The organism is Epibacterium ulvae, assembly GCF_018678075.1.
Taxonomy (GTDB): Bacteria; Pseudomonadota; Alphaproteobacteria; order Rhodobacterales; family Rhodobacteraceae; genus Epibacterium; species Epibacterium ulvae_A.
Genome location: NZ_JAHHIR010000074.1, coordinates 1 through 56216 on the forward strand (window position 1 = coordinate 1; position 56216 = coordinate 56216).

The 56216-nt window shown below is 58.1% G+C and carries 58 protein-coding genes and 1 pseudogene (1 of these 59 running past the window's edge); 16 read left to right on the forward strand and 43 right to left on the reverse strand.

The features are described from left to right. Positions 1-399: 399 nt before the first annotated feature. The 5 genes from KMP13_RS15695 to KMP13_RS15715 all read right to left on the reverse strand — a co-directional run bounded on the left by KMP13_RS15695 (position 400) and on the right by KMP13_RS15715 (position 4533). On the reverse strand, positions 400-1011 hold the full coding sequence (locus KMP13_RS15695) for a hypothetical protein (RefSeq protein ID WP_215266928.1): 612 nt from the start codon (positions 1009-1011) through the stop codon (positions 400-402). A gap of 17 nt (positions 1012-1028) precedes the next feature. Then, entirely contained in the window at positions 1029-1163 is a 135-nt protein-coding gene (locus KMP13_RS15700; protein WP_215266929.1) for an aa3-type cytochrome c oxidase subunit IV, read from the reverse strand. A 131-nt stretch (positions 1164-1294) separates the two neighbouring features. After that, on the reverse strand, positions 1295-1753 hold the full coding sequence (locus KMP13_RS15705; RefSeq protein WP_215266930.1) for a DUF6173 family protein: 459 nt from the start codon (positions 1751-1753) through the stop codon (positions 1295-1297). 28 nt (positions 1754-1781) lie between these two features. Continuing rightward, the gene (locus KMP13_RS15710; RefSeq protein WP_215266931.1) at positions 1782-2828 is read right to left on the reverse strand and encodes an MBL fold metallo-hydrolase; all 1047 of its coding nucleotides are present in this window, start codon (positions 2826-2828) and stop codon (positions 1782-1784) included. Between the two features lie 4 nt (positions 2829-2832). Next, positions 2833-4533: an acyl-CoA dehydrogenase gene (locus KMP13_RS15715; RefSeq protein ID WP_215266932.1), complete on the reverse strand. Its 1701-nt coding sequence runs from the start codon at positions 4531-4533 to the stop codon at positions 2833-2835. Positions 4534-4720: 187 nt separating this feature from the next. Between KMP13_RS15715 and KMP13_RS15720 the strand changes: the two genes are divergently transcribed. Beyond that, positions 4721-5671: an L-threonylcarbamoyladenylate synthase gene (locus KMP13_RS15720; protein WP_215266933.1), complete on the forward strand. Its 951-nt coding sequence runs from the start codon at positions 4721-4723 to the stop codon at positions 5669-5671. 6 nt (positions 5672-5677) lie between these two features. Here KMP13_RS15720 and KMP13_RS15725 read toward each other — a convergent pair whose 3' ends face one another. Next, positions 5678-6265 (reverse strand): YqgE/AlgH family protein, encoded by a 588-nt coding sequence (locus KMP13_RS15725; protein ID WP_353055721.1) that lies wholly within the window; start codon positions 6263-6265, stop codon positions 5678-5680. 128 nt (positions 6266-6393) lie between these two features. On the opposite strand from KMP13_RS15725, the gene KMP13_RS15730 reads away from it, so the two are divergent. Together KMP13_RS15730 and KMP13_RS15735 are read left to right on the forward strand one after the other, a co-directional pair. After that, positions 6394-7224 (forward strand): protein-disulfide reductase DsbD domain-containing protein, encoded by an 831-nt coding sequence (locus KMP13_RS15730; RefSeq protein ID WP_435370365.1) that lies wholly within the window; start codon positions 6394-6396, stop codon positions 7222-7224. Further along, positions 7221-7670 carry an NUDIX hydrolase gene (locus KMP13_RS15735; RefSeq protein WP_215266936.1) on the forward strand — a complete coding sequence of 150 codons (450 nt, stop codon included), beginning with the start codon at positions 7221-7223 and terminating at the stop codon, positions 7668-7670. The genes KMP13_RS15730 and KMP13_RS15735 overlap by 4 nt, the downstream gene beginning before the upstream one ends. Here the strand turns inward: KMP13_RS15735 and KMP13_RS15740 are convergent. The 5 genes from KMP13_RS15740 to KMP13_RS15760 form a co-directional block, all read right to left on the reverse strand. Continuing rightward, complete coding sequence (locus tag KMP13_RS15740) at positions 7640-11032, reverse strand: efflux RND transporter permease subunit (protein ID WP_215266937.1); 3393 nt, start codon at positions 11030-11032, stop codon at positions 7640-7642. The genes KMP13_RS15735 and KMP13_RS15740 overlap by 31 nt on opposite strands. A gap of 3 nt (positions 11033-11035) precedes the next feature. Beyond that, positions 11036-12502 (reverse strand): efflux RND transporter periplasmic adaptor subunit, encoded by a 1467-nt coding sequence (locus KMP13_RS15745; RefSeq protein ID WP_215266938.1) that lies wholly within the window; start codon positions 12500-12502, stop codon positions 11036-11038. Between the two features lie 102 nt (positions 12503-12604). Next, on the reverse strand, positions 12605-13147 hold the full coding sequence (gene moaB / locus KMP13_RS15750; protein WP_215266939.1) for a molybdenum cofactor biosynthesis protein B: 543 nt from the start codon (positions 13145-13147) through the stop codon (positions 12605-12607). Between the two features lie 5 nt (positions 13148-13152). After that, positions 13153-13782 (reverse strand): LysE family translocator, encoded by a 630-nt coding sequence (locus tag KMP13_RS15755; RefSeq protein WP_215266940.1) that lies wholly within the window; start codon positions 13780-13782, stop codon positions 13153-13155. 4 nt (positions 13783-13786) lie between these two features. Further along, on the reverse strand, positions 13787-14548 hold the full coding sequence (locus KMP13_RS15760) for a uracil-DNA glycosylase (RefSeq protein WP_215266941.1): 762 nt from the start codon (positions 14546-14548) through the stop codon (positions 13787-13789). Between the two features lie 213 nt (positions 14549-14761). Between KMP13_RS15760 and KMP13_RS15765 the strand changes: the two genes are divergently transcribed. The 5 genes from KMP13_RS15765 to KMP13_RS15785 all read left to right on the forward strand — a co-directional run bounded on the left by KMP13_RS15765 (position 14762) and on the right by KMP13_RS15785 (position 18973). Then, positions 14762-15727, forward strand: coding sequence for an aspartate carbamoyltransferase catalytic subunit (locus tag KMP13_RS15765; RefSeq protein ID WP_215266942.1), 966 nt, complete (start codon positions 14762-14764; stop codon positions 15725-15727). Between the two features lie 3 nt (positions 15728-15730). Beyond that, positions 15731-16294 carry a hypothetical protein gene (locus KMP13_RS15770; protein WP_215266943.1) on the forward strand — a complete coding sequence of 188 codons (564 nt, stop codon included), beginning with the start codon at positions 15731-15733 and terminating at the stop codon, positions 16292-16294. Between the two features lie 26 nt (positions 16295-16320). Beyond that, positions 16321-17598 (forward strand): dihydroorotase, encoded by a 1278-nt coding sequence (gene pyrC / locus KMP13_RS15775; protein ID WP_215266944.1) that lies wholly within the window; start codon positions 16321-16323, stop codon positions 17596-17598. Between the two features lie 3 nt (positions 17599-17601). Further along, complete coding sequence (plsY, locus tag KMP13_RS15780; protein WP_215266945.1) at positions 17602-18207, forward strand: glycerol-3-phosphate 1-O-acyltransferase PlsY; 606 nt, start codon at positions 17602-17604, stop codon at positions 18205-18207. A 289-nt stretch (positions 18208-18496) separates the two neighbouring features. Continuing rightward, entirely contained in the window at positions 18497-18973 is a 477-nt protein-coding gene (locus tag KMP13_RS15785; RefSeq protein WP_215266946.1) for a YHS domain-containing (seleno)protein, read from the forward strand. Positions 18974-19158: 185 nt separating this feature from the next. Here KMP13_RS15785 and KMP13_RS15790 read toward each other — a convergent pair whose 3' ends face one another. From KMP13_RS15790 to KMP13_RS15805, 4 genes are read right to left on the reverse strand one after another with little or no spacing between them, the layout of a single operon-like run. Continuing rightward, positions 19159-20529 carry a glutamate--cysteine ligase gene (locus tag KMP13_RS15790; protein ID WP_215266947.1) on the reverse strand — a complete coding sequence of 457 codons (1371 nt, stop codon included), beginning with the start codon at positions 20527-20529 and terminating at the stop codon, positions 19159-19161. A 59-nt stretch (positions 20530-20588) separates the two neighbouring features. Then, on the reverse strand, positions 20589-21116 hold the full coding sequence (locus tag KMP13_RS15795) for a hypothetical protein (RefSeq protein ID WP_215266948.1): 528 nt from the start codon (positions 21114-21116) through the stop codon (positions 20589-20591). Continuing rightward, positions 21113-21979 (reverse strand): GNAT family N-acetyltransferase, encoded by an 867-nt coding sequence (locus KMP13_RS15800; protein WP_215266949.1) that lies wholly within the window; start codon positions 21977-21979, stop codon positions 21113-21115. The genes KMP13_RS15795 and KMP13_RS15800 overlap by 4 nt, the downstream gene beginning before the upstream one ends. A gap of 1 nt (position 21980) precedes the next feature. Beyond that, positions 21981-22706 (reverse strand): 16S rRNA (uracil(1498)-N(3))-methyltransferase, encoded by a 726-nt coding sequence (locus KMP13_RS15805; RefSeq protein ID WP_215266950.1) that lies wholly within the window; start codon positions 22704-22706, stop codon positions 21981-21983. A 12-nt stretch (positions 22707-22718) separates the two neighbouring features. Here KMP13_RS15805 and ubiA point away from each other — a divergent pair, with 12 nt between their 5' ends. The 3 genes from ubiA to KMP13_RS15820 are packed head-to-tail and all read left to right on the forward strand — an operon-like array spanning position 22719 to position 25957. Beyond that, a complete protein-coding gene (ubiA, locus tag KMP13_RS15810) occupies positions 22719-23681 on the forward strand; it encodes a 4-hydroxybenzoate octaprenyltransferase (protein WP_215266951.1) in 963 nt (320 codons plus the stop codon). Between the two features lie 60 nt (positions 23682-23741). Beyond that, positions 23742-25646: an OmpA family protein gene (locus KMP13_RS15815; RefSeq protein WP_215266952.1), complete on the forward strand. Its 1905-nt coding sequence runs from the start codon at positions 23742-23744 to the stop codon at positions 25644-25646. Beyond that, positions 25643-25957, forward strand: coding sequence for a hypothetical protein (locus KMP13_RS15820; protein ID WP_215266953.1), 315 nt, complete (start codon positions 25643-25645; stop codon positions 25955-25957). The genes KMP13_RS15815 and KMP13_RS15820 overlap by 4 nt, the downstream gene beginning before the upstream one ends. Positions 25958-25979: 22 nt before the next feature. On the opposite strand, the gene KMP13_RS15825 is transcribed toward KMP13_RS15820, so the two are convergent. The 12 genes from KMP13_RS15825 to hemE form a co-directional block, all read right to left on the reverse strand. Continuing rightward, positions 25980-26441, reverse strand: coding sequence for a GAF domain-containing protein (locus KMP13_RS15825; protein ID WP_215266954.1), 462 nt, complete (start codon positions 26439-26441; stop codon positions 25980-25982). Between the two features lie 130 nt (positions 26442-26571). Then, on the reverse strand, positions 26572-27018 hold the full coding sequence (locus KMP13_RS15830) for a molybdenum cofactor biosynthesis protein MoaE (protein WP_215266955.1): 447 nt from the start codon (positions 27016-27018) through the stop codon (positions 26572-26574). A gap of 3 nt (positions 27019-27021) precedes the next feature. Further along, positions 27022-27267, reverse strand: coding sequence for a molybdopterin converting factor subunit 1 (moaD, locus tag KMP13_RS15835; RefSeq protein ID WP_215266956.1), 246 nt, complete (start codon positions 27265-27267; stop codon positions 27022-27024). Then, positions 27267-27938 (reverse strand): CDP-diacylglycerol--glycerol-3-phosphate 3-phosphatidyltransferase, encoded by a 672-nt coding sequence (pgsA, locus tag KMP13_RS15840; RefSeq protein WP_215266957.1) that lies wholly within the window; start codon positions 27936-27938, stop codon positions 27267-27269. Before pgsA ends, moaD begins: the two co-directional genes overlap by 1 nt. 64 nt (positions 27939-28002) lie before the next feature. After that, entirely contained in the window at positions 28003-28614 is a 612-nt protein-coding gene (locus tag KMP13_RS15845; protein WP_215266958.1) for a DUF922 domain-containing protein, read from the reverse strand. Between the two features lie 72 nt (positions 28615-28686). Next, a complete protein-coding gene (uvrC, locus tag KMP13_RS15850) occupies positions 28687-30579 on the reverse strand; it encodes an excinuclease ABC subunit UvrC (RefSeq protein WP_215266959.1) in 1893 nt (630 codons plus the stop codon). A gap of 445 nt (positions 30580-31024) precedes the next feature. Then, positions 31025-31969: a calcium/sodium antiporter gene (locus KMP13_RS15855; protein WP_215266960.1), complete on the reverse strand. Its 945-nt coding sequence runs from the start codon at positions 31967-31969 to the stop codon at positions 31025-31027. Positions 31970-32140: 171 nt separating this feature from the next. After that, on the reverse strand, positions 32141-32938 hold the full coding sequence (locus KMP13_RS15860) for a S49 family peptidase (RefSeq protein ID WP_215266961.1): 798 nt from the start codon (positions 32936-32938) through the stop codon (positions 32141-32143). A 261-nt stretch (positions 32939-33199) separates the two neighbouring features. Beyond that, positions 33200-33961 (reverse strand): ABC transporter permease, encoded by a 762-nt coding sequence (locus tag KMP13_RS15865; protein ID WP_215266962.1) that lies wholly within the window; start codon positions 33959-33961, stop codon positions 33200-33202. Then, positions 33958-34893 (reverse strand): ABC transporter ATP-binding protein, encoded by a 936-nt coding sequence (locus KMP13_RS15870; protein WP_215266963.1) that lies wholly within the window; start codon positions 34891-34893, stop codon positions 33958-33960. The genes KMP13_RS15865 and KMP13_RS15870 overlap by 4 nt, the downstream gene beginning before the upstream one ends. 228 nt (positions 34894-35121) lie before the next feature. Then, positions 35122-35295, reverse strand: coding sequence for a hypothetical protein (locus KMP13_RS15875; RefSeq protein WP_215266964.1), 174 nt, complete (start codon positions 35293-35295; stop codon positions 35122-35124). A gap of 6 nt (positions 35296-35301) precedes the next feature. Continuing rightward, complete coding sequence (hemE, locus tag KMP13_RS15880; RefSeq protein WP_215266965.1) at positions 35302-36351, reverse strand: uroporphyrinogen decarboxylase; 1050 nt, start codon at positions 36349-36351, stop codon at positions 35302-35304. 112 nt (positions 36352-36463) lie between these two features. Between hemE and hemC the strand changes: the two genes are divergently transcribed. Continuing rightward, positions 36464-37420, forward strand: a complete 957-nt coding sequence (hemC, locus tag KMP13_RS15885) for a hydroxymethylbilane synthase (RefSeq protein ID WP_215266966.1) — start codon at positions 36464-36466, stop codon at positions 37418-37420. Positions 37421-37431: 11 nt separating this feature from the next. Here the strand turns inward: hemC and KMP13_RS15890 are convergent, their stop codons facing one another. The 5 genes from KMP13_RS15890 to clpS all read right to left on the reverse strand — a co-directional run bounded on the left by KMP13_RS15890 (position 37432) and on the right by clpS (position 41529). Next, a complete protein-coding gene (locus KMP13_RS15890; protein ID WP_215266967.1) occupies positions 37432-38235 on the reverse strand; it encodes a glycoside hydrolase family 25 protein in 804 nt (267 codons plus the stop codon). 109 nt (positions 38236-38344) lie between these two features. After that, positions 38345-39238 (reverse strand): oxygen-dependent coproporphyrinogen oxidase, encoded by an 894-nt coding sequence (gene hemF, locus KMP13_RS15895; protein ID WP_215266968.1) that lies wholly within the window; start codon positions 39236-39238, stop codon positions 38345-38347. Positions 39239-39295: 57 nt separating this feature from the next. Then, complete coding sequence (locus KMP13_RS15900) at positions 39296-40099, reverse strand: SDR family NAD(P)-dependent oxidoreductase (RefSeq protein WP_215266969.1); 804 nt, start codon at positions 40097-40099, stop codon at positions 39296-39298. A 76-nt stretch (positions 40100-40175) separates the two neighbouring features. Next, positions 40176-41165 (reverse strand): class I SAM-dependent methyltransferase, encoded by a 990-nt coding sequence (locus tag KMP13_RS15905; RefSeq protein ID WP_215266970.1) that lies wholly within the window; start codon positions 41163-41165, stop codon positions 40176-40178. A 22-nt stretch (positions 41166-41187) separates the two neighbouring features. Beyond that, positions 41188-41529, reverse strand: a complete 342-nt coding sequence (clpS, locus tag KMP13_RS15910; RefSeq protein ID WP_215267024.1) for an ATP-dependent Clp protease adapter ClpS — start codon at positions 41527-41529, stop codon at positions 41188-41190. An 89-nt stretch (positions 41530-41618) separates the two neighbouring features. Here clpS and KMP13_RS15915 point away from each other — a divergent pair, with 89 nt between their 5' ends. The 3 genes from KMP13_RS15915 (at position 41619) to KMP13_RS15925 (ending at position 44588) form a co-directional block, all read left to right on the forward strand. Further along, positions 41619-42329 (forward strand): HAD family hydrolase, encoded by a 711-nt coding sequence (locus KMP13_RS15915; RefSeq protein WP_215266971.1) that lies wholly within the window; start codon positions 41619-41621, stop codon positions 42327-42329. Between the two features lie 15 nt (positions 42330-42344). Beyond that, positions 42345-42665 (forward strand): hypothetical protein, encoded by a 321-nt coding sequence (locus tag KMP13_RS15920; RefSeq protein WP_215266972.1) that lies wholly within the window; start codon positions 42345-42347, stop codon positions 42663-42665. A 279-nt stretch (positions 42666-42944) separates the two neighbouring features. Further along, positions 42945-44588 carry a D-alanyl-D-alanine carboxypeptidase family protein gene (locus KMP13_RS15925; RefSeq protein ID WP_435370366.1) on the forward strand — a complete coding sequence of 548 codons (1644 nt, stop codon included), beginning with the start codon at positions 42945-42947 and terminating at the stop codon, positions 44586-44588. A gap of 35 nt (positions 44589-44623) precedes the next feature. Here the strand turns inward: KMP13_RS15925 and KMP13_RS15930 are convergent. The 10 genes and pseudogenes from KMP13_RS15930 to ccoN form a co-directional block, all read right to left on the reverse strand. Next, positions 44624-45377 (reverse strand): annotated as a pseudogene (locus KMP13_RS15930) (IS5 family transposase); the annotation flags it as partial. A gap of 123 nt (positions 45378-45500) precedes the next feature. Beyond that, positions 45501-45659, reverse strand: coding sequence for a cbb3-type cytochrome oxidase assembly protein CcoS (gene ccoS, locus KMP13_RS15935; RefSeq protein WP_215266974.1), 159 nt, complete (start codon positions 45657-45659; stop codon positions 45501-45503). Positions 45660-45674: 15 nt separating this feature from the next. Continuing rightward, a complete protein-coding gene (locus KMP13_RS15940; protein ID WP_215266975.1) occupies positions 45675-47864 on the reverse strand; it encodes a heavy metal translocating P-type ATPase in 2190 nt (729 codons plus the stop codon). Next, positions 47865-48335, reverse strand: a complete 471-nt coding sequence (locus KMP13_RS15945) for a FixH family protein (RefSeq protein ID WP_215266976.1) — start codon at positions 48333-48335, stop codon at positions 47865-47867. It lies immediately after the preceding gene. A gap of 2 nt (positions 48336-48337) precedes the next feature. Then, positions 48338-49768 (reverse strand): cytochrome c oxidase accessory protein CcoG, encoded by a 1431-nt coding sequence (gene ccoG, locus KMP13_RS15950; protein WP_215266977.1) that lies wholly within the window; start codon positions 49766-49768, stop codon positions 48338-48340. A 140-nt stretch (positions 49769-49908) separates the two neighbouring features. Next, complete coding sequence (locus KMP13_RS15955) at positions 49909-50781, reverse strand: LysR family transcriptional regulator (RefSeq protein ID WP_215266978.1); 873 nt, start codon at positions 50779-50781, stop codon at positions 49909-49911. 501 nt (positions 50782-51282) lie between these two features. After that, a complete protein-coding gene (ccoP, locus tag KMP13_RS15960) occupies positions 51283-52149 on the reverse strand; it encodes a cytochrome-c oxidase, cbb3-type subunit III (protein ID WP_215266979.1) in 867 nt (288 codons plus the stop codon). Continuing rightward, on the reverse strand, positions 52146-52331 hold the full coding sequence (locus KMP13_RS15965; protein WP_215266980.1) for a cbb3-type cytochrome c oxidase subunit 3: 186 nt from the start codon (positions 52329-52331) through the stop codon (positions 52146-52148). Before KMP13_RS15965 ends, ccoP begins: the two co-directional genes overlap by 4 nt. A 12-nt stretch (positions 52332-52343) precedes the next feature. Next, positions 52344-53072: a cytochrome-c oxidase, cbb3-type subunit II gene (gene ccoO / locus KMP13_RS15970; protein ID WP_215266981.1), complete on the reverse strand. Its 729-nt coding sequence runs from the start codon at positions 53070-53072 to the stop codon at positions 52344-52346. 14 nt (positions 53073-53086) lie between these two features. Continuing rightward, positions 53087-54691: a cytochrome-c oxidase, cbb3-type subunit I gene (ccoN, locus tag KMP13_RS15975; RefSeq protein ID WP_215266982.1), complete on the reverse strand. Its 1605-nt coding sequence runs from the start codon at positions 54689-54691 to the stop codon at positions 53087-53089. Positions 54692-54872: 181 nt separating this feature from the next. On the opposite strand from ccoN, the gene KMP13_RS15980 reads away from it, so the two are divergent. Next, positions 54873-55712: a universal stress protein gene (locus KMP13_RS15980; RefSeq protein ID WP_215266983.1), complete on the forward strand. Its 840-nt coding sequence runs from the start codon at positions 54873-54875 to the stop codon at positions 55710-55712. 134 nt (positions 55713-55846) lie between these two features. Here KMP13_RS15980 and fnrL read toward each other — a convergent pair whose 3' ends face one another. After that, positions 55847-56216: the 3' portion of a transcriptional regulator FnrL gene (gene fnrL, locus KMP13_RS15985; RefSeq protein WP_215266984.1), read on the reverse strand. 368 nt of this gene lie beyond the right edge of the window; the window shows 370 of its 738 coding nt (coding positions 369-738); its start codon lies off the right edge, out of view; the stop codon is at positions 55847-55849.

Consider the following 56216-nt stretch of genomic DNA (forward strand, 5'->3'; position numbering starts at 1 on the left):
CGAGCCGCGCGTTGTACGTTGACGGGCGTGGCGCTCGTGTTCACCATATGTAGCTGGTAGGATCCCAGATCTTCTGCCGGGGCCGGCGAACGGCAGAGAAACTCTGCCAAATATGTGACTACTCGGGTATGCGCTCTCTGAGAGCTCTCCCCCAGACCCTTGATCCGCATATCTTCTATCATCCGTTAACGCAGCAGCATGGTCTTTTGACCCAACATGGGATCCTCCTGTCCGTTGATTGAGAAGGTCCCAATCGTCGGACAGGTTCGCCAGTTCGCAAAATCTCAGTTGTCAGATCACCGCGACGCCCTAACCAATAGCACCCATGACGCTCGAGCTGCTCCGTACTAGTCCGCTGTGCAGACGTCGACCAATCACACCGGCGTAGTTCCGCCCCGTTTAACCGTTCAGCGCCGCGTTGCTGGCGGCGATGCCTTTTTTCAAGTCTTCGTCGTCGCCTTCGTAATAGAGCTCGCTTTTAACGTCTCCGAACGTGTCGAATTGTTCCGACAGTTTGACTGGGTAGAACGTCACGTTGATGCCCTCAAACCCTGGAATGCCTTGCAGGATGTTTGAGGTCGCATTGGCGCAGTAGACACCGGGCACGCGCCCGTTGGCCTTGACCAGTTGCAGGGCGATTTCGGCCTGTTCTGGCGTTACGTTCAAACGCTGGGTCTTAACGTGGAAACTGGTGCGCGCGTGGGCGCTGCGGTAGGCCTGAAACACGGCCGGGCGAATACCATAGAGGACGTCATTGTATTCTGGCACGATATCCGCGTGAAACGACCCTGCAGGGTCAAAAATCACCCGTTCAGAGCCGCTCACCATCAAGGCGGTGTGCCCGCCCTGACCGCTGCGGTTGTTGATCACAGTGATCAGCGTCAGCGCAGGCCCATCCGGATCGGCATAGGCGACGCGTTGCAATGCGGCCAGATCAGCATTGGTCTGCTGTGGCGCGGCACATCCGGCCACTACCACAAGGGCAACGCCCAGGCACAGCAGTTGTCTCACAGGGCGCGCTCCGGTGATCAGATGGCGAATATCGCCAGGAAGACCAAGAAGATCACCGTGGCAACACAGAAGCGCGTGACGAAGCTGATGAACCCCGTGTAGGTCTGTTCCTGAACATCGCTGTTCATGGTGCCGTGTTTATGTTCTGCCATTTGTCTGGTCCTCGTCCCAAAGTGTTGGGGATTGATTACTGAATTTCAAACCCGCTGTCACCACGGCTTTTGGTCGCAACGGCTGTGGAACGTAACGAGAGGGCAAATTGTGCCCTCCCGGCTACGCCAGTTTAAACGGTGGATGTTTCCAAATCCTTGGCCAGGCGGAAGCCGATCCGGTTGGCGGGTTTTTCCTTAACCGGTTTGGGAGTGGCACGCAGCATCACGTTCAACTGGGTGACATGTTGTACCAACTGGGTGCGCGCGCCGCTGGTGTCGGTGCCGTAAAAAGTAATGATATCAGGGTCAAAGTAGCCAATCCCTTCGATCCGCAACACGCCTGCGTCGCCGCCGGTCATGCCCATGGCAACCTCATGCTCAGCGTCCAATTGCTGTTCAAAGTTCTGGATATAGAGCACCAACCGTTCATAGGCCCAGCGCGAGGCACTCTTGCGCTCATCCGGTTTTTGCAGCGCTTCGGGGACTTTGGTCAGACCTGCGCAGGCTTCAGGGTCGGTGTGGACCTCATGCACGCAGGGCAGCACTGCTGATTCTGCCACTTCGGCGCTGGTCGCAATCTTGTTGTCCATGATCTTCCCCTTCCCGGCCAAGGCCGTGTTATCCTTTGCGGCGATAAAGCCAGGCACCGTCTTCACGTGCCCAGCGCTCCACCTCACCCATATGGAAGAGATGGTTCACGTGAGCAACCGCTTCAACCAGCGCCAGGCCATATTCGCCTGCGCCGATCTTGCGCTTGAACAGGTAGGAAAAGCAATCGGCTGCTGTGTGGGGTTCGCTCAGCGCCTCCAATAGCCGCTCAAGCGCGCTGTGGTGATTGTCGATCAACTGGCGCATCCGCAAGGGCAGACGTTGGAAGGGCAGTTTATGCCCGCCCAGCACCAAATGATCAGGGCGCGCGAGGGTGGACAGGCGTTCGCAGGCCTCCAACCAGTCCGCCAGCGGGTCGGCCATCGGTTCGGTCGCATAGACGCCAATGTTCGGGCTGATCGAAGACAGGATCTGATCACCACTGAGGACTAGATCGTCGTCCCGGCTCCAGAACGTTGCGTGTTCGGGCGCGTGGCCGTTTCCGATATGCACGTCCCAGGTACGTCCGCCCATCTGGATCTGCTCACCCTGTTGGATCCGGGTAAATCCCAACGGCATCGGATAGACGGTATCGGCAAAGTTAAAGGGCCGGTCTGACGCGCGTTCATCGTAAATCGCAGGGTCCATGCCAGCGCTGCGATAATAGGCAAGGGTTTCACGGGGCCAGACGTCCTGTTCGTCCAGCGTCAACATGCGCGAAAACAGCCAAGCGGTACGGGTGGTGACCAGTTCCGCCCCGTATTGAGACTGAAACCATCCCGCGAGGCCAACGTGATCGGGATGGTGATGGGTTACCACCACCCGGCCCACGGGTTTGCCGCCCAGCGGGCCTGCCATCAGACGCTCCCACAGTGCGCGAGAACGACGCGAATTGATGCCAGTGTCGATAATGGTCCAGCTGTCCCCATCATCCAGAGCATAGACGTTCACGTGATCCAGCTTCATCGGCAGCGGCAACCGCAGCCACAAGACGCCCTCTGCGATCTCAATCGCGTCCCCCTCTTTGGGCGGGGTGCCATAGGGGAATTTGAGCGAGACGTCAGGCACGTTTGTCATCCGACTACCCTGCCAGCTCATCAATGCTGAGCGCAAACAGACCGTCGCTTCCGGCCGTAGCGGCAGCCAGATGTGCGGCATATTCAGGCAACATCCGTGCCATATAGAACCGTGCCAGTTTTTCACGGGAGCCACCCGGATCGGCCTGCGCGGCCTTCAGATGGTAATATCCGCCCAGAACCCGCGCAAAGGCGCGCAAATAGGCCAGACTGCCGGCAAAACGATCGCTCATATCCTGCGACACCATCCAATCGGTGGCATCGCGCAGCGCTTCGCAGGCGTTCCACAGCGCATCGGTCATCTTGGGGTTGGCACCGCGCCCTTGTTCGGCCAGCTCTTCGATTTCATCCAACAGACGGCCCGCCATCTCACCGCCATCCATCATCTTGCGGCCCACCAGATCCATCGACTGGATACCATTTGTGCCCTCGTAAATCGCGGTCACCCGCACGTCGCGGTAATACTGCGCGGCACCGCTTTCCTCGATAAAGCCCATGCCGCCATAGACCTGCACACCGGTCTCTGAGACGCGCATGCCCACCTCGGTGCCAAAGGTTTTGGTGATCGGCGTCAAAAAGGCGGCGCGGGTTGCCCAATCGCCGTCTTGAGTTGCGTGGGACATATCAATTGCATGCGCATTGGCCAGCATGATGGCGCGCGCGGCAAAGACATCTGCCTTCATCTCCATCAACATCCGACGCACATCCGCATGGTCCACGATCGCGCCCGAGGCTGTGCGCCCCTGTTTACGCTCCAGCGCATATTCCAACGCGTGTTGAAAGGCCCCTTCGGCGGTGCCAATCCCCTGCCCGCCAACGCCAAGACGTGCGTTGTTCATCATCGTGAACATCGCCGCCATGCCACCGTGTTCGCGCCCGACAAGCCAACCTGTGGCACCGTCATATTGCATGACACAGGTGGGTGAGCCATGCAGGCCCATTTTATGTTCCAGGCTCACGACTTTCAGATCATTGGCCTTGCCCGGTTTGCCAGTGTCATCCGGGATGTATTTGGGCACCACAAAGAGCGAGATCCCTTTGGTCCCCAGCACCCCATCAGGCAGGCGCGCCAGAACCAGATGCACGACATTCTCGGCAAAGTCGTTATCCCCCCATGAGATAAAGATCTTTTGCCCGGTCACCGCATAGGTCCCATCGCCGTTGTCTGTCGCCTTGGACGTCAAAGCACCAACATCGGATCCCGCTTGCGGTTCCGTCAGGTTCATGGTGCCGGTCCATTCGCCAGAGATCAGCTTGGGCAGATAGAGTTCTTTGATCGCGTCGGACGCATGGGCTTCCAGCGCCTCGATCTGGCCTTGGCTCATCAAAGGAGCCAATTGCAGCGACAAACACGCCCCGGCCATCATTTCATTGACCGCGGTTGCCACCGACAGCGGCAGCCCCATCCCGCCGTGATCCGGATTGGCGTTCATGCCGACCCAACCGCCGTCCGAGATCGCTTTCCACCCATCCGCAAACCCCGGCGAGGTGCGCACCACCCCGTTTTCCAACCGCGCCCCATCGGTGTCGCCGCCACGCTGCAAGGGGGCCATGACCTCATCACACAAGCGGCCCGCTTCACCCAAAATTGCGGCGACCAGATCTGGCGTTGCCTCGGAAAACCGGTCGGTCGCGGCGGCCTCCTCAAAACCGATCAGGGTCTTGAGGATAAATTCATATTCCGATGTGGCGGCACGATAGGTCATGATGTTCCTTCCTATGGTCACTACGGCTTATCCGATACCGCAGGCAGGGGCCTGTGCCAAAGCGATACGAACACTGGGCCTTACCTCGGCCCTTGGCTTCACGGGGGCATGGCGCTACACAAGGCCACCTTGGGCTTCATTCCTACTTGGCCCTGCCCTCTGATCAACCCAAACGCCGCGTCACAGCATGAACCCCAATTCCACCCTTAGCCTTGGCCCGTCAGAGGCCGACTTGGTGCAGGCCGCAGATCTTTTGCGTGCAGGCCAGCTGGTCGCCTTCCCGACAGAGACCGTTTACGGCCTGGGCGGCTCTGCTTTGATGGGTGAAACTGTCGCAGGCATTTACGCGGCCAAGGGGCGTCCCAGTTTCAATCCTTTGATCGCCCATGTTGCATCCGTGGATGCGGCAAAGGACCTGGTCCAATGGTCGGATCTTGCCGCCCGTATAGCAGCGGCGTTTTGGCCGGGTCCCCTGACCCTGGTGTTGCCGCTGCGCGAGGGGCATGGGGTGTCGTCCTTGGTGACGGCCGGCCTGCCGACCCTGGCGGTGCGTGTTCCAGCACATCCCACGGCGCAACGATTGTTGTCGCTGGTCGGTGGGCCGGTTGCTGCGCCCTCTGCCAATCCGTCTGGTCGGATAAGCCCCACAACGGCCGCGCATGTGCATCATGGGCTGGATGGGAAAATCGCAGCTGTAGTGGATGACGGCCCATGCGGCGTTGGCTTGGAATCCACAATTGTCGGTCTGGCCGGTGACGCGCCCGTCCTGCTGCGCCCGGGCGGTTTGGCGGTTGAAGAGATCGAGACCGTCCTTGGCCAGTCTCTACTGGATCGCGATCAGGGCGATCCGCTAACCGCGCCCGGTCAATTACTGTCCCACTATGCCCCCAATGCGGCCGTCCGATTGATGGCCGATGCGCCACAAAGCAATGAGCTGTATTTGGGATTTGGCGCACGCGACGGTGATCTGAACCTGTCGCCCAGTGGCAATCTGGCTGAGGCCGCCGCGAACCTGTTTGATTGCCTACACCAGTTGGATGCGCGCAACATACCCATTGCGGTGGCCCCTATTCCCGATCACGGGTTGGGTCATGCGATCAACGACCGCCTGCGACGTGCGGCAGCACCACGAGACTGAACGCAATCACGCATGGCCTGCGCTGGCGGATAGAACTATCGGATCAATTCCCAACGTCTTGAGCGCGGCCACCCATTTGTCGCCATCAATCGTGTCAAAAATCAAATCGGGCGTGGCATCCGTGGTGAGCCAGCCGTTTTCGCTGATCTCCGCCTCCAATTGCCCTGGCCCCCAGCCGGCATAGCCCAACATCACCAGAAACTGGTCGGGACCGCGCCCGGCGCCCAGGTCCTCCAACACATCCAGCGTCGCAGTCATAGAGAAGCCATCCGCCACATTCAGCGAGCTGACGGTGGATTGATATTCTGCGGAATGCAGCACAAACCCGCGTTGGGTTTCGACCGGACCACCAAAGCGAACCGGGATCTCACCGTTTGAGACGCTTTCGATTTCGATCTCAAGCTGGTCAAGAATGTCGCGCAGTGCCACGCCGGTTGCGGCCTTGTTCACGATCAGCCCCATCGCCCCTTCGTCGGTATGAGAGCAGAGGTAGATCAGGGATTGGTCAAACCGGGGATCTCCAATATCTGGCATCGCAATCAGGAGTTTACCGGTCAGATCCATAGGCTGTCGCTCGCTTTTGTTATGCTTCACCTTCTCACAATGCCCCCCGTCAAGGCATCACGCAAGAGCTGACGCAGCAATCAAATTCACGCGATACTACAGTGCCTTCGCAAAATGCTTGCTTGGAATCTTAATGATTAACGCTCATGTAAATGGGTATGATGAGATTTGCGACACCTTCCGCCCTTGCCCTGGTTGCCGGCCTGACGCTTGCAACTGCGATGACCGCACCTAATGCGCATGCCCAGAACCTGCCAGATGATCTGGTGCGTTTGGACATTCTGGATGGTGGCGAGACCCGAGATGGCACCGTTCTTGGCGCGGTCCGGGTCACGCTGTCGGACGGGTGGAAAACCTATTGGCGCACACCGGGCGATGCGGGCATTCCGCCCAGCTTTTCCTGGCAAGGGTCACAGAACGTTGCAAATGTCGAAATCACCTGGCCCGCGCCTGAGGTGTTTTTGACATCTGGCTATCAGACCCTTGGCTATCATGATCAGATGATTTTGCCGGTTGAGATCACGCCCCTACGCGCTGGTGAGCCGGTGACCCTGAAGGGACGCGTCTGGATTGGCATTTGCCGCGAGGTTTGCGTGCCCTCTCAGCTGAATTTTGACCACACTCTGGACACCTCTGCCAAACGCAACCCGGCGATTGTTGCGGCCCTAGCAAGCCGTCCCTTCTCAGCCCGTGAAGGCGGCGTAAAATCGGCGACCTGTCGTCTTGCCCCTACTGAATACGGCATGAAAGTTACCGCCAACATCACCATGCCTTCTGCTGGCGGGACCGAGATCGCGGTGATCGAGCCCGGCTCACCCTATCTGCAGGCCGGCAATACCCAGGCCCGTCGCGAAGGGCGCGTTCTGGTGGCCGAAACTGAATTTTATAGCGTGGATGACTCCCTGGTCGCCGTTGATCGGTCGGCTGTGCGCATCACTGTTCTGGGGAATTCCCACGCGGTGGACATCCAAGGCTGTACCACAGGATGAGCCCGCAGCGGCCTGTGCTTGGGGCCATTGCGGTGGTCTGTCATATGATCGACGGCCTACCCCATGTCATCCTGGTCCAACGTGGCAAAGACCCAAATCGTGGTGCCTGGGGCTTTCCCGGTGGCCATGTGGAATGGGGCGAAACGCTCGTCCAGGCTGCAGTGCGCGAATTGCTGGAAGAAACCGATGTCACGGCGACGGCGGTTGAAACTTTGCCGCCCGTTGACGTGATCGAGGCTGACAGCACGGGCACGGTTGCTCTGCATTACGTCCTGGGTGCGGTCCTGTGTTCCTATGTATCCGGCACCCCGACCCCACTGGATGATGCGGCGGATGCGCGCTGGGTTCTCGTCGACCGAATCGAGCACTTGGGGCTGGACCTGTTGCCCCAAGTGGCCCAGGTTGCCCGCGCCGCTCAGGCGCGGGTTTTGCGATACGTCAAATAACGCAGGCTGCCAACGCCATATCCAATCGCACAGACCGCTGCCGTGGCCGCAGCAAAGATCAGCAAGGCAACCGACAAAGGCGCAACTGCATCGGCTTGGGGCAAGGCATCGGCCAACGGCGGCCACAGATGCCCGGTCACCATCACCCAACCCAATGTCAGGCCAAAGAGCGCCAGTTGCGCAATCGCAACACCGGACAACAGCGGCGCAAGGCCAGCATAGCGGAAGCCCCGGCGCATGGCGGTCCGGACCCGTTGCACATCTTCTTGAATAGCGATCAAGGCGGGCACCACCAACAGAACCAGCACCATGCCAAAGCCGAGCCCATAGACCAATGTAATCACCGTCGGCTTCAGGAACTGCGCCTGCTGCGAGCCTTCGTACATCAAGGGGGCAAGGCCCAGTACGGTGGTCAAGGTCGTCAGCAAAACAGGGCGCAGACGGTCGGCAGCACCATCAATGATCGACGGGCGCAGTCCCCGCGTTTCAGCGTATTCGTCAATCGTGGTGACCAAGACGATGGAGTCGTTGATAATGATACCCGTCATGCCCAGCAGACCCACAACCGTGAACATCGACAGCGGCACGCCCCACAGATAATGCCCCCAGATAGTTCCAACCAACCCAAAAGGAATGATCGCCATCACCACAATGGGCCGCGTCCAGCTGCCAAAAATCCAGGCAAGCACCAGGTAGATCCCAGTCAGCACCAGGATCAGCGCATCACGGGCATCGGTCAGGAACGTATCCTCCTGCTCGCTAAGCCCGGCCAATTGCCACTCAACCTGACGGTCGCTCGCGATTTTGGGCAGGATTTCCTGTTCTAACGTCTCGATAATCTCAGCCGCGCGGGTGGGGTCATCTTCAGAGATATCACCAGTGACGCTAAGGACACGCAGACCGTTTTCACGCTGCACCGAGGTAAAGCCGCTTTGACGTGAGACATAGACAATATCCGCAAGCGGCACATAGCTGCCATTGGGGGCGCGCAGCTGCATCGTCTCCAGGAAATCGGCGGACAATTCGCCCGAAGGCAGCTCGACCCGGATTTCCGCATTGCGCGGACCATCTGGATAAGTCGCAGCCTCAATCCCGCCAAGGCGCGCGCGCAGGACGCGGCCCAGATCCTCGACCGAGAATTCAAGCGCCTGTCCCTGCGGCGTGAGATCCAGAACAAGCTCATCCTTGTCATATGACAAAGTATCTTCGACCGCAGAGACTTCCCCATATCCGGCCACCGCGGTTTTCAGATCCTCGGCGGCGGCCTTTAACACGCCCAGATCGCTGCCGTAGAACTGTACATCCAAAGCGTCGCCCCCCGGCCCCGAACGCCATCCCCGGAACGAGACGACCTCGGACAGGGGGTGACGCTGCACGCGTTCTTGCAGTTCTCCCACAAAGGCAAAGGAGGAATAGTCGCGCAGGTCTGCATCGATCAGCTCAATCGAGATACCGCCCAACAGGTCGCGGTCCTTGCTGCCAACGCCGCCAAGACCACGACCAGCGTTTCCGCCAACCTCAGCCATCACAAAGTCGAGCGGGTTGCGGCCGTGGCGTTCTTCGTATTCCCGCCCCAGCTCTTCGGTGGCGCGCTGCATTTCGCGCATCATCGCCAGAGAGTCCGCGCGGGTTGCCCCTTCGGCCATCGCAAAGTTACCGGTCACTGACCCACGCTCGGGTGCGTTAAAGAACCGCCAGCGCACGTCACCGCCGATGAACAGCACCATCTGCGTCGCCAGCAGCAAAAGAGCGCCGGCCAAAACCGCATAACGCGCCTGCACAACAATTCCCATCAAGGGACGGAACAGGTTTTCCCGCGCCCAGCGGAACCCTTTGTCGACCACCCGGTTTGGATATTCATACCAATTGCCCTGCTGCGCGTGAGACAGCGCGTGGGCCATGTGGTTGGGCAAAATCAGGAAACATTCCACCAAGGACGCGGCCAGAACCGCAATCACCGTATAAGGAATATCACGGATCAGCTCGCCAAAGCGGCCGCTGATATTGGTCAGACCAAAGAAAGCAATGATCGTGGTGATCGCGGCTGCAATCACCGGCAATGCCATGCGGCGAGCGGCGTTTTCAGCGGCGCGTTTGGGGCTTTCGCCCAGGCGGCGCACACGAAAATCAGCGTGTTCGCCCACAACAATGGCATCATCCACCACAATGCCAAGGGTGATGATCAGGCCAAACAGGCTGACCATATTGATCGTGAGCCCCGCCGCATACATCACCGCGACGGCGGCAAACATGGCGGCTGGAATGCCTGCAGCAACCCAAAAGGCAATGCGCGCATTGAGGAAGAGAAACAAGAGCAATACGACAAGGCCAAGCCCCATCAGACCGTTGTCCAGCAGGATATTCAAACGACCTGAAATCGCCTCTGCCCTTGTGCGGATCAGCCGTGCTGAGACCCCTTGCGGCAATGTCTCCTGGAAGGCTGCAACCGTCGCTTCCACGGTTTTCTGGATCTCGATCGCATCGCCTTGATCCGAGCGGTCCACCCGGATCGACATCGCACGATCAGAGCCGACAAAATACGACCGTTCACGCGTGACCCCGTCCACCCGGATCGAAGCCACATCGCCGACGGTCAAAACCGATCCATCCTCATTGACTCGCAACACAATGGCGATCAGCTCTTCGGGGTCGCGCCGTTCGCTGCCGGTCCGCACACGCGCATTTGCGCCCTCAACTTCACCAGCCGGGTTGGCGTCCACCTCGCCTGCGATGGCGTTGGCGATCTGGGTCAGGGTGATGTCGTTGGCGATCAACTGGGAAGAGGGCACTTCGACAATGGTCTGAGGCGCCGCAACGCCGCGGATCGTGGTTCGGGTGACACCCACATCAAACAGGCGCACGATCAACTCATCCGCGAATTGCGCAAGCTGTTCTGGGTCGATCGGGCCAGAGATCACAACATCCGTTACCCGGTCGCGAAATTCGCCACGGCGCACGGTTGGATCATCCGCCTCTTCGGGAAGAGTGGTGATCGTGTCCACCGCTGTCTGAACATCTTCCGCTGCACGTGCCATATCCCAGCCGGGTTCAAACTCAAGCTGGATCGACGCATTGCCTTCGCGAGAAGTGGATTCGGTTGAGGCCACCCCGTCGACTGCCAGCAAGACCGGTTCCAACGCCTGCACAATGGCGGCATCCACATCCTCGGGACCTGCATCATCCCAGGTGACACCCACGCTGACGATTTCGGAAATCACGTCGGGAAAGAACTGCGCCCGCATATTGGGAATGGCGGCCGCACCAAGCGCCAGAAGGATAACCAGCAATAGGTTGGCCGCGGTTTTGTGGCGCGTGAAATAAGACAGGATGCCGTGTGCGCGTTCTGGCAGATCTCGTGACATTGGTTAGCCCCCCATCCGGGATTCGATACGATCCACAAGCGCCGCCGGCACCTCGGGCTTGTCCAATTGGCCCAGAACGCGTTCCTTGGTCGCGTCCGGCATCTGTTTGTTCCCTTCAACAAAGGAAACCAGACGGGCGCGATGCTCGTCCGTCAGTTCGATCATGTCCTGTTTGGCGGTCTCTTCAGGCGCACCAACTGCGCTTTTCCGCAACGGGCTGACAAGGATGCCGCTGCCCAGCAATGGCGTGCGCCCGACCACGATCTCGCGCCCGACAAGACCCGAACCACGGATCAGGACATCGTCCCCCTGACGTCGGATCAATTCCACATTGAGGCTTTGCAGCCGGTTTTCTTCGCCCAAAACCAGAACGGTGCCGTCCGAGCCCAACGCGGAGGCCGCAACCCGCACAACGCCGCGCACAGCCGGTTCGCGCACGGATACGGTGACAAAGTCATCAGGCTTGAAGCCAAGCGCGGTTTCCAGCTGAGCATAGATCAACCGCCCGGTCTGCCCGCCTCCCGCCGCGCCACTGTCGCGTGAAATCACCCCCTGCGCATCAAGGTCGGCCCCCGTTGCATCCAGCCGGGCGGTGACGGGCAAGGACAGCAAGCGGCCATCCGAGTCCAATAGGCGCGCATATTGCACGGTTGAGACCCTGAATGCGGCCTCAAGCTGACTGGGATCCACCAAATCGGCCAGTTTTTCGTTGCCAGACACCAGTCGCCCCTTGACTAAGGAGACCTCTTCAAGCGTGCCGGCGAATTCGGCAACAACGGTCATGTCATCCAAATCGCGCTGCGCAGTATCGACCGATAATGCCGCGCGAGCTTCGCGCGTGGCGGCCTGATCCACGCGGGCCTCTGCCTGGCTCAGCGCCTGCCTGCGTGTGATCACCGACTGGCGTGCTTGTGCGGCGACCAGTTCCGCCTCTTCCACGGCGGCGGCGGTGCCAACACCGCGCGATTGCAGGTCTTTTTGCCGTTGAAAGGCGCGGGTGCGCAGATCGGCCTGCTCTGCAGCAGCGCTCAACTCATCTCGCGAGAGTTCCAGCGCACGGCCCGCATCGCGCGCTTCGGCGGCGGCGTCCATTTGATCGGCTTCGGCATTGGCCAGGGTCGCGCGCGCATCTGCGGGGTCCAATTCGACCAGCACATCGCCTGCATCGACCACGCCGCCCTCGACAAAACTGTCCGACAACCAGGCCACGCGCCCGGCAACCGGCACCCGCAACTCCAGCCGTCGGCGGCTTTCGACGCGGCCAAAGGCCACCAGTTCCGGATGCTCCTCGCTGGCCTCGGCGGTGACAACATTGACTGTAAACACCCGCTCGCGCGCCGGACGCTGGCGAGTTTCTTCGTTCAAATATGCATGAATTGCGGTGAACATAATTTTCCCAGCATAAGCCACCAGTCCCAGCGCAAGCGCCGTGAAAAAGAGGCCGACTAGGCTTTGCCGCAGAAAGCGCATCCCAAGATCCTTTTTGGCTTTTGATGGGAGGCGCCCATCAAAGTCGCTCGGCACACTTTATCAAGATTGCCGGTCTGTTACGAGCTTTCACGCAGAAGTAGATCACTTCCGTCGCAAATGTTCATCCAATCTGGGCATTATTTCGACGAAATTACAGGGCGCATGCCGGTAATCAAGTTGTTTTGACAGAATCTCGTCCCAGCCATCCTTGCAAGCGCCCGGGCTTCCCGGCAGCGCAAACAGGTAAGTGGCACCCGCAACACCGCCGGTGGCACGGGATTGGACCGCTGATGTGCCAATCTTCTGCATGGAAACGATGGTGAACACCGTTCCAAAGGCGTCGATCTCTTTTTCATAAACATCACGGTGGGCCTCGATCGTGACATCGCGCCCGGTCAGACCTGTGCCCCCGGTTGAGATCACGACATCCACCGTGTCATCCGCCACCCAGGCGCGCAATTGATCGGCAATCTCGCGCCGTTCATCGGGCAAAATCTTGCGATCCGCCAGGCTGTGACCTGCGGCGGTCAGCCGATCCACCAGCACCTGGCCAGAGCGGTCGTCTTCGAGGCTGCGACTGTCTGAGACCGTCAAGACAGCAATGCGTACGGGGATGAATTCTTTGGTCTCATCAATGCGGGGCATGACGTTCAGATCCTTTCCATAACGGCCAGTCGCACCGCCAGCGCGGCAAAAATACCGCCGGTCAGACGCTCCAACCAGGTCGACAGGCCAGTGCCCGCCGAAAGCGCATGTCCCAGCCGCCCGGCCATCACCCCCACACCGCCATTGACCAGAAACCCGCCAAAGGAAATGATCGCGCCCAGCATCAGGAACTGGCCCAATATGGAACCCGCTTCGGAGGAGATGAACTGCGGCAAAAACGCCAGCACAAACAGGATCACCTTGGGGTTCGACAGATTCACAAACAGGCCGCTGCGAAAGGCAGAACCTTTGGATAGTTCTCTTTGCCCGGTCTCGGCCCTATTGCCGCCCTTGGGTCGAAACGCCCCCCACGCAAGATACAAGAGATAGGCAACACCGATCCAACGGATCACCTCAAACACCACAGGGGCTTGCCCCACCAATGCCCCTAGGCCAAGGCCTGCAAGTGTCACGTGAATCAAACCACCAAGCGCCACTCCAGCACTCGCCAGCACCGCTGCGCGCGGACCGGATCGCGCGCCTTGAGTGATGCAAAACACCATATCCGCACCCGGCGTGACATTCAGCGCCAAAGCCGCAGGGACAAAGGTCAACAATGTGAGCGTGTCTATCACCGGTTCAATTTCCTTTTAATCGCGCTTTTAGTTCCAACAAATCCGCCCAGGCCTGTCGCTTTTGCTGGGTCTGGCGCAGCAAAAACGCAGGGTGAAACATCGGTATCGTCGGCTTACCCCAGGCTTGATCCCATTTACCGCGCAGCCGCGTGATGCCCCGACGGCCCAAGACCGCCTGACAGCTGATATTGCCCATCAACACCAGCACATCTGGTTTGGCCAAGGCCACGTGGCGCTCCAGAAATGGCAGCATCATCGCCATCTCGGCGGGTTCCGGATCCCGGTTCTGAGGCGGGCGCCAGGGCAGGACATTGGCGATATAGACATTTTCCGCGCGGTTCAGATCAATTGCCGCCAACATCTTGTCCAACAGCTGGCCCGCGCGCCCCACAAAGGGTTTGCCTTGTAGATCTTCATCCCGGTCAGGCGCTTCGCCAATGATCATCACCCGCGCACCGGCGGTGCCATCCGCGAATACAAGGTTGCGCGCACCACGTTTCAAAAGGCAATGGTCAAACCCGTCCATCGCGTCCTTGAGCGCAGACAGGGAGTTGGCAGCAGCTGCGGCTTTTTGCGCCTCGGCAACCGGATCAATCTCTTCGGGTTTAACGATTTTGGGCGCGACGTCAGCTTTGGTGGCCTTGGGGGCTGCCTGCTGCAAGGCGTAGCGGTAAACCGGGACATCACAGACCGCGTCCGTGGCCCCCAGTTCCACCTGCCACTCCAACAGCGCTTTTGCGCTCCAATAATCAAAAGCTGATTCCATGCCCCAAGCTACCCCGCCCCGCCGGTGAACAAAACCGCCCCTGCTTTCATCTTTTCCAAATACTTCCGCCGGAGGCTCCCACGGGCTGCACCAATCGCTTTGATAGATGTATCAGCACCTTGCCCCGATCCCATGTGCGACCTATAAGTGCCGCCAAATCCGCCGGAGCCAGGCCGCCGCAAAACGGTGCCTGCCCCCTTTGGGAGACTGCCTATGTCCGATGCGCCTACCTATTTCCGCCAGAACCATCTGCTGGGAATCGAACCTTTGCACCCGCTGGAAATAACCGAGATCCTCGACCTGGCCGACAGCTATGTCGAATTGAACCGGCAGACCCAGAAACACGCGGATGCGCTGGCCGGTCTGACCCAAATCAATATGTTCTTTGAAAACTCCACTCGCACGCAGGCGAGCTTTGAACTGGCCGGCAAACGCCTTGGCGCGGATGTGATGAATATGGCGATGCAGGCTTCGTCGATCAAAAAGGGCGAGACCCTGATCGACACCGCGATGACCCTGAACGCCATGCATCCCGACCTGCTGGTGGTCCGCCATCCCCATTCCGGCGCGGTGGATCTGTTGTCGCAAAAAGTCAACTGTGCGGTATTGAATGCAGGCGACGGCAAACATGAACACCCAACTCAGGCCTTGCTAGACGCCTTGACCATCCGCCGGGCCAAGGGCCGTTTGCACCGGTTGAACATCGCCATCTGCGGTGACATTGCACACAGCCGGGTGGCTCGGTCGAACCTGATCCTGCTGGGCAAGATGGAAAACCGTATCCGCCTGATTGGCCCGCCAACCTTGGTTCCCGGCCATTTCGCCGAATTCGGGGCCGAGATTTACGACGATATGCACGAAGGGCTGAAAGACGTCGACGTGGTGATGATGTTGCGGCTGCAAAAGGAACGGATGGACGGCGGGTTCATTCCTTCTGAACGCGAGTATTACCACCGGTTTGGTCTGGATGCGGACAAGCTCGCACAGGCGAAACCCGATGCCATCGTGATGCACCCCGGCCCGATGAACCGCGGTGTTGAAATTGACGGAACCATCGCCGATGACATCAACCGCTCTGTCATTCAGGAGCAGGTCGAAATGGGCGTCGCGGTGCGTATGGCCGCGATGGATCTTCTGGCGCGCAACCTGCGCAGCCGCCGTCAGGGTGAGGCTGCCTGATCCATGACTGCGGCGGCATCTTCTTCCTCAAATCCGGTGATCGTGATCCCAGCTGGTGAGCACGGAAAAATCCGCCTGTTCCAGCTTGAAATGCGCCCCGAGCAATTGGCATTTCTGCGCGATGAACCGGGCGCTTTGCCGCAAATTTTTGGCATCGATGCCTTGGATATGACGCAGGTTGATCTGTTTGATGTCGCCGATTTGGAAGACCTGGGCCTGCGCGGATATCTGAGCGAAGGCGGCGGCATAGCCGCCCAAGACCTGGCGCCCGATCACGACATGTTAGACAGCATGACGGGTCCCGCAATGGTTCTGCGCTCGCGCGCCTTTGCAGGGCATGAGACGCGCCTGACCCCCAGCGAGCAGATCAAGCTGGTTGCGACATATGCCGAGGCCGCTGCCGAATGGAGTGCAATGCCTGTGACGTCCGACAGCGCAAAACCGCAAACTCCCGTCTCCAAAACCCCACCCCGCCAGGCCCGTGCCGAGGCGCGCCGACTGGGGTTCATCTTCTTTATCGTGGTGATGAGCCTTTTTATCCTCATCCTCGCCGCGCTGTTCCTGTGACCTAAGAATTGAAAGAGCCCAGCACTATGACGCTTCTTTTTACCAACGCCCGCCTGATCAACCCGGACGCAGGGACCGACGCCTTGGGACACCTGCTGGTTCAGGACGGTGCAATCGTTTCGGTTCTGGACGAGAAGGACGCGCTGCCCTCAGCCGACCGGGTTATCGACTGCGGCGGGAAATGCCTGGCACCGGGGATCGTCGATATAGGGGTTAAGGTCTGCGAGCCAGGGGAACGGCACAAAGAAAGCTACAAATCTGCGGGCCTGGCCGCCGCTGCCGGTGGTGTCACAACAATTGTCACCCGCCCCGACACGCTGCCTGCGATCGATACGCCAGAAACCCTCGAATTTGTCACCCGCCGCGCCCAGGCAGATGCGCCGATCAATGTGGTCTCGATGGCTGCGCTGACCAAAGGGCGCGAAGGACGCGAGATGGTGGAAATCGGCTTTATGCTGGACGCTGGTGCGGTTGCCTTTTCCGATTGCGACAAGGTCGTTCAAAACGCCAAAGTGTTCAGCCGCGCGCTGACCTATGCCAAATCCTGTGGCGCTTTGGTCATTGCCCACCCGCAGGAACCGGTGCTGAGCGCCGGGGCTGCCGCCACGTCGGGAAAATTCGCAACCTTGCGCGGGTTGCCAGCGGTGTCGCCAATGGCCGAACGCATGGGGCTGGACCGTGATATCGCCCTGTTGGAGATGACCGGCGCCAAATACCACGCCGATCAGATCACCACCGCGCGCGCTCTGCCCGCGTTGGAGCGGGCCAAGAAGAACGGTTTGGACATCACGGCCGGGACCTCGATCCATCACCTCACTCTGAATGAATTGGACGTCGCGGATTATCGCACCTTCTTTAAAGTCAAACCGCCATTGCGCAGCGAAGAAGACCGGCTGGCCGTTGTCGACGCTGTGCGCCGCGGGGTAATCGACATTATCTCCTCCATGCACACGCCGCAGGACGAAGAAAGCAAACGCCTGCCCTTTGAGGAAGCCGCATCCGGCGCGGTCGCATTGGAGACGCTGTTGCCTGCCGCGCTGCGCCTGTACCATGCGGATCTGTTGGATCTGCCGACGCTGTTTCGCGCGATGTCCCTGAACCCGGCGAAACGCCTGGGTCTGAGCGGTGGGCGGCTCGAGGCTGGCGCGCCTGCGGATCTGGTGCTGTTTGACGTCGATGTTCCCTTTGTCCTGGACCGGTTCAAACTGCGTTCAAAATCACAAAACACCCCCTATGACACCCAACGGATGCAAGGCCGCGTTCTTGCGACCTTTGTCGCCGGTGAATGCGTGTTTGAAAGGTAACCCATGCCCGTTATTGAAACCGCTGTGCCTGTGTTGCTGATCTGGGGGCTAATTGGATATCTTCTGGGGTCGATCCCCTTTGGGCTGCTTTTGACCCGTGCGATGGGGCTGGGCAATCTGCGTGAGATCGGGTCCGGCAATATCGGCACCACCAACGTGCTGCGCACCGGCAGCAAAGCCGCCGCGGCACTGACGCTCTTTCTGGATGGCGGTAAGGGCGCGGCGGCGGTCATCGCGGCGCGCCTTCTGGCCGGCGAAGACGCCGCGCAACTGGCCGGGTTGATGGCTTTTGTCGGCCATTGTTTCCCGGCCTGGCTGAAATTCAAAGGCGGCAAAGGCGTCGCCACGTTTCTGGGCCTGATGCTAGCACTGGCCTGGCCGGTTGGCATTGCCTGCTGTCTGACGTGGCTCGTGTCAGCCGCTGTGAGCCGGATTTCATCGATGGGCGCATTGGTGGCTGCCATTCTGTCGTCAGTCTGGGCACTTTTATTAGGTCACGCATCCGTGATCGTTCTCACAATTTTGCTCACGGCTCTTGTGATCTGGAGGCATTCCGCGAATATCCAGCGTCTGCTGGCCGGCACTGAACCGAAGATCGGGCAGAAATAATTTCTGGCCTCGGTCATCACCTGTTCCATCCGTTGTGCGGTTTTACTTTACTGCAATACTCTGTTTTAAAATAACAAAACAGGACATCGCCACCCATTAACCGATCGGTCAAGGTGCGCCATCTGCCTGACAATAGTGCGGATGCGCACAATCAACTTCTGTTGATTTGAACAATTATTAGGCACTGCCCACATCTGGGGAGCGGCAGAGAAACATCTCTGCGCAACCACTCGTAACCCAGAGCTCACGGCGCAATTTTCGCAGCTGAGCACGAAGAAAGGATCACGTTATGATCAAAGCAAAATCCATCCTGGGCGGCATCGCATTGTCTGTTGCCGTAGCGACCTCAACACTGGCCGCTGGCGTTGAATATAATGCAACCCCAACCGGACTGGCTCTTCAAGGGTATGACCCCGTCGCGTATTTCACTGACGGTGCACCAACCAAGGGTAACTGGAAAATTTCTTCCATCCACGACGACGTAACCTATCGCTTTGCGTCCGAGGACAACAAAGTCGCATTCGAAAAAAATCCCGAAGCCTACATCCCCGCCTACGGTGGCTACTGTGCATTTGGCACAGCGATGGGTTTCAAATTTGACGGCGACCCAACTCTTTGGAAAATCGTTGACGATGTTTTGTACCTGAACCTGTCCAAAGACATTCAGGAACGCTGGGAAGGCGACATCCCAGGCTTTATCGAAAGCGCAGACGTTAACTGGGACGACATTGAAGAAAAGACACCGGCAGAGTTGCAAGCTCAGTAATCGCGACACCGCTCTTTACGCCCATACGGGCTATGCGTCGACATCGGTTATCGGTGTCGACGTTTTGCGTTCTGCGGCCTCTCCAAACGCGCTTTGGCTTCAACGCGCCGCAAGAACCTGCCGCGCAAGAAAAAAGGGCGTCTCAGCGGCGCCCTTCTTCTGTCGTTCATGGTGGAGTACGGTAATCAGTAACTGTAATCCGCGTAGATCCGCGTCAGGTCGCCGTTCCAGTCCCCATGGTAGCAGTCGAGCAGCTCATCTGCGGGCACTTTGCCGGTATCCACACTGTCTTTCAGCGTGTTGAGGAAATGCGCCTCATCCGGGACCAATCCGCCGGAGGTTCCAAAACCACGAGTTTTCAGCCCCGATGTCGCGATCTCAAGCACTTGACCGGCCAACGCCTGCATCTTGATGTCACCGACCTCGGCCTGCAGCCCATCAACCGACGCGCCCACACGTAGCGCTTCGCGTGTCTCGGCGTCCCAGCCTTTGACCAGGTCCCAGGCCGCATCTAGCGCAGACTGATCATACATCAAACCAACCCAGAACGCGGGCAAAGCACATAGGCGGCTCCAAGGGCCTCCATCTGCGCCGCGCATCTCCATGTATTTCTTGATCCGCGCTTCCGGGAAGGCCGTGGTCAGATGATCGGCCCAGTCTGACAATGTCGGAGTCTGCCCCGGCAGTGCTGGCAGTTTCCCTTGCAGGAAATCGCGGAAAGACTGTCCGAGCGCGTTGATATATTCGCCATCGCGGTAGACGAAATACATCGGCACATCGAGCGCATATTCCACGTAGCGCTCAAACCCCATACCATCCTCGAAAACAAAGGGCAGCATGCCGGTGCGAGCATCATCCAGGTGGCGCCAGATCACGCTACGCCAGGATTTATGGGCATTGGGCTTGCCCTCAAAGAAGGGTGAATTGGCAAACAAGGCCGTGGCAACCGGCTGCAGCGCCAAGGCGACGCGCAGCTTTTGCACCATATCCGCCTCGGACCCGAAATCGAGGTTCACCTGAACCGTACATGTGCGCCGCATCATCGCGCGTCCCATGGTACCGACTTTTTCCATGTAGTCGTTCATCAGGCGATAGCGCCCTTTGGGCATCAACGGCATTTCTTCATGCGACCAAAGCGGTGCTGCACCAAGACCAATGAAACCCACGCCAATCTTGTCGGCGATATCTTTCACTTCCTTCAGATGGGTGTTTACCTCATCACAGGTTTCGTGAATGGTCTCCAGCGGGGCACCGGACAGCTCAACCGCGCCACCGGGCTCAAGGCTCACATTGGCGCCGTCTTTTTCCAGACCAATAAGCTTGCCGCCTTCGGAGATCGGAGCCCAGCCATAGCTGTCGCGCAGGCCTTCCAGCACCGAAACGATTGAGCGGCGCCCTTCGTAGGGCAGCGGCTTTAGCGTATCTTTACAATAGCCAAATTTCTCATGTTCGGTGCCGATGCGCCAATCCGCACTCGGTTTGCAGCCCGAAGCCAGGTATTCGGCCAATTGCTCGTGCCGTTCGATGGGTCCGCCGCCGGATTGAGGGATGGACATGGGGAACTCCGTCCGTTGTCTGTCTCGTTTTGCAGAAGTGGGCGCAAACGACCAAAGTGTCAATGGAGCCGTTGCAACGTGTCACGGATGGGTGCACGTTCCCAGATCACGACCTGGTGAGGACCTTTGCGGTGCAACTCTTCCAACATCCGTTCAGTTTTAAGACCCGGAAGACTGGCAAAGACGTCAAATAAAACATCCGCACCCGCTGCATTAACAGGGATCGCCAAAGGGGGCTGTCCGGCCTGTTCCAACATCCAATGTGCGGGTTTCGCCGTATGATCCAGACACAGCCTCTCTAGCTCGGATGCGGCCACTGCACCGCCTGTGAGCGGGCCAAAATAGGCGATTTGCCCCTCATCGACCTTTACAACTCCGGGTCCGCCTCCGCCAAATCGAAACCGCAAACGTTGCCCGCCAATGACGGCGACAATCACGGAAATCAAAATCAGGGCCCAGCCGATGATCTGCCAAAAACCAAAGGACCAGAGTGCCCATCGCAGACCCACCAGTGCCAGAACGCAGGCAGCGATAAGCTCTCTCCATTTCCACAATGCGGCGCGGGCTTCGGGGCGAATAAAACTCATGTGCGTGCTTCCACATATAATGTGCGGATTTTTTGTGCGTTTTGAAACAGCATCAAGGTAAATTTACCCGCCGGTTGAAACCCAACTGCGCGATAGGCTTTGGCCGCCGCTTCGTTGGCTGCAAACAATACCGCGCGTTCAATCCCGTCGCGTTTGGCCTCTGCCAAATGCAGGGCAACCGCATGACGGGCGTGCCCGTGTCCGCGGTGTTCGGGTGGGGTGAAGACACCGCCGATTTGCACAACCTCAGGCAGTCGCGTGTTAAAACCGGTCATCGCAATCGGCATGCCATTTGAGACCAAGACACGGTGGCTGTCATTGTCGACGTATTTGGCGATGTCGTCGCGCGCGGTGGTGGCGGCTGTCTCGGGATCCATGCCAATGGCCTCTTGATTATAGATCCCACGCCAGTGTTCGACCAATGACCGATCGGCGTCAGCCAGTCTGATCAGCCGATCCCCCGCACGCGGCGCAACGTTCAGATCACAAAGCTCTAACCGAAAGCCGAGATCGTCGCTGTCGAGCATCATGTCGGCATCGTTCAAACCCGCTGCTTTTGCAAAGCTGCGCACCTGGGGCATGTCGCCCAAAACACCGGAGATGTCGCGACCCGCGATCAATCCTGATGCAGCGCGCCAAACCTCAGACGATGCATCCGGTGCCTGCATCAAGATAGAGCCTGAGTTGGAGATGGCAAAGACACCCTCTCCTTGCTCTAAAACCCATAGTTTCAGCCCATACGGCGCGTCGGAGTCCAGGCCAAAGTCACGCAGATTGCCCAGCAGAAACATGGAGCTTTGAATATGGTCACGCAGAAACGCATCCATCCACTGCAGGTCCTGTTCTGTAGCTGCGCGCCACATGTCACCAATCTCCCAAATTTTTCTGCCACAAGGTCATTGCCGCCACTGCCGCGGTGTCCGCGCGTAGGATACGGGGGCCAAGGCTCACAACATGCGATTGCGCCAATCCATGCAAGCGTTTGCGTTCGTTTTCGGAAAATCCGCCCTCGGGGCCGATCAAAATGGCCCAAGGAGCATCAGGATGCGCGTCGGCGGCGAGTTCCAGCGCATTGCCGACCTCAGCCTCGTCACAGAACATCAACTGGCGGTCGCTTGGCCAGTGGTCCAGAACCCGCCCCAGTTTTTGCAGTTCGGCCACGTCGGGCACATATGTGCCACCGCATTGCTCGGCCGCTTCAACCGCATGGGCCTGCAGACGGTCCTGGCGGATACGGTCGGAATTGGTGAATTCGGTCTGGACAGGTAAGATCCGGGCCGCACCCATTTCTGCTGCTTTTTCTACGATAAAATCGGTTCGGGCTTTCTTGATCGGGGCAAACAGCAACCACAGGTCGGGCGGCATCTGCAACGGTTTGGCCTGGCTGGCGCAGGACAACAACCCGGCGCGTTTCCCCGCCTCGACCACGTCGCAGGTCCATTCCCCATCGCGGCCGTTAAACAGTGCGACCTTTGCGCCCACGCCCATGCGCATCACCCCAAAAAGGTAATGTGCCTGATCCCGATCCAGGGGAACCGATTGCCCTGCCCCCAAAGGGTGCTCTACATACAGTCTGACTTTTGCACTCATGAGAGCTTACATATGCAAGGCAACGCCCCAACACCAGATGGTCAGGTCGCAGATGCGGTCAAAGGGAACTGGGTGGACACATATGCCCCCGCATGGAGCCGCCCCTATCTGCGTCTCAGCCGCGCGGATCGCCCGATTGGCACCTGGTTGTTGCTGCTGCCGTGTCTGTGGAGCTTGGTCTTGGCGATTCTGGTGGATCAAAGCCTCCGCTGGCATGATCTGTGGATTGTTGTGGCCTGTGCGGCGGGATCCTGGTTGATGCGCGGTGCGGGCTGTACCTGGAACGATATCACCGACCGCAAGATCGACGCCCAAGTCAGCCGTACCCGTTCACGCCCCCTGCCGTCCGGTCAGGTGAGCGTCAAACAGGCCGTGATCTGGATGGGGCTGCAAATTGGTTTGAGCGCGGCGATTTTGTTCACTTTCAATCTGGCCGCGATTGCGATGGGGGTTTTGGCTTTGCTGCCGGTGGCCATTTACCCTTTTGCCAAACGGTTCACCTGGTGGCCGCAGGCGTTTTTGGGCATTGCGCTGAACTGGGGCGCGCTTTGGGCCTGGGTTGCGCATACCGGCAGCCTGCATTGGGCGCCAGTGTTGCTGTACCTTGCAGGCGTGACCTGGACCCTGTTTTACGACACGATTTACGCCCATCAGGACGCAGAAGACGACGCGATGATCGGGGTTAAATCAACCGCCCGCCTGTTTGAAAACGAGACCCCCAAATGGCTGCGCCGCTTCATCGTGGCAACCGTCACGTTTATGGCTTTGGCCGTTCTTACCGCGCTTGGCACCGAAGGCTCGCCCGTGAAATTGGCACTGGCTTTAACCGCGCCTTGGGCGATGGGCTGGCATTTGACCTGGCAATTGCGCGGCTTTGATCCCGAAAACAGTGACCGGTTGCTGAAACTCTTTCGTCTCAACCGCGATACCGGCTTGATTCCGCTTATCTTCTTGGTCGTGGCTTTGTTCGCCTGATTGAAATTCGATGCCATCACCGCTATGACATGCGCGAACAATTAAGGGACTGACCAGCTTATGCGGCTACCTCCTGTGTTGATTACCGGGGCAACCTTTGTCACAGCCGCCGCGCTGAGCCTCATTGTGGCCGGTTTTGCGGCAACTGGGATGGAGCGTGGAAGCGAGTCTGCGGTTCGCCAAATTCTGGACAACGGCGGCTTTAACTGGGCCGAAGTCACAGCTGACGGGTTGAGCGTCGTCCTTGAAGGCACCGCACCGGATGAAGCCGACCGTTTTGCGGCCAAATCGCAAGTGGGCACCATCGTGGACGGGTCGCGCATCATCGACCGGATGCAGGTCACCCCGTCGCGCGGCATCGCACCGCCGCAATTCTCGGCCGAGATCCTGCGCAATGATACGGGTATTTCGATCATCGGTTTGGTCCCCTCGGGCACCAACCGCGAGGATGTGATTGACCAGCTAGAAGACCTGGTTGGCGCGCCGCAAGTTGCTGATTTTCTAGAATCAACAACCTATTCGGCACCACAAGGCTGGTCTGCGGCCATGCGCTTTGCCCTGAAAGCGCTGGAACAGCTGCCAAGCTCAAAGATTTCGGTCAAACCCGGTGCGGTGGCGATTACGGCCAACACCAACAGCACCGATGAAAAGAAACGACTGGAAGCGCGGCTGAACCGGATGGCAACCGGTGGGCTGCGGCTTGAGCTGGATCTGAAAGCGCCACGCCCGGTGATTACGCCCTTTACCCTACGTTTCACATTGGATGAGACCGGCGGTCATTTCGATGCCTGTTCCGCCGACAGCGAAGAAGGCCGCACGAGGATCCTGAACGCCGCGCGCAAAGTTGGGCTGGACGCCGACGAGCAATGCACCATTGGCATGGGGGTCCCCTCGCCCAATTGGTCCCGTGCGATTGAGGAAAGCTTGGCCAGTCTTGCAGAACTTGGCGCGGGCACCTTGACCCTGGCCAATGCAGATATCACGCTGGCCGCCGTTCAAGGCACCGAGCAGGCGTTGTTTGATCGTGTGGTCGGCAAGCTGAAAAGCGATCTGCCGCAGGTCTTTGCCCTGCACGCGATCTTGCCCGAATTGGAAAGCGAAGAAGAAGACACCCAGCCCGAGTTTACCGCGACACTAAGTCCCGAGGGGCAAGTTCTGTTGCGCGGCTATGTTGCGGATCAAACCCAGCATACTTTGGCCAGCAGCTTTGCCCAGGCGCGGTTTGGTGCGGAACGTGTGCATTCGGCCGCGCGGGTGGCCGACAAGCTGCCGATGGATTGGAACATGCAGGTTCTTTCTGCGCTGGAGGCCCTGTCCCATCTGGAACGCGGATTGGTCAATGTCACACCGCAGGTGATCTCAGTGCGTGGAGTGAGCTTTGACGCGGATGCCCCGGCCGAGGTCGCCAAACTGTTCTCCACCCGCCTGGGTGAACGCGCCACCTATGAGCTGGCGATCACTTATGAGGAACCTCCGGTTCCCGAAGACCAGCCCCTGACGCCAGAGCAATGTCAGGAACAGCTGACCGTTGTGCAAGACAGCGGCAAGATCGCGTTTGAGCCCGGTTCCGCCACCGTGGCGGGCGGCAGCAGCGCCACCCTGGATCAGATCGCCACCGTCTTGGAACATTGCGGACCGGTGCAGCTTGAAATTCAAGGCCACACCGACAGCCAAGGGCGTGAGATCATGAACGAACGGTTGAGCCAATCGCGTGCACAATCCGTCCTCAACGAGTTGCGCGCCCGGCGTATCCCGACCTTGACCTTTGTGGCGCGTGGCTACGGTGAAACACAGCCCATCGGCGACAATGAGACCGAGGAAGGCCGCGAAACCAACAGGCGGATCGTTTTCCAGGTTCTCAACACGGCTGCCAATCAGACCGAAGACGACATCGCACCGGATGCTTCGGTTGCGACCGACGACACCACACCGCCCGACAGTGAGAGTGAAGGATCCTCTGAATGAACCGGACCGAGTTTATCATCACCACCGCGATTATTCTCTTCGTGGCCTTTACGCTCGGCTGGTTCGCAAATTGGCTGGTGCACCGGTTTACCCGTGTCAAACAAAGCGACGTGGCTGATCTGGATCGGATGAGCCAGGAACTGCATGCCGCAGAAGAAACCCGCGACCAGGCAATCACCTATCTGCAACAGCGTGAGGCAGAGCTGGTGAACCAGTTGACCCAGACCGAAGCGGAATTGCGCGCCACGATGGACGGACTGCGAAATGCCCGGCGCGAGGCGGAAGAGCTGCGCAGCCAATTGGGTCGTTAAGCCCTGGGTGCGTAGAGGCGCATTAAACTAGGTTTCGCCCATCCCGCATCGCAAGTGGCAACATTTCAAAACCGATCTGACGCGCGGTATGTTCGGCGTCATCGGCATTAGCCTGCGACCAAACCCGCTCACCTTTGTACTGGGCGGCCAAGGTACCGATGGAGCCTCCGGTCACTGCGGGGATTGGCACGCCCAGATAGGCAAATGGGCCGGTATCTTGCAGCAATGTGCAGGCTTCCTGCTGTTCGCTCTCACTCAGACACGACACAGTCAGGGGCGACGATTCGCGCATCACACGGGCGCAAAACGTCCCCGCTCCGGGAATGGAAACCCACCGCAGATCGCCGCTTTGTGTTGCGAAAATCCCGATACGCAGCGACATAGGCAGGGCCTCGGGCGACAAATCCGGAATTGAAACAGTCACATAGTTCGCCTGCAATTTTGTTGCAGCAACTGACAAGAGTTCGGTCGTTTTATCCATCATACGGCCACCTAATATGAAACAAATTAATCTAAAAATTGGCGGAGATTTATTGGACCATAAAACTTAGAAACACATCTATCAATTGGAATTAATAAACCGCAAAAGTCTGCTGGCCAATTTCACGCAAGGCTTACCATCTCTTTAGAGCGTTTTCATCATCATCTTTGGCTGCGACCCATTCCACTGAGCCGTCATCCAAGATCTCTTTCTTCCAAAACGGAGCGCGTGATTTCAGATAGTCCATCAGGAATTCGGCCGCCTCAAAGGCGTCTTTACGGTGGCGTGACGCGGTTGCGACCATCATGATCTGATCTCCCGGCGACAAACGACCATAGCGGTGAATGACCAATGCATCCGCCAAAGACCAGCGGTCCATGGCTTGGGTTGCGATCTGTTCCAGCGCTTTTTGGGTCATGCCGGGGTAATGTTCGATCTCCATCATCGTCATCGCGCCCGTATCTGCCTCGCGCACCACACCGGTGAAAGTCACAATGGCACCTGCCCCTTTGGCGCTGGTGGTGAACTCAGACGTCACAGCCCCTACGTCGAACGGCGCTTCCTGAACCTCAACCCGCATCAACTATCCCCCGGTCATCGGGGGGAAAAATGCAACTTCGCGCACACCGTCCAAAGGCGCGTCAAACTCGCTCAGTTCCTGATCCAGGGCCACCCGCAGGGCTGAGATATCGGCAAAAGCCGCCTCGTAACGCTCTTCCCGTGCTTTCAACTCTTCCACCAGATCCATCACGGTCTTAGCCGATGTTTCGAGTTTTTCACGTGGGAGGCCAATCCGTTCGCGCACCCAGGCAAAGTAAAGAACGTCCATTAAACCGGCTCCTTCAGATGCGGCATCGCCTTGCGCAGGTAGTCCGCTCCGGTGACAAAGGTCAAAGCAGCCGCCAACCACAACAACCACAGGCCCAGCCGTCCGCTCCAGACCAGACCCTCGAACATCAGACGAATGTTGAGCGTGTCTTCAACTTCACCGGACATGATCTGGTCGACCATCTCCTGATCCATACCCCAGACGGACATGCCAAGGTAATGTTCAAAAATGCCGCGGCCAAACAAAACAGCGATCGCCACCATCTGAACCGTTGTCTTCCACTTGGCGAGTTTAGTGACTTTCAACGTCCCCGCCGTATCGCCCAGGTATTCGCGCAGACCCGAGACAAAGACCTCGCGGACCAGGATAACCGTTGCAGGCAGCACCAGCCACGGGATCCAATTGGCATCCGAATAGCCAACAATCACCATCATCGCGACCAGAACCATGGCCTTGTCCGCGATTGGGTCAAGCATCGCGCCGACTTTGGTCTCTTGCTTCCAGGCCCGTGCCAGATAGCCGTCAAACCAATCGGTGATCGCAGCCCCCAGGAACAACAAAAGCGCCAGCCAATCGGCCAAAGGGCGGGCAAAATACAGAAACATGATTGCCACACCGGGCGCTGCCAGCAGCCGCAGAGTGGTGAGGATATTGGGCAGGTTCCATTTCATGGCGGCACATTATCCGCCGAACCACAAAGTTAAAAGCGGACAATTTCCCGCAACAAAGGTTTGATCAAAGGATCGACGTATCCAACAGCGCGCCTTGTTGTTCACCGTGATGGGTGGAGTGGTCAAACTTGCGGTGGATTTCGTTCAACCGCTCGCGTTCCACAAAGAAATAGTTGTTGATCGCTCGTTTTAAATCATCTTCGGCCAGGGACTGCGCTTCCTTTTCGGTCTCCCCCAATCCGACGCCACGCAGCTTGTCGATTTCCTTGGCGATCTTTTCAGATTCCTTCTTTGCCTTATCCACATGTTTCGCCTCATGCACCAACGCCGATGCGTAAAACCGGAACCATTCGACCATTGCGCGCGGTGACAGCCCGCTGACGCTGCGTTTTGGGCAGCGCACCGAGGGGGTCAGGATCAGTTTGAGCGATTTGATCTTGTACTTGACCTCAAACCAGTCGGTTTTCTTGTCAATCTTGGCCTTCCCATCGGCCACATATTTGCCCTTGGTCACTTCGGCATCCAAGACGGTTGTGGTCAAAAACGCCACTTTCTTGTTGTCATTGGGATCTTTGGGGCCGGACTTTTTGATGCTTTTAGCAATATCGGTGAGGTTTTTACCCCTCACCGAATAAGTATCATAGGTCACGTTTTTCATTGTCAGGGAAACAGGCATAACAATCACCAGAAATAGAAACACAAACGCGATGACTATAGCTTAATTCGGCGCATTCCCAAACTCTGACCGTTAATCCGCCCCGTGGAAGTGGTCGTAAATCCGTTCTGCCAGGGCTTCGGAAATGCCGTCCACCGCTTTGAGATCCAACAAATTGGCGCGTGTCACCGCCTTGGCACTGCCAAAGTGTTTCAACAGCGCACGTTTGCGGGCAGAGCCGACACCTGCCACATCATCCAATGGGTTGGCGGCCATGGATTTGGCGCGTTTGGCGCGGTGGGTGCCAATCGCAAACCGGTGCGCCTCATCGCGCATCCGTTGCACGAAATACAGCACCGGATCGTTGCGCTGCAGGGCAAAGGGGCGTTGACCCAGCCGGTGAAACTCTTCCTTGCCGTGGTCTCGGTCGACCCCTTTGGCGACCCCCACCATCGGGATATCTTGCACGCCGTGTTCCGCCATGATTTCGGCCACCGCGCTCACCTGACCGGCACCACCGTCGATCAACAACAGATCTGGCCACATGCCCTTGTCGCGATCGGGGTCTTCTTTCAACAGCCGCGAAAACCGCCGGTGCAGAACCTCTTTCATCATGCCAAAGTCATCGCCCGGCACCAGGTCCTCACCTTTGATATTGAACTTGCGATAGGCGTTTTTCATAAAGCCTTCGGGACCGGCCACAATCATCCCGCCCACAGCATTGGTACCCTGGATGTGGGAGTTGTCGTAGACCTCGATCCGCGCGGGTGGCTTCTCCATGCCAAAGGCCTCGGCTATGCCGCGCAGGAGCTTCGCCTGGGTCGCGCTTTCGGACATGCGTCGGGCCAGGCTTTCACGTGCGTTGCGCACCGCTCCGGCGACCAATTCGGTCTTCTCTCCCCGCTGGGGCACCATGATCTCGACCTTGCGGCCTGCCTTGTCGCTCAGCGCTTCGGTCATCAGATCGGCGTTTTCAATGTCATCGGACAGGATCAGCTGTCGTGGCGGTTCCTTGGTGGAATAGAACTGCCCGACAAAGGCCTCCATCACCTCGGCCGGGGAATTGTCCGCATCGATCCGAGGGTAAAAGTCCTGGTTGCCCCAGTTCTGATTGGCCCGGATAAAGAACACCTGCACGCAGGCCTGCCCTTTGTCGATGTGAAGACCAATGATATCCGCCTCGGTCACCCCGCGTGGGTTGATGCCCTGGCTGGATTGCACCTGGGTCAACGCCTTGATCCGGTCGCGTAGAGCGGCAGCGCGTTCAAATTCCATCTCCTCGGACGCCTTCATCATCTGCTCACCCAGCTCTTCCTGAACTTTGGTCGACCGGCCTGACAAGAAACGTTCGGCATCACGCACGCTGAGACCGTACTCCTCTTCAGAAATCAGCCCCACACAGGGACCCGAGCAGCGTTTGATCTGGTATTGCAGACAGGGCCGCGTGCGCGTTTCAAACATGCTGTCCGAACAATTGCGCAGCAAGAAAGCCTTTTGCAGCTGGTTCAAGGTCCGGTTCACAGCCCCCGCACTGGCAAAGGGGCCAAAATAGCTGCCCTTCTCCTTACGCGCACCGCGGTGCTTTTTGATTTGTGGAAACCCGTGTTCCTTGCCGACCAGAATATTGGGAAAGCTTTTGTCGTCCCTCAACAGCACGTTGTATTTGGGTTTCAGCTGCTTGATGAGGTTCTGTTCCAGCAACAGCGCCTCAGTCTCGGTCCGGGTGGTCAGAAACATCATCGACGCAGTGAGAGAGATCATCTTCTCGATCCGCGGACTGTTACCCGGACGGGTGTAGTTGCTGACCCGTGCCTTGAGGTTGCGCGCCTTGCCGACATATAGAACCCGGCTCTCTGCATCGAGCATCCGATACACGCCCGGAGACCCATCCAGGGTCTTCACATAGTCCTGAATGACGCCGTAGCCCGTCGGCTGGGCTACGTCCTGCACGGTCTGCGAAAGGGCTGTCTTTGGTTCGTCGTTCATAGGGTCAGTCTTAGAATCCCCAAGCGGCCGCTGCAATGATCTGTCGTGGAAAGCAAGACGAAACAAGTCCACCAAACCTGGGGATAAGTCTGATGATATCTTCTGGCTATCCGTCAATTTCCCTTATTTAAGAGAGGTTTTGGAGATTTGCTTAAATTTTAAGCAAGCTCGCAACCGCATAATTTCAAAGGATTTTCTTTAGTTCATATGCAAACCTCTGGGAAACTTGATCTTTTTCCAACATGTTGATTACGCAACTGTGAAATGTGTACACTTGGCCTGAGGGTTAAGGTTTTCTTAACAAATTCACCGGGCTCGACACGGCATTTTCGCCGGTACGCGCGTTGGTTTTTATCCGATATCCGCATGATATATAGTCATTTTTGAATAAAAAATGGACCACAAGGTTACCAGCGATCCATCGTTCATCAAACTTCTTTTGCGATCAGAGCAACGCAGTCATGTAGAGCACATAAAGCCCGCTCAGAACAAAGCCCCAGCGGCGGGTAATGTCGCGTTTCATGAAGACGAACGGCACCAGGATCATTGACGACGCCAGCATGACCCACAGGTCAAACCGCAGGAATTCGGGGTCAACTGGGATCTTACCGACAAAGGTCGTGATCCCAATGATGGCCAAAAGATTGAACATGTTCGACCCGATCACATTCCCCAATGCCACGTCGGCCTGACGCCGCACTGCAGCCATAACGGTCGTCGCCAGTTCGGGAAGCGATGTCCCAATGGCAACCAGAGTGAGACCGATAACAGTTTCACTAATTCCATAGGTGCGCGCGATCACCGTGGCATTGTCGACCAAGAGATCCGCACCCAATGGCAATCCAACGAGACCGAGCAGAAGATACACCCCAATGCGCCAAGCGGGCATATTGGGGTCTGCGTCCTCCAGCTCTTCAAGCTCGTCTGGTTCGCCGTTCTTGCGGTGCAAATGTGCGTCACGTGCGGCCAAGAACAGGATCCCAGCCAAGGTCGCCAAAAGGATGACGCCAGAGAACATCGCAAACTCACCCATGAAGGCAAGCGCGATAAACAGAACGGACGCGCCGATCATCAACAGATAGTTTTTGCGCGTGTCACATTCGCTGGTGTGCAGTCCCGCGAAAATGGCGGGCAGTCCCAAAACCAGCAAGACGTTAGCGGTGTTTGACCCCACCACATTGCCCAGGGCGATGCCAGGAGCGTTGTCATGAATGGCCGAAATCGCAATCAACAGCTCGGGCGCCGAGGTGCCAAATGCAACAATTGTCAGGCTTACGATCAAGGCCGGAATACCGACACGCAAGCTCAAATTCACCGCTCCGCGCACCAGCGCATCCCCTGCCAACAGCAGGATGATCAGCCCCAGGGCCGAGTAAAGCCATGGCATCATGTGCCACGTCCTCCATCTTCGCAGCCACAGGGGCCTTTACCTATTTTGAAACGCCCGCACCGTGAACAACGCGGCGATGACAGCTTGCCTTTGCCCGGCAGACGCAGTTTTCCGAACATGGCGAGACCGGCCATGACAACCAAGAAGAGGGCAACAATCTTGGACAGCACCTCAGAGCCCAAAACGCGCGAATGACGCACGCTCCTCGATCTGGGTCAGCGCATCCTCAACCACGCGCATGCCAAACCGGCTGAGCAGCGGGCGCCGGATGCTGTGCACACGGAACCGGGTTTTTTTGCCGAACCGTTCCTGCATCTGGGGTTTGAGATGGCCGATGCCATCGATCAGTCCCAAATCCTTGGCCCGTTTTGCCAGCCAAACCTCTCCGGTAAACAGATCAGCGCCCGGCGCAAGCTTGTCGCCACGCCGCGCTTTGACGTGGTCAATGAAGGTCGCATGGATGTCATCCAACAGGCTCTTGAGCCGGGCGACATCCTCTTCCTTTTGTGGGCGGAACGGGTCCAGCATGGATTTACTTTGCCCAGCCGTATGCACCCGGCGTTCGATCCCTTGACGGGCCAGGAACACATGCGCACCAAACCCGGCTGAAATCACCCCAATAGACCCAACAACCGAGGCTTCATCGGCCCAAATCTCATCCGCTGCTGCCGCCAGCCAATACCCGCCCGACGCCGCAACGTCCTCAACAAAGGCATAGACCGGCACGCCCAGCTCTTCCGAAAGCCGCCGGATGCGTGATCCAATCAGTGAGCTTTGAACTGGGGATCCACCGGGGGAGTTGATTTGCAGCGCAACCGCCTTGGGCTTGCCTTTGCGAAAGGCTTTTTCCAACACGCCAGCTAGGCTCGCATCGTTCAACGTGCCCCGACCGGCGCCACCAATGGCGCCAGACAGACGTACAACAGCCACCAATGGGGGCTTTTTCTTGAAAGGCAGCTTCAATCTCATTGGGCCGATGTAGACAGCCCTGCCCCATGAAACAAGGCCGCTGCCGGCTCAAAGGTCATCCGTTTCGCAAATTGTCTGAATTGGCGGGGCATTCCTGCAACGCTTGGCTCCAAAAGGTGTCCTTTGGGTGTAGTGCCGACCGCGCCTCATCGCCCCCGCCGTGCGCCAGCACGGCGCTTTGCCCAACGGGTTTTACAGCCCTTGGGCTGTGCAAACCGGGCGGGAGACCCCGCCGCCCGGTCTGGTTGGTATGACATCAGATCAGGACCGGATCCGCCAGCCTGATTTGAAGATCCAAGCTATCACTGCCAGGCACAGCACGGTAAAGCCACCGATCGCTATCAAGCTAAACAGCACCGGCACATCCGCCGCGCCAAAGAACGACCAGCGGAAGCCCGAAATCAGGTAAACCACCGGATTGAACAACGTCACGCTTTGCCAGATCGGCGGCAGCATGGAGATTGAATAAAACGCTCCGCCCAGGAACACCAAAGGCGTGACCACCAGCAGCGGTACCAGTTGCAGCTGCTCAAAACTGCGCGCCCAGATCCCGATGATAAACCCCATCAGCGCAAAACTGAGACTGGTCAGCACCATAAACAGGATCATCGCGCTCGGATGGGCAACTGGCAGATCCACGAATAGGGCCGCGGTTGCAAGGATCACCACCCCGATAAACATCGACTTGGTCGCAGCCGCCCCCACATAACCAAGCACAATCTCGCGGTGGTCCACCGGAGCCGACAGCAGCTCGTAAATCGTCCCGAGAAACTTCGGGAAATAGATCCCAAATGACGCGTTTGAGATGCCTTGTGTCATCACGCTCAACATGATCAGCCCGGGCACAATAAAGGCACCGTACTCGATCCCTTCGACCTCCTGGATACGGCTGCCAATGGCCGATCCAAAAACTACAAAATACAGCGACGTGGACAGAACCGGTGACAGAAAGCTCTGCAAAAGCGTGCGCCAGAATCGGGCCATTTCAAACCGATAGATCGCAAGTACACCATGCCAATTCATGCCGCTTTCTCCTCTTCATGGACCAGTCCGACAAAAATCTCTTCGAGGCTGCTTTGACGTGTCTGTACATCAGCCAAGACCAAACCCGCCTGCGCAATCGCATTCAGCAGGGCTGTGATCCCAGTGCGCTCTGCTTGGGTGTCGTAGCTGTAGACAAGCGATTGCCCGTCGTCGCCGACGCTCAGATCATAGGCCGCGAGTGACGCGGGTACTTCGCTCAACGGCGCGGTCAATTGCACCTGCAGTATTTTTTGCCCCATCTGCGCCATCAAGGTCTGCTTATCCTCGACCAACAGAATCTCGCCACGGCGGATAACGCCGATGCGATCTGCAATGGCCTCGGCTTCTTCGATGTAATGGGTCGTCAGGATGATGGTGACGCCTGCGGCCTTCAATTCGGCCACGACCTCCCACATGTCTTTGCGCAGCTCCACATCAACACCGGCGGTGGGTTCGTCCAGAAACAGCACCTTTGGTTCATGGCTCAAGGCTTTGGCAATCAGCACCCGGCGCTTCATACCGCCCGACAGCTCGCTGATCCGCGCTTTGCGTTTGTCCCAGAGCGACAGTTTTTTCAGGATCTCTTCGATCAACACATCGTTGCGCGGCTTGCCAAACAGCCCGCGAGAAAAGCGTACGGTGTTCAGTACCGTCTCAAATGGCTCCAGGTTGATCTCTTGCGGAACCAATCCAATGAGATTGCGCGCAGATCGAAAATCAACCTGCGTGTCAAAACCGCCAACCGTTATCTGGCCTTCGGTTGGCAATGTAATTCCGCAAATGGTTGAAATGAGAGTGGTTTTCCCGGCGCCATTGGGACCAAGAAAGGCAAGGATTTCGCCCTGTTCAATTTCCAGGTTCACACGTTTGAGCGCCTCAAAGCCGTTTTCATAGGCTTTGCGCACATCTCTGACTGAGAGGATGGCAGGCATGTGGCCTCCGTTCACAAAAGGTTGATCGAGGTGACCCTATCCAGTTGTGACTGCGCGCACCACAGGCCTTGCCGCGCAGATGTCTGTGCAAACGTGCAGGATTGCATTCAAGGGGGGATCCCCCATGTTCCAACGTTTCAACCAATGGCAGGTTACATCTCATACGTTGGGTCCAGTGTCACCGCCCCCTTGCGAGAAAGACATCGCCAACCGCACTCAGTTGCGCGTTTACTCGATCTTGCGGCTTGCGTTGCGGGCGGCTGCGGCCTGCATCCGCTTCAAGAGTTCGGCCTTTTTGTCGCTGTTGGCTTTCAGCCCTTTGGGCGCACCTTTGGCCTCTGATTGACCATAGCGCGGCTTGTTCGACCCTTGCTTTGGCGCACCCGATTTTCCGTAATCCATCGCACCTTACTCCGCTGCAACTGCGGTTTCCCGCACTGTGTCAATCATCAGTTGAACGTTGTCCGGATCCGCATCCGGTGTGATCCCATGGCCCAGGTTAAAGATATGTGCCCCCTTGCCAAACGCTCCAACGATGCGGCGGGTATCATCAATCAGCTCCTGCCCACCGGTCACCATATGGCGCGAGGCGAGGTTGCCCTGAACACAGCCATCGACCTGCACATGGGTCGCCGCCCATTTTGGATCCACCGAATTGTCCAGCGCGACGCAATCCACGCCGGTCGCCTTGGCAAAGCCCACGTATTTCTCACCCGCTTCGCGCGGGAAGCCGATGATCGGAACCTGCGGATGGCGCACCTTCAACGCGGCGGTGATCTGGCGACAGGGTTCCAGCGCGTATTTCTGGAAAGCATCGCCTTTGAGCGATCCCGCCCAGCTGTCAAAAATCTTGACCACCTCGGCCCCGGCTTCGATCTGCATCGACAGATATTCAATGGTCGCGGCGGTAATACGGTCGAGCACGGCTTCAAAAACCGCGGGGTCTTCTTGCATCAAGGCATGCGCCGGCCCCTGATCCGAGGTACCGCGCCCTGCGATCATATAGGTCGCAACGGTCCAGGGGGCGCCGGCAAAGCCGATCAGCGTGGTCTCGGACGGCAGTTCGCGCGACAGGATTTTGACGGTTTCATAGATCGGGTTCAGCGTCTCGTGAATGTCGTCCACACCGCCCAGCTTGTCGAAATCCGCTTGCGAGGTCAGTGTCGACAGACGTGGGCCCTCGCCGGTGACAAACCACAGATCCGCGCCCAGAGCCTGGGGGATCAATAGGATATCGGCAAACAGGATCGACGCATCAAAGCCGTAGCGTCTGATCGGCTGCAACGTCACCTCGGCGGCGAGCTCTGGATTGTAACACAACGACAGGAAATCGCCGGCCTGCGCGCGGGTCGCCCGATACTCTGGCAAATAGCGTCCGGCTTGCCGCATCATCCAGATCGGTGGCACCGCTTGGGTTTCACCTGCAAGGGCGCGCAGCAGTTTCTTTTGTTCGGCCATCGGAATTTCCTCACTTTCGCGTCCCCTTGAGGTCCGCTGTCAGCGGCAAATTGTCAAGGGGAGCAGGACAGCCGCTTGCCATGGCAAATCGCCGCGACTAATGATTTCGCCTATGACACTGACCCTGCCCTCCCCCGCTTCGCCCCTTAAAATCGGCACCCGTGGTTCGCCTTTGGCCCTTGCCCAAGCTTATGAGACACGGACACGCCTGATGGCGGCCTTTGATCTGCCAGAAGCCGCTTTTGAGGTTGTGGTGATCAAAACCACCGGGGACAATCGCGCCATGATCGATGCGGACCGCCCACTGAAAGAGATTGGCAACAAAGGGCTATTCACCAAAGAAATCGAAGAGGCCATGCTGGCAGGTGACATCGACATCGCCGTGCATTCCTCAAAGGACATGCCGGTGGAACAGCCGCAGGGCTTGATCCTGGATGCGTTTCTCCCCCGTGAAGATGTGCGCGATGCCTTTGTGTCGCCAAAGTTTGCCGCGATTGCCGATCTGCCCGAAGGCGCGGTGGTTGGCACCTCATCCCTGCGGCGTCGGGCGCAACTGCTCAATAAACGAGCAGATCTGAAGGTTGTTGAATTCCGCGGCAATGTCCAAACCCGTCTGAAGAAGCTCGCCGATGGTGTCGCCAGCTGTACTTTCCTTGCTCAGGCCGGCCTGAACCGATTGGCAATGGACAACGTCCCCGCCACCCCGGTTGAGGTCGACGACATGCTGCCCGCCATCGCCCAAGGGGCCATTGGCATTGAGCGCCGGCAGAATGATTCACGTGCAGCGGAGCTGTTGGAGGCGATCCATCACCAAGAGACCGCACAACGGCTGGCGGCGGAACGTGCGCTGCTGGCAGGCCTTGATGGATCCTGCGAGACGCCGATTGCGGGTCTGGCCGTTATTGACGGCGGTACGCTTTCGTTGCGTGGTCAGGTGCTGCGCCCGGATGGGTCCGAAGCAATTGACGCCACGCTCAGCGGCGATCTGTCAGACGCGGCGGCGCTTGGTGCCGCGATGGCGCAGGATTTGCTGAACCGGGCGGTCAAAGGCTTTTTCGACTGGCATTAAGCGCAGGCCGATCAATTTCCCCACGCGGACCACTGCGTCGGCGTTCCGGCAAAAGCGTTGATATCCACGTCGCCGACGATCCCCGGCACCCGTCCTGTGCCAGTGTACTGCCAAAACGTCCAACGCTGGCCGGGATAGACCTGGCTGGGGTGCCCGGCGACGGATCTGAGCCAGAATTCCGTGCCCGGAAGGTCGCCAATCCCCGTTTCGCGGTAAAAATCAACCGTAGTGTAGATGACCGGCCGCTTGCCGTAGTGGCGCTCCAAAATGTTCAAAAACCGGCGCGCTTCGGCCCGGACATTCGCGCCGGATGGCCGTTTGCGGCAAGTGCGTGACTGGTGGTTCCACTCCATATCCAACACATGCGGCAGCGCATTGCCATCGCGTGGTACGTTGCGAATGAACCAGCGCGCTTGTTCAGCGGCGGTGCGACAGAAGTAGAAATAGTGATAGGCCCCGCGTCGTACCCCGGCCCGTCTGGCGGTGCGCCAATGGGATTTAAACTGCGGATCCAGCACATCACCGCCTTCGGTCGCCTTGAGGAAAGCGAAGGAAACACCAGACCGGCGCGCGCGGGGCCAATCAATATCCCCCTGCCAGCGCGAGACATCAATGCCGTGGACCGGATAGCTGCGCGGGCTGCGGCGTTCCCATTCCACCGGGTCACTGTCACTAAATCGCGGATAGGTCACCAACCGCGCCGTCTGTCCGGCCCCGGTCGGCGCGGTCCCCACCACGTCGCTTGGACTGACAACGGGTTGCGCACAGGACAGCAGCAGACCAACAGCTGCGAGAAATAAGATCGAAAACCGCATCGTGACCTGCCCCGGCCTTGCTGCACCCAAGGACAAGTCTAGGCGACGTGCGCGTTGTGGTCGATCAGAGCGACATCAAAAAGGCATCAATTCGCCGACAGGAGCTGGATCAAATCCATTTGGCCAAAGGCGGCAGGCTCATCAAAACCGCATTGGCGTCGTGGCCGGTTTCAAGCCCAAATTTGGTGCCACGGTCATAAACCAGATTGTATTCAGCGTAGAGCCCGCGATGGATCAGCTGGGCGTCACGATCCTCCGCATCACATGGTTGAACTCTGCGCCTTTCCACCAGTGGCACATAGGCCGGCAGGAAAGCGCGGCCGATATCCTGGGTCAGCGCAAAATCAGCCTCCCAATCGCCGGTGTTGCGGTCATCCATAAAGATCCCGCCAACCCCGCGCGCCCGTCCGCGATGGGGGATAAAGAAATACTCATCCGCCCAGGCTTTTAGCTTGGGGTAGAGCGCGGCGTCATGCGGGTCCAGATGGGCCTGTTGCTGGGCATGAAAATGCGCCGTGTCGTCGTTATATTCGATACAGGGATTCAGATCCGAGCCACCACCAAACCACCAGGCATGCGGCGTCCAGAACATGCGGGTGTTCATATGCACCGCAGGCACATGGGGGTTGCGCATATGAGCCACAAGCGAAATGCCCGAGGCCCAGAACCGCGGATCATCCTTCATGCCCGGAATACCCTTGCGCGCCGCCATCGCATTTTGCGCGCGTTCGCCCAAGGTGCCATACACGGTTGAGATATTGACGCCGACCTTTTCAAACACGCGCCCGCCCCGCATGACGCTCATCAAGCCGCCACCGGCGTCCGATCCGTCATCCGATGTACGCGTGGTCTCGCTGACCTCAAACGCGCCGGGCTCCTTTTCGCTGAATGGGCCTTCAGAATGGCTTGCTTCCAGCGCTTCAAACGAAGCTACAATGTCATCGCGCAAGGTCTTGAACCAAGCAGACGCGCGTTGTTTTTCAGTGTTCATTTCCGTCGACATGGTCGTTCCGTTTATGTGCTGCGCCCCGCTTGCCTGTGGGGCTTGGGCAGGTCTTGATCAGTGAACCGGTGCTGCAACTGGATCCAGCAGCGTGCGCCCGCCGTCCAGCGTCATGATTTGGCCAGTCATAAACCCCGACGCATCCGAGGCAAGATATTGCGCAGCTTCGGTCAATTCACTGGGCGCCGCAATGCGACCCAACGGCGTATGTTCCTCAATATCGTCGCGGAACTCGCGATTTTCCTTGAGCGTTGACTGCAACGACGCGCTCATCACCGATCCAAAGGCGATGGAATTGACTCGAATGCGGTGCGGCGCGAACGACACTGATAGGGACCGTGTCATCTGATCCAGCGCGGCTGAGGCGATCGAGAAGGCCAGCAGTTCCGGATGGGTGCGGCGCGCGGCAATGGAGGACAGATTGACGATCGATCCACGCGGCGCGTCATCATCACGCCCCTCGCCCTGTTTGATCATCCGGCGCGCCACCTGCTGCGACAGGCGCAGGGTTGGCAACAGGTTCTGGTTCAGCAACCGATCAAGCGATTCATCCTGGGGGTCCAAAGCGTCGCTTTGTTCCACCTGACGCGCGCCGTTGACCAGGATGTCGATGTCATCAAAGGCGTCGATGGTGGCCGACAAAAGATTGGCAATTGTCAGACGTTCCCGCAAATCCCCGGCAAAATAGCGGATGTTGCCTTCGTCCTTGGGTTCGCCCAACTCGGCAATCAAGGCGGCCTCATTTGAATCCGCAAACATGACGTTGGCACCTCCGTCCGCAAACTGTTTGCCGATTGCCAGACCGATGCCGCTGGCGGCGCCGGTCACAATGGCGGTTTTACCTGAAATGGAAAAGGACATGACGTGCCTCTAAGATGGTGCGTGGTTTTCGTCGACTTTATACAGGAAGCGCGACACTGCAAACATAAGCGAACATTCAGCTTTTGCTGCGCCGTGGCCGATGCGCATGGAGCACTTTGAACCGATTGTCGCCAGCCACTTCCTCCACCTTGGCAAAACACTGGTCCAATGTCACCTCATAGGGGAGATGACGGTTGGCCACCATCCAGACATGCCCACCGGGGGTGAGCGCCTTGGCTGCGGTGCGAATAAAGGCCTGTCCCAGCGCGGGTTCCGCCGCCCGTCCCGTGTGAAACGGCGGGTTCATTACCACCGCATCGCAGGGCTCAGAAGACTGCCAGCCTGTCGCATCCGCCCAATGGAACTGCGCGCGCGTGTCGTCGATATTCAGACGCACACACTCCAGCGCGATGTGGTCCGCTTCCACGAGATGCACGGTTTCCACGTCCTGTCGCGCAAGAATTTGCTTGGACAGAAATCCCCATCCCGCCCCGAGATCGGCAACCCGACGCCCCAGTTTTTGCGGCAAAGCCTCTGCCAGCAGAAGCGACGCAGGATCGATGCCATCGGCCGAAAACACACCGGGTGCGGTGTAATAGCCGTCGACCAGTGCTGGCGCGTCTGCCCGCCAATTGGGCAAATCAGCACCACCATCGATCCAGAAGACCTTGCCATGCGCTTTGGAAATCGGGGCAGACGGCGCGGCCAGCCTGCGCAGATCTTTCAGAAGCGAATCAATTCCATCCGTTTTGGCTCCATCAATCAGCACCGGCCCTTGCGTGGCGCGCACCGCTTGGGCGATCAAATCACGACCCTGAGCCTTGGCGCGCGTGGCAAAGACCACGGCGGCGACCGCAACACTTTCCCCATCCCAAACGGGTACACAGTCATAACCCAAGCTGGTGAAATGCTCATACGCCGGGCGCTGGGGTTGGACGATTTTCACCTGGTCCTTGGGCAACGCGGACAGATCCGCATCGACGCTTGGGTGAAACACAAAAACTGAACCGGATGCAGGCACGGCGAAACCACCTGCCTCCAGAGCCAGCGACAGGCGAACGGACATCAACGCGCCCCTTTCCCTTTGATTACTCTTCTTTTTCCATGGTGCATTGCAGCGGATGCTGATGACGACGGGCGAAATCCATCACCTGCGCCACCCTGGTCTCGGCGATTTCATGGCTGAACACACCAACCACGGCGAGGCCTTTTTTGTGAACCACCAGCATGATTTCGAACGCTTGGGCATGGGTCATGCCAAAGAAACGTTCCAACACCATGACCACAAATTCCATGGGGGTGTAATCATCGTTCAGCAGCAGAACCTTGTAGCGTGGTGGGCGCTGCGTCTTGGGCTTGGTCTTGGTCAGAAGGTCCATTTCACCTTCGTCGTCAGACTCGTCCGTCATCAGTATGTGTTCAAAGCTCATGTGCAGGCCGTCTCGATCCAGCATGGAATTTCTTAGGGCGCTTATATAGCCTTTATTAACGGCAGGAAAAGACACCGAAGGGAATTAGAATGTCAAAGACACTCACAACGATCGCATTTGATGCTGACGACACTCTTTGGCACAACGAACGTTTCTTTCGGGTTACCCAGGAACGTTTTGCGGAACTTTTAATGGACCACACGCCGCGCGACATCGGGCCCGAGCAGCTGGATCGTCTGTTGATGGACGCCGAAACCAGAAATCTAGGGCGTTATGGCTATGGTGTGAAGGGGTTTACGCTGTCAATGATCGAAACCGCGATCGAAGTCACCGACGCGCGCGTTCCGGCCTCGGTCATCAAAGATCTGCTCGAAGCGGGACAGATGATGTTGAGCTATCCGATCGAATTGCTGCCACATGCCCGTGCTGCGGTCACGGCTTTGACCGCGGATTATCACCTTGTTTTGATCACCAAAGGCGACCTATTGGACCAAGAACGCAAGCTCGCCCAGTCCGGATTGGGCGATTACTTCGACGCGGTTGAGATTGTGTCAGACAAAACGGCCGAGGTTTACGCGGATATTTTTCGCAGACATGGGCATGAACCGGATCAAACGATGATGGTCGGAAACTCGATGCGGTCCGACATTTTGCCGGTCCTGGAGGCCGGAGGCTGGGCGACATATGTGCCCCATGGGTTGGTGTGGGATCACGAACATGCCGAACCTCCGGTTGACCACGCCCGCTACTTTGAGGTTGACGATATGGGCGATCTGCCCGCACTGATCGCGCGACTTTGATAGAAAGATCATACGATGCCCCAAGCTGACCTGTCATATTCCGCCCATCTCGATTTCGACGCAGCCAAAGCGCTGGCAGTTATTGAAGAAACCATTCGTGACAAAGACGAAACCGCCGGCACCTGCAAAGGGCGCGCGCATCCCGTTCAAACAACCCATCACGACCACGTGCTGCTGCGTGTCGCGGTCCTTGAAAAGCCGCACCGTGACGACGTGTTTATGACCGCGCTGAGCGAGAACTTGGTCGCGGCGTTAAAGCCGCTGATTCCAACCGGCACGCCCTATAATGTGATCATCACCTTTCTGTCGCCCTACCATCAGTCCGTACAAGCATAAGATGCAGGCGCCGGTTGTGGTTTCTTGGCACCAATTTTGAACATGCCGAGGAATCAACGTCACGAATTTGGGAGACCCCTCGAATTTTTCGGGATCTCAAAAAATTAACGAACCGCGCATCTAGTGGGACACACCCGTATCCCTACTAGATGTCGAAAGCCTCGGACAAAATGGTGCCACCTGCGTAGTTCCACAGCTGTTTATTATTAACCATCACTGTGTTACCGTTTGGCAGAGCAAAAAATAGTCAGCTGAAAATCGGCGACACTCGAGGCAGACATGGCAGATATCGCGCAGGTTCCGAACGCCCGGAAACCCGGCCCCAATAGGGCTAATCTATCCTTTGTACGGCGACGTACAAGAGGGATCCTTTCACGAATCGCAACGTTCATTGTTATGTGTCTTGTGTCGGTGACGACTCTCCACGCGGCTCCTTATGCGGCGATGGTTATGGACGCCCGCACCGGCGAAGTGCTGCATTCCCGCAACGCGGACACGCGCCTGCATCCGGCCTCTCTGACCAAGATGATGACGCTCTACATCGCGTTTGAGGCGGTTCGAAATGGCGAAATCACGCTGGATACCAAGGTTAAGGTTTCACGCAATGCCGCCGCTGAACCACCGTCAAAGCTCGGCCTGAAAACAGGTCAACGCATTGCTCTGCGCTATCTCATTCGTGCCGCTGCGATTAAATCCGGCAACGACGCTGCCACCGCCATTGGCGAGGCGATTGCCGGGTCCGAGGCAGCTTTTGCCCGTCGCATGACCCGCACGGCCAAGGCGCTTGGCATGTCGCGGACGACCTTTAAGAATGCTCATGGCCTGACATCCAGCGGTCACCTGTCGACAGCCCGCGACATGACAACGCTTGGCCGCCACATTCTGTATGACTACCCCGAATACTATAACCTGTTCTCACGCAAATCCGCTGATGCCGGCGTGCGCACCGTGGCCAATACCAACCGCCGTTTGCTTGCAGCCTACAAAGGTGCGGATGGGATCAAAACCGGCTACACCAATGCTGCGGGTTTTAACCTTGTTGCCTCGGCCAAACGTGGGAACGAGCGGGTGATTGCGACCGTTTTTGGTGGAAAGTCAACCACATCGCGCAATGCAAAAGTGGCTGAGCTGCTGGATCTGGGTTTCCGCCGCGCGCCAACCCATGCCAAACTGCGCAAACCGACCCGCCCAGCTTATCTGGGCAATCGAGGCATCCGGGTTGCTGATGCATCGACAGACTCTGCTGTGGCCGAAGGCGTTGGCAAATCGATCCGGGTGACCGGTCTGGTTAAAACCAGCCTGCGTCCCAAACTGCGCCCAGGGCAGGAACCGGGTCAGACGCCAGGCGATCTACCCGCAGCTGCGCCCTCGACAGGCAGCGCGTTCTCCTTGCTCGCCGCCAATACGGCCGCACCAGCGCAACCATCGAATTTGCAAGCCAGCATCCAAAGCGCAATTGCCGAAGCAGCCGTGATCGAAGCCGCTCATGTCGACACCGCCTCTGTTGTACAAGAGGACGTACAGGTTATTGCGGCTGTTGCCTCGGCCGGACAGCAACCGCGTCTGTCCTTGGTGCAACCCTACCAAGGCGGCGTCCGTCCCCGTGCGCGTCCCGCAGAATTTATCGACGTTGCGAGCGAAAGCGCAGAACCCATCGTTGTAACACGTCTGTCCACATCTGGTGGTCGTTACTGGGGCATCAGCGTCGGGCGTTATGGCAACCGTTTCATGGCAGAAAAAGTGCTGTTGAAAACCGCCCTGACAGAGATGTCGACGTTGCGGGGATCCCTGCGCAAAGTGGTAAAAACCCCGCGCGGCTTTGATGCGAACTTCCTTGGCATGACGCGCGAAAACGCAGAACTTGCCTGTCGACGTCTGCAGTCGCGCAACACCGAGTGTGAGACGATCGGCCCTCGGTCGTAAACTTGCCTACGGACTTTGACTCGGCTCAGGACACATAACCAGAATATGACGGTTTCTGCGAGTGCGCGTACAGACAGGAAAACCTTTGGACAGCTGTCGTAACGGGTTGCTACGCACCGCCAGTCTTTCAACCGGCTAAACATGATCTCAATCCGGTTACGCCTTTTGTAGCGGCGCTTGTCATACTTGATTGCTTTGTCTCGTGATTTTCGGCCTGGGATGCAAGACGTGACACCCATACTCACAAGGGCTTCTCGGAACCAATCCGCATCATAGCCACGATCCTCGAGCAGCCAGTCAGCTGCAGGCTACTCACAAGCGCTCTGGCTCCGGTCCAATCGCTCATCACCTGACCAGCTGTCATAAAGAAACGAACTGGTCACCCCATCGTGTCAGTCACAGCATGCAACTTTGTATTCATGCGGCCTTTGGTGCGCTCTATCAGACGTCCACGTCCCCCTTTTTAACCGACAAGCTGGAAGCAGTCCGGTGGGCTTTGAGGTACGTTGCGTCGATAGAAATCGTTTTGTTGTCCGGTGCTTCAACAGCAAGCCCTTCCATGATCCGGGCAAACGCCCCTATGTCACTCCACCGTTTCCAACGATTGTAGAGCGCCTTGGCGGGGCCGTATTCATAGAGCGCATCACGTCAGCGCAAGCCATTGCGATTGATAAAGATATTGCCACCTAAGACATGTCTATTATCAACGCGCGGTACGCCATGGCTCTTTGAAAAATAGGGCCGAAGCCGCGCCATTTGATCTTCGTTCAGCCAGTAAAGATTGCTCATAAAGTCACCCAGATTGAGGGCAATGAATCACGCTGCCATCTCAGCCCCAAGTGGATTAATCGGTCCTGAGACTAAACAAGGACGCCCCTGAGGCGCCCTTTTTCCTTTACGGCGCGGGTGCCGTCACCCTTTGGGGTGGTCGTCCCAATCATCACTCAATATCCGGCGCGCGTCGCCTTCCGGATCGTCATATTGGCTAGAGCGGATGGTATAGACAAAGCCCGCCAATCCAAGCCCGCCCAGAATCAAAGAAATCGGTATCAGATAGGAAATCACGGTCATTGGATCCATTCCAATTCAGCGCAGGCGCAAAGCATTCAGCGACACGGTGATAGACGACAACGACATCGCCAGTGCCGCAATCAATGGAGTCGCCAATCCAGCCACAGCCAAGGGCACGGCAATGACGTTATAAAGCGTTGCTAGGCGAAAGTTTTCCCATATCCGGCGGGTTGCCTTTTGCGCCGTGACACAGGCCTGCGCGATTGGCTCCAGATCCCGCCCCAACAGTACAATGTCTGAGGCAACTCGTGCCGCGTCCAAGGCGGTGGCCGGGGAAATCGACACATGGGCCGCAGCCAAAGCTGCCGTGTCGTTAAGCCCATCGCCGACCATCAAAACCTTGCGTCCCTGTGTCGTCAGCCGTTGGACTTGCTCCAGTTTATCTTGCGGCAAGGCGGAGGACGTCCAAGCCGCAATCCCAAGCCGCTGCGCCAGAGCCGCAACCGGTGTCTCGCTATCTCCGGACAACAAGATGACGTCTTTTCCTGCCGATATAAGGGCTTGCACCGCGTCATCGGCCCCTTTGCGCAGGCCATCCTCAAAGGTGAAGACCCGAATACGCCCGTCGCCGCAATCAAGATAGGCAGCGGTTTCATGCACCGGCGCCACCCCCACCCACTCTGCGCGGCCCAAGCGCACAAAGGATCCGTGCAGGTGCCCCTCGGTCCCGAAACCGGGGATTTCTTCGACCATATCAAGCGGTGCCGGATTGATCCCTGCCGCCTGCGCTGCACGTGTTAAAGCCTGCGCCAATGGGTGCGACGACGCCTCGGCCAGGGCAAGCGCAATCTCCAAATCGCGGCGGCTGTGCTCACCCATATTGGTCACAACCGGCGCGCCTTCGGTCAGAGTGCCGGTTTTGTCGAACACGACGGTATCCACCTCGGCCAATCGTTCCAAAGCGGTGGCGTTCTTGATCAACAATCCGCGTTTGAACAGTCGGCCCGACGCGGCCGTTGTCACCGCCGGCACTGCAAGGCCGAGCGCGCAGGGACAAGTGATGATCAACACAGCCGCCGCGATGTTCAACGCGGTGCGCATGTCGAGGGTCCACATGTACCAACCCGCAAAAGCCAGCCCCGACAGGACATGGACACCCGGCGCATAAAGCGTGGCCGCACGGTCCGCCAGCGACGTGTAGCGCGACCGCCCGCTTTCGGCGACAGCCACCAAATCGGCCATACGATGCAGCGATGTCTCCTGCCCGACGGCCGTTGCCTGTACAGTCAAAGGACCCGTCAGATTGACTTCACCAGCAGAGACCCGCTGCCCCGGCTCCGCAAACACCGGCAAGGTTTCACCGGTCAACAGTGAGCGGTCCAGCTCGGACTGGCCCGCAACAATCACCCCGTCCACCGGCATGCGCCCACCAGGACGGACCAGGACCAGATCTCCAATGGCCAGCTCGGACACCGCGACCTCTGCCTCGGTACCGTTGGAAATGCGAATGGCGCGCGGCACCTCCAAGGCCGCCAGTTCCTCGGCAGCGGACCGGGCGACAGCGCGGGTCCGTTGATCCAGATAGCGCCCGGCCAACAAAAAGAACGTGAGCGTCAAGGCGGCATCAAAATAGGCATGTTCCCCGCTGAGGCTGGTTTCCCACAGTGACGTCACCAGCGCGAGCACCAGCGCCAGGACAATCGGCACATCCATGTTCAACCGCCGCACCCGCAGGGCGCTCCAGGCATTTACAAAAAACGGCTTTCCCGCATAGGCGACTGCGGGGATTGAAATCGCCGCCGAAATCCAGTGGAACATGTCGCGGGTTGCATCGGTCGCGCCGGACCAGACCGAGATCGACAACAACATCACGTTCATGGAGGCGAACCCTGCCACCGCCAGACGCATAGCCAGGTCGCGGCCAATCTTGTCGGTGGCGGTTGCGGACAGCTGTCCCAGATCCAGTTCATGCGCCTCATACCCCAGACCTTCGACAATGGGGACGAGATCGGCAACCTTGATGAGGTCTGCGTCAGCCTCGATCAAGGCACGTTTGAGCGTCAGATTGACCCGTGCGGACCGGATGCCTGGAACCTGAGAGAGGCCGCGCTCCACCTTGGAAATACAGGCCTGACAGTGAATTGTCGGCAGCGACAACGCCAAACGCGCGGTGGTCGGGGCGGTATCCGCTGCTGCACTGGGCGCGGCAATACATCCAGGGCAAACCGCCATTTGCGGGCGGTGCGGATCGGCCTGAACGCTCATCTACGCATCCTCGCGTACGTGGATGATCACACGTTGGGTGAATTCGGTCCCGTCACTCGCGCGCGCCACCATCCGCAAGTTCCAATTGCCGTCGCCCACACTCACCGGCGCCACATAGGCACTGCCGTCATAGGTGAAATCCGGCGTTTGGTCGTCTTTCACATGTGTGGCCCGGCCAAATGTCGCGCTAAGCTTGGCGACCTCGACAGGCTGCCCGTCACGGTCGGTGATCGACAGACGCAGGATGTCATTCTGCACCTCGGCCCAGATGTCCCACCCAAGAGCCTCCTGCGCATTGCGGCGCAGATCGAATTCCTGGCTGGCGACATAGGAATTGGCGACTTCCAACCCTGGAAAGGTCTTAACCGCTTTGACAGCCAAAGTGATATTGACGCCGATGATGACGGCAAAACATCCCACAAAAAGCAGCAAGGCATGGCGTCCAGTAAATTCACGTTGCGGCTTGTCCATGTTTATTGTCCCTGTCCGTTAAAGGTGCTGTCTTTGTAGGCGCGCTCGCCGCTCTCTTGGTCTTCGACCCAGATACGCACATCGCTGGCTTCCCCCTGCGCGGGTTTGGTGCCTTTTGGGGCGATCACGTAGACCCGCTGCAGATGGGCGGCGTCGGCTGGCACGTCGACTGTGGCGTCGTCTTCGTTTTCTAGGGCGATCCGGTAGGCCGCATCGCCACTGACGGAGAGCGCGAACGAGCGTGCTTCGCCATGTTTATTGCGCAGCTGCACATCATAGGTGTTGCGAATGGAACCGTCAGAGAGCGTCACATAAGTCGGGTTGCGGACCGGTGCCACGGTCAGATCAACCTCGGGGCGAATGAACAGCGCGTAGACCAGCGCAACTCCGACCAGCGACCAGAGCGCCGTATATAAAACCGTACGCGGGCGCAGGATATGGGACCAGACGGGTTTGGGCTTTTCACCCGCCTTTTCACGGGTCTCATCCGACAGCGCCATGTAATCGATCAAACCGCGTGGCTTGCCGATCTTGGCCATGATGTCATCACAGGCGTCAATACAGAGCGCGCAGGTGATGCACTCCATCTGTTGGCCGTCGCGAATGTCGATCCCAACGGGGCAGACGTTGACGCAGGCCATACAGTCGATGCAGTCACCTTTTTGCGCCACATCCGCCGATTTGCTGTGTTTGCCACGCGGCTCACCGCGCCAAGGGCGATACCCAACCGTCAGCGTATCTTCGTCCATCATCGCCGCCTGAATACGGGGCCAGGGGCAGGCATAGATACAGATCTGCTCACGTGCGAAACCGCCAAACAGAAAGGTGGTAAAGGTCAGGATCGCTATGGTGGAGTAGGCGACTGTATGGGCTTGCCCGGTCACCAAATCCACCGCCAATGTCGGCGCATCCGCAAAGTAAAAGACCCAAGCCCCCCCGGTCGCAAGGCCAATCAACAGCCAGGCCACCCATTTGGTCAGCCGCAAACGGATTTTGCGCAGGTCGAGCTTTTTCTGCCGGTGCAGGCGCAGACGCGCATTGCGGTCGCCTTCGATCCAACGTTCGACCAGGATGTAAAGGTCGGTCCAAACCGTCTGCGGGCAAGCATAGCCGCACCAGACTCGCCCCAAGGCCGAAGTGAACAGAAACAACCCCAGCCCGGCCATGATCAAGAGACCGGCCACAAAATAGAACTCATGCGGCCAGATTTCGATCCAAAAGAAATAGAACCGCCGATTGGCCAGATCAATCAGCACCGCCTGATCCGGCAGGTTCGGCCCCCTGTCCCATCGCAGGAATGGCGTCAGATAATAGATGCCCAGGGTCACCGCCATGATGATCCATTTGAGACTGCGAAACTTCCCAGATACCCGGCGGGGAAAAATCGGCTCCCGGGCGGCATAAAGGCTGGGGGTCGGACTGGAATCGCTCACGGGCGTGCTCCAAGGGTTACTGCATTACCAACCCGACTTTTGCCCAACATGCGGCATTCGAACTTTGACGTGGATCAAAAAGCGCATGGCCAATGGATGTTTTTCACCTGTTTGCCCTGCGCGTTTTGTCGCGTCTGGCCCTAAACGGTGCCTTGGCGACGCAGCCAGGCCGCAAATTTACGAGCTGCAGGGCGCACGACGCCGGGGCGAGTGACAATGTGATAACCGCGTGCATCTTCTTCGCGAAACAGCTCAACCAAGCGGCCGCTGGCCAGTTCATCCAACACAAACTCGCGAATCTTGACCGCAACCCCCTGCCCGCCGACAACGGCGTCCAACAACAGGTTTCCGGGCAGGCGCACACGCGGGCCACGCGGTTCACTGTCGACCCCGCGGGACCGCATCCAGGCACCTGCTTCCGTGGTGCCCAGCTCTTCGACCCACGGCAAATCCAACAGATCGCTGGGTGAGGCAATGTCACGCCCGGCAATCAACGCAGGCGCGGCTGTGACCACCAATTGCACCGGCAGAAACATCTCGGCTTCCAGCCCGCCCCAGTGGCCGTCGCCATAACGGATCGCCAGGTCGAAATCCCCCTTGTGCATGTCCACCACGGCGCCGGTTGGGTCCAAGATCAAGTCGATCTCGGGATGGCGTTCGCGAAATTCACCCAGACGCGGCATCAACCATTTGGCGGCAAACATCGGGGTACAGGTGATGCGAACGGGGCGCGCATCGCTCTGTTTGGCCAATTCCTGCACCGCGTTCTCGATCGCACCGAACCCCAACTGCAGAGCCTGCGCCAGTCGGTGCCCGGCCAAGGTCAGCTCCAATGCGCGCCCGTGTCGGTCTACCAGCGACATATCCAGATGCTTTTCAAGGGCGCGAATTTGCTGGCTGATTGCTGCATGACTGACGTTCAAACTGTCCCCGGCTTCGGCAACACCGCCGCGTTCAGCAAAGGCCGCAAAGGCGCGCAGCGCCGACAATGGCGGCATCTTCATCCAATCCATAGTTAACCTCAGCTTACATGTTCGATTTCTTATTGAGTCGCATAAAACCGACGCTTCGGAAAGGGTGGACCAGGAGAATTACACGAAGACACAGGAGAAAGACCATGTTGACCAGCGTTTACTCACACGTGTTTCTAACTGCGGCAGGTTTTGACACAGACCGACTGCCCCCGATTGATGACGCGGTTCCTATCGAGCCCAAGAAACGGCGTTTTGCTCATGAAATATGGAGAAAAATGACGCCGGCATTCCGGGAAACGCGCGAACAATGCGAAACACCGGCGTCAACATCGTGCTAAAGTGGCGCACGAAACGGAGAAGGACTGCGTTGACCGCCCGCATGGATCTGCCGCAGTCCTCGCCCCTCATCTGTCGCATGAGACCTGGCCTGAAACTTTGATCTGCATCAAGTCGCACAACAAAGTTGGAATAACATGATACGCAAAAAAGGGCCGCGAGATGCGGCCCCTTTGGTGTGATCTGAACGGTTTGCAAACTGCGTTACTCACCACCGCCCAATTGGTGGACATAGGCCGTCACCGATCGGATCTCTGCCTCGCTCAGGCGGTTGGACCAGGATGGCATTACCCCAAAACGCGCGGTGTTGATGGTCTCCACCACATCCGTGTAGGAGCCGCTATAAAGCCAGATCGCATCCGCAAGGTTCGGCGCGCCCTGGAACAGATCCCCCTGGGCCTGCTCACCGTGGCAGGAGGTACAGTTGTCGGCAAACAAGACCTGACCATCCGCCACAACCGAAGCATCCTGCGGATCACCGGACAGCGATAGCACGTAGTTGGCGATGGCATGGATTTCGCCGTCCTCCAAAAGCTCGTCGCGACCAAAGGCAGGCATCTCGGAATATCGCGCGTCGTCGTCTTCCTCGTTGCGGATCCCGTGCGCCACCGTGGTTTGAATGTCCTCGATGGTGCCGCCCCATAGCCAGTCATCGTCCAGCAGGTTAGGATACCCTACGGCCCCTGCCGCGCCAGAGCCGTGACACTGAGCGCACCAGGTCTTGAACACTGCCGAACCAGCCGAGACGGCATAGCCGTGTAGTTCGGGATCGCTGGTGAGGGTCGCCATATCAACCGCTTCCAAACGCGCATTGATCGGGCCGTTGGCCGCGTCGACAGCGGCGATATCAGCCGCGACATTCGCCCGCGTCGACCAGCCAAGCAAGCCGGTTGTAGCCGAACTGACCAAGGGCCAAGCCGGATAGGCAATCGAATACCCGATGGCCCAGACGATGCAGATATAAAACGTCCACAGCCACCAACGCGGCATCGGATTGTCAAACTCCTCGATCCCGTCCCAGCTGTGACCGGTGGTGGGAACGTCATGAGGTTGAACCGGTTTCTTAGTCATGTCCGGGTCTCCTCAGGCTCGGCGGGTTTATCCGCGTGGCGAAATGGGATGTCGGCAGTGTCGGCGTAGACGGTGCTGCTGCCGGGGCGAAAGGCCCAGACAACAACGCCGACAAAGAAGGTGAACAGCAACAACAGCATCCAACTGTCGGCGAACTGGCGTAGAAGCGTATAAGATTCCATCTCATCTCCTCCTTAGCGGCTGGCGTCTGGGGTGAAGGTCGAGAAATCAACCAGCGTTCCCAGCATTTGCAGATAGGCGATCAGCGCGTCGGCCTCAGACACGCCGGGCTGGCCGTCGAAATTGCGCACATTGATGTCTTCGCCGTAGCGTTCAAGCAGACCGTCATAGTCGCTGTCAGGATCGGCCTGCGCCCGGAAATCCAGTTGCGCCTGCTCCACCATTTCGTCGGTATAGGGCACACCAACCATGGCATTGGTGGCCATGACGTCGCCAATGTATTCGCCTTCGATCATTGTTCGTTCCAAGAAGCCGTATTTGGGCATCACCGATTCCGGCACCACTGCCTGTGGGTTGCGCAAATGGTCCACGTGCCAATCGTCGGAATACCGCCCCCCCACACGGGCCAAATCTGGCCCGGTGCGTTTGGAGCCCCATTGGAACGGGTGGTCATACATAGATTCCGCCGCCAATGAGTAGTGGCCATAGCGCTCCACCTCATCCCGCATTGGGCGGATCATCTGGCTGTGGCAGACATAGCACCCTTCGCGGACGTAGATGTCGCGCCCCGTCAGCTCCAGCGGCGTATAGGGGCGCATGCCCTCGACCTTCTCAATGGTGTTTTCCAGGTAGAACAGCGGCGTGATCTGAACCAGACCACCAATAGTCACCACTAGAAAAGAGAAGATCAGCAGGAGGGTCGCGTTGGTTTCAAGGATCTTGTGTTTATCAAGAATAGCCATCTTTCCGGCCCTCCTTATTCAGCCGGGACTGCAACCGAAAGGCTGGCTTCTTTTGCCGGGGCCTTACGGACAGTCATCACGAGATTGTAGCACATGATCAGGGCCCCAGTGAGGTACATGACCCCGCCCAGACCGCGCACCACATACATCGGGAATTTCGCAGCAACCGTGTCAGCGAAAGAGTTCACTAGGAAGCCGTTGGCATCCACTTCACGCCACATCAGACCTTCCATGATACCGGTCACCCACATGGACGCCGCATAGAGCACGATGCCGATGGTGGCGAGCCAGAAGTGCCAGCTGACCAGCGAGAGCGAATACAGGCGATCGCGTTTCCACAGGACGGGTGTCAGATAGTAGAGCGCGCCAAATGTGATCATGCCGTTCCAGCCCAACGCACCAGAATGCACGTGGCCAATGGTCCAGTCGGTATAGTGCGACAGAGAGTTTACAGCGCGGATCGACATCATCGGACCCTCGAATGTGGACATGCCGTAGAAAGCAACCGAGATCACCAACATCCGCAGAACCGGATCCGTGCGCAGCTTGTCCCAAGCACCCGACAGGGTCATCAGACCGTTGATCATCCCACCCCAGCTGGGCATCCACAAAACGATGGAGAACACCATACCAAGGGTCGAGGCCCAATCCGGCAGCGCAGTGTAATGCAGGTGGTGGGGACCGGCCCAGATGTAGATAAAGATCAACGCCCAAAAGTGGATGATCGACAGTTTGTAACTGAAAACCGGTCGGTCCGCTTGTTTCGGAATAAAGTAGTACATCATCCCAAGGAAGCCCGCAGTCAGGAAGAAGCCCACAGCATTGTGGCCATACCACCACTGCACCATCGCATCTTGTACGCCGGGCCAGATGATCACCGATTTAGAGCCCCAGATCGACACCGGGATGGTCAGGTTGTTGACCACATGCAGCATCGCAACGGTGACGATAAAGGCGAGGAAGAACCAGTTGGCCACATAGATATGCGGCTCTCGGCGTTTGATGATCGTGCCGAGGTAGACCGCCAGATAGGAGACCCAGACCACAGTCAGCCAGATATCGACGTACCATTCAGGTTCAGCATACTCTTTGGACTGGGTGCCACCCAGCAGGTAGCCTGTCGCTGCCAACACAATAAAAAGCTGATAGCCCCAGAACACAAACCAAGCGAGGTTGCCGCCCCACAATCGTGCGGCAGAAGTGCGCTGAACAATGAAAAATGACGACGCTATCAAAGCGTTGCCGCCAAAGGCAAAAATCACTGCCGACGTGTGTAGCGGGCGCAGTCGGCCAAAGTTGGCGTAGCCTTCGGCCCAGTTAAAATTCAACACCGGAAACGCGAGCTGGAATGCGATAAAGGTCCCGACCAGGAACCCGACCACACCCCAAAAGGCGGTTGCTATTACCCCGGCGCGCACCACGCCGTCCAGATACTCATGACTTGGCTCTGGTGCGCGTGGTTCATCTGTTTGACGCAGCGTGTAAAGGAACATTCCTCCCGCCACCAACATGATGATCACAGCATGCACCTGATAGGCCAAATCGCGTGCGAAATTGATCCCGACCATCGCAAAAAACGTTATGAGACCAAGCGCTATCAGCTTGATATAGTTAGACATTTATCGTCCCTTTACCTTGCCCTTATCGATTCTCTTGGACGACTTCGAGCGGTTACAGACCGAGGATGTGATGCCCCAATTCGCCCCGGCGGGCCTTGATCTGCATCAAAACTCTGCGAATCGATCCATGCCAGTCTAGGGCCCGGAACGCGCGATCCCCTTGAACCGTGTGAGGTGCAGAATGAGTTACAAAACTTTGTTGACCGTCATCAGTGACATAGAACGTGCCAAGGCACCGTTGGATCAAACCTCTGCCTTAGCGCAGCGATTTGCGGCACATACGGATGCTCTATGCCTTGGGATCGATCGGACCCAGAACTGCTATGACTATGGGGTGGCGAATGCGATGATCTTGCAGCAATCCCTGCAGGTCGCCAAGGAAGAGGCCGCAACCCTTCAGGCCCATACAGAGGCCTGTTTGGCACGTACTGGCACGCCCTTCTCAGCGGTCAGTGCGGTGGCTCCGCTGGGACAGATCACCCGCCATGTCTCCCGCCGGGGTCGCTTTTGTGACCTGATCGTTGTTGGCAAACCCTATGGTCCGGACGTCCCGATTGAAGGTGAAGCCATTGTCGAGGCCGGGCTGTTTGAAAGCGCAGCTCCGGTTCTGGTGGTCCCGGATGAGGGCGACACGATGGGCGAGACCAAACGCGTCTTGGTCGGTTGGAACGAAAGCGCCGAAGCCCTGTCTGCCATTCGCAAGGCCATGCCATTCCTAAAGGCCGCCGAATGCGTCCATGTGGTGGTGATTGACCCGCCGCGCCACGGGCCGGACCGCTCTGATCCGGGCGGGTTGCTGTGCCAGATGCTGGCCCGTCACGGCATAGCCTGCGAGGTGAATGTGCTGGCAAAATCCATGCCACGCACCGCAGATGTGTTGATACGCCACGGTGAAGACATCGATGCCGATCTGATTGTGATGGGCGCCTATGGTCACTCTCGTTTTCGCGAAGCCATTCTGGGTGGTGCTACCCGCAATATCCTGGAGGCCACCAACCGCCCGGTATTGATGGCCCACTAACACAACCAACCTCCTGCGGGTCTCGCGTCATGTCTCCATGTATCGGCGCGCAGTCCCGATCTGGCCCGCACCATTTTCCCAACGCATGGTGCGGGTCCTTTTTTGCCGATTGGTGAGGCTGTGTTTACGCAGGCTTAGACCAGATACCCGCCGTCGCTGTCATCGCCTGCTTCGTCCATCAGACGGCTCATATCCGGGACAATAATATGGCGCTTGCCTTCCAGCGCGATAAGGCCGTCTTTTTTGAGTGCCGACACCTGGCGACTGACGGTTTCTAGCGTCAGTCCCAGATAATCAGCCATCGCTTCACGCGTGAGGGGGAGTTCAAACTCAACCCGACCTAATGGGCCATTGTTCAACGAGGCATCGCGGCGCGCGATAATGGAGAGCAGGCTGGCGATCTTTTCGCGGGCGGTCTTTCGCCCCAGAACGAGCATCCACTCCCGCGCGGCGTCCAGCTCATCCAAGGTCATTTCCAGCAGGCGATGCGCAATATGAGGGGTC

What these genes read in the sequence shown, in the direction of transcription:
- KMP13_RS15700 (WP_215266929.1), bottom strand. Translation starts at nt 1,163, where the DNA reads ATGGCAGAACATAAACACGGCACCATGAACAGCGATGTTCAGGAACAG.
- KMP13_RS15705 (WP_215266930.1), bottom strand. Translation starts at nt 1,753, where the DNA reads ATGGACAACAAGATTGCGACCAGCGCCGAAGTGGCAGAATCAGCAGTG.
- KMP13_RS15710 (WP_215266931.1), bottom strand. Translation starts at nt 2,828, where the DNA reads ATGACAAACGTGCCTGACGTCTCGCTCAAATTCCCCTATGGCACCCCG.
- KMP13_RS15715 (WP_215266932.1), bottom strand. Translation starts at nt 4,533, where the DNA reads ATGACCTATCGTGCCGCCACATCGGAATATGAATTTATCCTCAAGACC.
- KMP13_RS15720 (WP_215266933.1), top strand. Translation starts at nt 4,721, where the DNA reads ATGAACCCCAATTCCACCCTTAGCCTTGGCCCGTCAGAGGCCGACTTG.
- KMP13_RS15730 (WP_435370365.1), top strand. Translation starts at nt 6,394, where the DNA reads ATGATGAGATTTGCGACACCTTCCGCCCTTGCCCTGGTTGCCGGCCTG.
- KMP13_RS15735 (WP_215266936.1), top strand. Translation starts at nt 7,221, where the DNA reads ATGAGCCCGCAGCGGCCTGTGCTTGGGGCCATTGCGGTGGTCTGTCAT.
- KMP13_RS15740 (WP_215266937.1), bottom strand. Translation starts at nt 11,032, where the DNA reads ATGTCACGAGATCTGCCAGAACGCGCACACGGCATCCTGTCTTATTTC.
- KMP13_RS15745 (WP_215266938.1), bottom strand. Translation starts at nt 12,502, where the DNA reads ATGCGCTTTCTGCGGCAAAGCCTAGTCGGCCTCTTTTTCACGGCGCTT.
- moaB (WP_215266939.1), bottom strand. Translation starts at nt 13,147, where the DNA reads ATGCCCCGCATTGATGAGACCAAAGAATTCATCCCCGTACGCATTGCT.
- KMP13_RS15760 (WP_215266941.1), bottom strand. Translation starts at nt 14,548, where the DNA reads ATGGAATCAGCTTTTGATTATTGGAGCGCAAAAGCGCTGTTGGAGTGG.
- KMP13_RS15765 (WP_215266942.1), top strand. Translation starts at nt 14,762, where the DNA reads ATGTCCGATGCGCCTACCTATTTCCGCCAGAACCATCTGCTGGGAATC.
- KMP13_RS15770 (WP_215266943.1), top strand. Translation starts at nt 15,731, where the DNA reads ATGACTGCGGCGGCATCTTCTTCCTCAAATCCGGTGATCGTGATCCCA.
- pyrC (WP_215266944.1), top strand. Translation starts at nt 16,321, where the DNA reads ATGACGCTTCTTTTTACCAACGCCCGCCTGATCAACCCGGACGCAGGG.
- plsY (WP_215266945.1), top strand. Translation starts at nt 17,602, where the DNA reads ATGCCCGTTATTGAAACCGCTGTGCCTGTGTTGCTGATCTGGGGGCTA.
- KMP13_RS15785 (WP_215266946.1), top strand. Translation starts at nt 18,497, where the DNA reads ATGATCAAAGCAAAATCCATCCTGGGCGGCATCGCATTGTCTGTTGCC.
- KMP13_RS15790 (WP_215266947.1), bottom strand. Translation starts at nt 20,529, where the DNA reads ATGTCCATCCCTCAATCCGGCGGCGGACCCATCGAACGGCACGAGCAA.
- KMP13_RS15795 (WP_215266948.1), bottom strand. Translation starts at nt 21,116, where the DNA reads ATGAGTTTTATTCGCCCCGAAGCCCGCGCCGCATTGTGGAAATGGAGA.
- KMP13_RS15800 (WP_215266949.1), bottom strand. Translation starts at nt 21,979, where the DNA reads ATGTGGCGCGCAGCTACAGAACAGGACCTGCAGTGGATGGATGCGTTT.
- KMP13_RS15805 (WP_215266950.1), bottom strand. Translation starts at nt 22,706, where the DNA reads ATGAGTGCAAAAGTCAGACTGTATGTAGAGCACCCTTTGGGGGCAGGG.
- ubiA (WP_215266951.1), top strand. Translation starts at nt 22,719, where the DNA reads ATGCAAGGCAACGCCCCAACACCAGATGGTCAGGTCGCAGATGCGGTC.
- KMP13_RS15815 (WP_215266952.1), top strand. Translation starts at nt 23,742, where the DNA reads ATGCGGCTACCTCCTGTGTTGATTACCGGGGCAACCTTTGTCACAGCC.
- KMP13_RS15820 (WP_215266953.1), top strand. Translation starts at nt 25,643, where the DNA reads ATGAACCGGACCGAGTTTATCATCACCACCGCGATTATTCTCTTCGTG.
- KMP13_RS15825 (WP_215266954.1), bottom strand. Translation starts at nt 26,441, where the DNA reads ATGATGGATAAAACGACCGAACTCTTGTCAGTTGCTGCAACAAAATTG.
- KMP13_RS15830 (WP_215266955.1), bottom strand. Translation starts at nt 27,018, where the DNA reads ATGCGGGTTGAGGTTCAGGAAGCGCCGTTCGACGTAGGGGCTGTGACG.
- moaD (WP_215266956.1), bottom strand. Translation starts at nt 27,267, where the DNA reads ATGGACGTTCTTTACTTTGCCTGGGTGCGCGAACGGATTGGCCTCCCA.
- pgsA (WP_215266957.1), bottom strand. Translation starts at nt 27,938, where the DNA reads ATGAAATGGAACCTGCCCAATATCCTCACCACTCTGCGGCTGCTGGCA.
- KMP13_RS15845 (WP_215266958.1), bottom strand. Translation starts at nt 28,614, where the DNA reads ATGCCTGTTTCCCTGACAATGAAAAACGTGACCTATGATACTTATTCG.
- uvrC (WP_215266959.1), bottom strand. Translation starts at nt 30,579, where the DNA reads ATGAACGACGAACCAAAGACAGCCCTTTCGCAGACCGTGCAGGACGTA.
- KMP13_RS15855 (WP_215266960.1), bottom strand. Translation starts at nt 31,969, where the DNA reads ATGATGCCATGGCTTTACTCGGCCCTGGGGCTGATCATCCTGCTGTTG.
- KMP13_RS15860 (WP_215266961.1), bottom strand. Translation starts at nt 32,938, where the DNA reads ATGAGATTGAAGCTGCCTTTCAAGAAAAAGCCCCCATTGGTGGCTGTT.
- KMP13_RS15865 (WP_215266962.1), bottom strand. Translation starts at nt 33,961, where the DNA reads ATGAATTGGCATGGTGTACTTGCGATCTATCGGTTTGAAATGGCCCGA.
- KMP13_RS15870 (WP_215266963.1), bottom strand. Translation starts at nt 34,893, where the DNA reads ATGCCTGCCATCCTCTCAGTCAGAGATGTGCGCAAAGCCTATGAAAAC.
- KMP13_RS15875 (WP_215266964.1), bottom strand. Translation starts at nt 35,295, where the DNA reads ATGGATTACGGAAAATCGGGTGCGCCAAAGCAAGGGTCGAACAAGCCG.
- hemE (WP_215266965.1), bottom strand. Translation starts at nt 36,351, where the DNA reads ATGGCCGAACAAAAGAAACTGCTGCGCGCCCTTGCAGGTGAAACCCAA.
- hemC (WP_215266966.1), top strand. Translation starts at nt 36,464, where the DNA reads ATGACACTGACCCTGCCCTCCCCCGCTTCGCCCCTTAAAATCGGCACC.
- KMP13_RS15890 (WP_215266967.1), bottom strand. Translation starts at nt 38,235, where the DNA reads ATGCGGTTTTCGATCTTATTTCTCGCAGCTGTTGGTCTGCTGCTGTCC.
- hemF (WP_215266968.1), bottom strand. Translation starts at nt 39,238, where the DNA reads ATGTCGACGGAAATGAACACTGAAAAACAACGCGCGTCTGCTTGGTTC.
- KMP13_RS15900 (WP_215266969.1), bottom strand. Translation starts at nt 40,099, where the DNA reads ATGTCCTTTTCCATTTCAGGTAAAACCGCCATTGTGACCGGCGCCGCC.
- KMP13_RS15905 (WP_215266970.1), bottom strand. Translation starts at nt 41,165, where the DNA reads ATGTCCGTTCGCCTGTCGCTGGCTCTGGAGGCAGGTGGTTTCGCCGTG.
- clpS (WP_215267024.1), bottom strand. Translation starts at nt 41,529, where the DNA reads ATGAGCTTTGAACACATACTGATGACGGACGAGTCTGACGACGAAGGT.
- KMP13_RS15915 (WP_215266971.1), top strand. Translation starts at nt 41,619, where the DNA reads ATGTCAAAGACACTCACAACGATCGCATTTGATGCTGACGACACTCTT.
- KMP13_RS15920 (WP_215266972.1), top strand. Translation starts at nt 42,345, where the DNA reads ATGCCCCAAGCTGACCTGTCATATTCCGCCCATCTCGATTTCGACGCA.
- KMP13_RS15925 (WP_435370366.1), top strand. Translation starts at nt 42,945, where the DNA reads ATGGCAGATATCGCGCAGGTTCCGAACGCCCGGAAACCCGGCCCCAAT.
- ccoS (WP_215266974.1), bottom strand. Translation starts at nt 45,659, where the DNA reads ATGACCGTGATTTCCTATCTGATACCGATTTCTTTGATTCTGGGCGGG.
- KMP13_RS15940 (WP_215266975.1), bottom strand. Translation starts at nt 47,864, where the DNA reads ATGAGCGTTCAGGCCGATCCGCACCGCCCGCAAATGGCGGTTTGCCCT.
- KMP13_RS15945 (WP_215266976.1), bottom strand. Translation starts at nt 48,335, where the DNA reads ATGGACAAGCCGCAACGTGAATTTACTGGACGCCATGCCTTGCTGCTT.
- KMP13_RS15955 (WP_215266978.1), bottom strand. Translation starts at nt 50,781, where the DNA reads ATGGATTGGATGAAGATGCCGCCATTGTCGGCGCTGCGCGCCTTTGCG.
- ccoP (WP_215266979.1), bottom strand. Translation starts at nt 52,149, where the DNA reads ATGACTAAGAAACCGGTTCAACCTCATGACGTTCCCACCACCGGTCAC.
- KMP13_RS15965 (WP_215266980.1), bottom strand. Translation starts at nt 52,331, where the DNA reads ATGGAATCTTATACGCTTCTACGCCAGTTCGCCGACAGTTGGATGCTG.
- ccoO (WP_215266981.1), bottom strand. Translation starts at nt 53,072, where the DNA reads ATGGCTATTCTTGATAAACACAAGATCCTTGAAACCAACGCGACCCTC.
- ccoN (WP_215266982.1), bottom strand. Translation starts at nt 54,691, where the DNA reads ATGTCTAACTATATCAAGCTGATAGCGCTTGGTCTCATAACGTTTTTT.
- KMP13_RS15980 (WP_215266983.1), top strand. Translation starts at nt 54,873, where the DNA reads ATGAGTTACAAAACTTTGTTGACCGTCATCAGTGACATAGAACGTGCC.